The sequence below is a fragment of the Marinicellulosiphila megalodicopiae genome, assembly GCF_045862395.1.
Classification (GTDB): domain Bacteria; phylum Pseudomonadota; class Gammaproteobacteria; order Pseudomonadales; family Natronospirillaceae; genus Marinicellulosiphila; species Marinicellulosiphila megalodicopiae.
Window position 1 is genome coordinate 2,191,517 of sequence record NZ_AP023087.1, and the last position, 57,671, is coordinate 2,249,187.

The window sequence follows — 57,671 nt, forward strand, 5'->3', positions numbered from 1 at the left end:
CGGTGACCTTCAGAGGAAACTATTTCAAAAAGCCAAACAACAATCCACATTTTGCTTTTATTCAATCTATGACAAGGTTTATCGTTTGGATGTCCTGCAATATGCTTACGAACTTGTTAAGAAAAACAATGGCAAACCTGGTTTAGATCGGGTGACATTTGAAACAATAGAGCGAGAAATATCAAAGTGGCGTTACTTAAATATTTTACAATCTAAGCTTAAATTTAATTCCTATCAATCCAGTCCAATTAAACGTGTCGACATACCGAAAGGTAATGGCGAAACTCGTCCGTTGGGTATCCCGAATATTGAAGATCGAATCATCCAAATGGCTGTTAAAATTGTCATTGAACCAATTTTTGAATCGGGCTTCAGTAATAACAGTTACGGATTTCGTCCTAATCGATCGGCTCATCAAGCCATGAACAGTATTACTCAATCGTTAAGATCGGGACATACACAAGTGATTGATGCTGACCTGTCGAAATACTTTGATACCATCGCGCACGTTAAGCTCATGAAGTTAGTATCGCTGAGAGTTTCTGATAAGAAAGTATTAGCGTTATTAAATCAATGGTTAAAGTCGGTGGTGATCAAAGTAGAAAAGAGCGGAAAACAAACGGTTATTGCAGGTGGTAAGAAAAGTAAATTAGGCACACCTCAAGGTGGTGTTATCTCGCCATTATTGGCCAATATCTATCTGGATGTATTGGATAGAATATGGGACAAACACAATTTAGCATTTAAATTAAAAGCGAAAATAGTCCGATACGCTGACGATTTAGTGATTCTTTGTAAAAATGAAACAGATGCATCATATAAAGTGTTAACACAAGTTTTGGGTAAATTAGATTTACAACTTAATGGAGACAAAACTGAAGTGGTAGATTCGCTAAAAGAGAAGTTTAATTTTCTAGGTTTTGAAATTTCAATGGCAAAAAGCAAACAATCAGGAAAAGTATTCCCGATGGTTGAGCCGTCACAGAAATCGATGAAAAAAGTAAGTGAGAAGATTAAATTTTACACTCGAAGAGCGATGAATCCAGTACCGATAAATGAAGTGGTTAGACAATTAAATGCAACAGTCAGAGGCTGGTGCAATTATTTTTATTATGGTTACGGTCATCGAAAAATAAAGAAGATCCGATACTATATGGAAGAAAGTCTGCGACACCAACTAAGGTACAGACACAAGGTGAGAAATAGAGGGGCGAGTTATCATAAATTTCCAAGGCAGTATTTGTACGGTTATTTAGGGTTGTATCAGCCACCAGTAAAACCGCGTTGGAAAGTTGTGCATGCTTGAGAAGAAGGATATCGGAAAGCCGTATGCGGGAGAACCGCACGTACGGTTTGATGAGGGGAGGCTGTCATGTTTTTTTAGATGTGGCTGTCTTCTACTCTATCGTTTTTAAAATTGAATGTAATTGATTGAATTGTCAAAAGTGACAGTCTCAATCTAAAATATGGATCCGACCCCCGGCTAACAATTAATTAACCGGGGGTCGGATCCTTTTTTAAAGACAAAGCTAAAGCTTTAATTTAATATTCATTCATATTTTTAAAAACATACATTTTATTAGAATATTTAGGAATGACTTATGAGTATTAAAAAACGATACATTCAACTTGCAGCTGTTGCTTTAAGCTCAGTTACTTTTACTGCCTTTGGTGGTACTAATTCAGAGTTGCTAGTGGGTAATTGGCAATGCGGATATTCAATGGATATGGAAGGCATAACAATGGATTTGGATATGAGTGTGAGTTACGAAAAAAATAGTACTTCAAGCGCAAGTGCTCGTATCGATTTGGTTAACCCAATGATGGCAATGGATTTAGCGTATCAAGTTGAGGCTTCTGGAACTTGGTATATTGAAGGTAATACTATTTATGAAACGCTAACAAAAGGGCATTTTGAAAGTTTAAAACCTTCACCGTATGATGCACTAATGTCCGAGGATGATTTAATGCCTTTCGGAGTTGAACAATCCTCTACTATTGTAGAGTTAACTTCTGAAAAATTAATCATGACAACCGGTGATATAGCGATTAATTGTACGAGAAATTGATTTTTTCCTTTTTAATTAGAAAATGACTAACAGATTGTTTATCGCTACAGCCTAATTTAGTTTTGACGAGCTAAAACCCGACCTTAAATCCACAAATTACAATCACAATTACAAATCAAACCTGTAGGGCTGGGATTCATTCCAGTAAAACTAACCTCAACGATTGGATGTAAGATGGTGGATGGCGTGACACTTATGACTGAATATCTAAATTATAGGTGTTAATTAAAGTTGTTAATTAAAGTTGTTAATTAAAGTTGTTAATAAAAGTTGTTAATAAAAGTTGTTAATAAAAGTTGTTAATAAAAGTTGTTAATAAAAGTTGTTAATTATAGGTGTCCAATTTTTCAGTTCTTATTTCCAATAATTAAGTGTGATAAGATCCCGTTTTTTTAAAATCTAACCCGTTCAACTAAGGATAAAAATATGAAAGCGTTCAATATTTCTAGTTTATTAATCTCGTCGATGCTCTGTTTAAGCGCTTGTGGTGGCGGTAATGGTAATACTTCTGGTAAGACTGATACTCAAACACAGACAAGCACCCAGTCAGAAACCAGCACTAATTCAGAAACAAGCACTCAATCAGAAACTGATACGCAGTCAGAAACTAGTACCCAGTCAGAAACAAGTACTAATTCAGAAACCGAAACTCAAGTTGAGACAGACACTCAAGCCCCGGTGATCACGTTAAATGGTTCGGCTGACATCCAAATTTCATTAGGCACTAGCTATTTTGAATTAGGCGCCAATGCTACGGATGATGAGGATGGCAGCATCACGCCCGTTATCACCAGTAATGTAGATGACACGCAAATAGGCAGTTATTCGGTGCTTTACACAGCAACCGATGCCGCAGGTAATCAGGCTTCTATCAGCCGTTCGGTCAATGTAATACTGGGGGCAGATACAACGGCGCCGGTTATTACCTTAAATGGGCAAGCAGAAATAACCATAAAATATTTAGAAACCTACGTTGATGCAGGTGCAGTTGCAGTGGATGTTCGTGAAGGCGAAGTGGCAACTTCAATTTCAGGACAGGTCAATAACGCCATTTTAGGCGATTACACCTTAACCTATCGTGCAAAAGATTCTGCCAACAATATTGCTACTGCCACACGAACCATTCATGTAGTCGACAAAATCGCCCCAGTTATTACATTAACAGGCGAGTCGGAATTAACCTTAGAAGTCAAAAACAGCTATACCGAACCAGGCGCAACAGTAACGGATAATTATGATTCAGACGTAGAGCTGTCCATTACTGGTGAAGTAAATACACAGGTGATTGGCAGTTACACCGTCACTTACCAAGCAACCGATAGTTCAGAAAATGCAGCCAAAACCATTACCCGAACAATTAATGTGGTGGATACGATCTCACCTGAAATTACATTAATCGGTGAGTCTGACATTACCTTAGAAGTGGAATCCGATTACACAGAACAAGGTGCAACCGTTAGCGATAACTACGACTCAAATCTAAGCGCGAACATTTCGACGGATTTAGACATGACGGTTATCGGTACTTATACCATCACTTACCAAGCAATCGACAGTTCAAATAATGCCGCTGAAGCAATCACTCGCACTATTAATGTAGTCGACACCACCGCGCCAGAGATGACATTAACAGGCGATTCTGTAGTGTCAGTTGAAGTCAATACGCAATACTCAGAACAAGGCGCAAGCGTGACTGATAACTATGATACAGATCCACAAGTAACAATAACAGGTGAAGTTGATGCCGATGTTGTTGGTAGTTATACGGTTACATACGAATCTGTTGATCAATCAATGAATTCTTCAAGCGTGACTCGTACAATTAATGTGGTAGATACCACCGCACCTGAAATTACATTAATCGGCGATTCTGTTATATCAATTGAAGTCAAAACGACTTATTCAGAACAAGGCGCTACTGTTGCCGATAATTACAATTCAAATTTAATAGCCAATATCTCAAGCGATTTAGATATGAACGTTGTTGGCAGTTACATCATCACCTATCAAGCAACCGATGTTTCATTAAATTCAGCCGAATCAATCACTCGCACAATCAATGTAGTGGATACCACAGCGCCAGAATTAACCTTAATTGGCGATTCAGAAATCACTATTTTTGAAGGCGATATTTATCAAGAATTAGGCGTAACCGCCACAGATAATTACGATGATGAATTAAACGTTTCCATCAGCGATAACATTATTTCCCAAACTTTGGGGACATACAATGTGACGTATTCAGTCAGCGATGCAGCAGGTAACCAAACTAGTCTCGCACGCACAGTAACAGTAATTGAAGATTTAGCCCCAGAAATCACGTTAAATGGTGAGGCCAATATAAGTATTTATTTAGGCGACAATTATGCTGATTTAGGCGCTACTTCCACGGACGATAAAGATGGCGAATTAACTATTGATATAGAAGGCTCTGTCGATAGCCAAACAGAAGGGGAATACGAACTAACCTATTACGCAACAGACAGTCATGGTCAACAAGTCATAGTTAAGCGTTGGGTCACCGTGATGTCTAGTTCATTCATCACCATCTGGAAAACTGATAACGAAGGTCAAAGTGAAGACAATCAAATTACGTTAGAGGTGAATTCAGAGTTTAGTTATGACTTTACTGTTGATTGGGGCGATGGACAAACTGACAGTAATGTCACTAGTGAAATTACCCATACCTATAATCAAGCTGGGGAGTATCAAGTGATCATCACTGGTACCTATCCGCAGATTTATTTTACGTATTCCTCAGATTCAAGAAAATTATTGTCTGTGGAACATTGGGGGAATAATGTTTGGTTATCTATGAATCGAGCATTTCATTATGCTGAAAATATGATAATGAATGCTGACGATGTGCCTGATTTGTCTTCGGTGACGGATATGTACCGTATGTTTGCTGGTGCCAGCAGGTTTAACCAAGATATAAGCAATTGGGACGTGTCCTCGGTGACGAATATGACGTGGATGTTTTATTATGCCATTAGTTTTAACCAAGACCTAAGTAGTTGGAATGTGTCTTCTGTGACGAATATGAAGGCGATGTTTTATGGTGCCCAAAGTTTTAACCAAGACCTAAACAGTTGGGATGTGTCTTCTGTGGCGGATATGGGATCTATGCTTCAATATGCCAGCAGTTTTAACCAAGACCTAAGCAGTTGGGATGTGTCGTCTGTGACGAATATGGGGTGGATGTTTTATTATGCCAACAGATTTAACCAAGACCTAAGCAGTTGGGATGTTTCCTTGGTGACGAATATGTATGGGATGTTTAGGAATACCAGCAGTTTTAACCAAGACTTAAGCAGTTGGGATGTGTCATCGGTTACGGACATGGGTGATATGTTTAATAGTGCCAGCAGTTTTAACCAAGACTTAAGTTTATGGGATGTTTCCTTAGTTACAAATATGGAAACTATGTTTTTTGAAGCCAGTAGATTTAACCAAGACCTAAGTAGTTGGGATGTGTCTTCGGTGACGGATATGAGTTATATGTTTGAAGGTGCTCGCCGTTTTAACCAAGACTTAAGTAGTTGGGATGTGTCCTCAGTGACGAATTTGGGTTATATGTTTTCTGGTGCCAGCAGTTTTAACCAAGACTTAAGTATGTGGGATATTACCAGTGTGCGTTATATGGCTCAGATGTTTAACGGCGTGACACTCTCAACCCCAAACTACGATGCATTATTAGCCAGCTGGAGTAACAAAATGCCTAAAGAAAACGTAACATTCGATGGCGGCAACAGTAAGTACACGCCAAGCTCATTAGCAGAAACTGGCCGAACTTATTTAACTCAAACCTTAGGTTGGACCATCACCGATGGTGGCCCAGCTGAGGCTGTGGTTGATTAATATGCAAGTTTATATTCTTTAAATTAAAAAAAATGAACTGAAAACACACTGGATCCCCGAGAAAGTGCCCTCGAGGATGACGGAAATGAAAAATAAAAAAGCCTCTAAATACTTTGTGTTTAGGGGCTTTTTTATTTGAATTCAGAAAATGACGATCAGATTGTTTATTGTTTAAAAGCAATGACAAATCAAACCTGTAGGGCTGGGATTCATTCCAGTAAAACTAACCTCAACGATTGGATGTAAGATGATGGATGGCGTGACACTTATGACTGAATATCTAAATTATAGGTGTTAATTAAAGTTGTTAATTATAGGTGTCCAATTTTTCAGTTCTTATTTCCAATAATTAAGTGTGATAAGATCCCGTTTTTTTTAACATCTAACTTGTTCAACTAAGGATAAAAATATGAAAGCGTTCAATATTTCTAGTTTATTAATCTCGTCCATGCTCTGTTTAAGCGCTTGTGGTGGCGGTAATGGTAATACTTCTGGTAAGACTGATACTCAAACACAGACAAGCACCCAGTCAGAAACCAGCACTAATTCAGAAACTGAAACGCAGTCAGAAACAAGTACTAATTCAGAAACTGAAACTCAATCAGAAACAAGCACGCAGTCAGAAACCGACACTCAAGTTGAGACAGACACTCAAGCCCCGGTGATCACGTTAAATGGTGCGGCTGACATTCAAATTTCATTAGGCACGAGCTATTTTGAATTAGGCGCCAATGCCACGGATGATGAGGATGGCAGCATCACTCCCGTTATCACCAGTAATGTAGATGACACGCAAATAGGTAGTTACTCTGTACTTTATACAGCAACCGACGAAGCTGGAAATCAAGCTTCAATTACTCGTACAGTTGAAGTGGTTTTGGGCGCAGATACTAAAGCGCCAACGATCACTTTAAATGGACAAGCTGAAGTAACTTTAGAATATTTAGATGAATATATTGAAACAGGTGCAGTGGCAGTAGATTTGCGCGAAGGTGAAGTACAAGTTGAAATATCAGGACAGGTAAATAACTCAATTTTAGGTGATTACACGTTAACTTATACCGCAAGTGATTCTGCAAATAATATTGCAACCATTACACGACTTATTCATGTAATGGATAGCACATCACCGGTTATTAATTTAGTTGGTGAAACTGATATTACTTTGGAAGCAGGCAATGAATATGTAGAGCTTGGTGCAACCGTCAGCGATAACTACGATTCAAATCTAACAGCGAATATTGCAAGTGATTTAGATATGTCCATTGCTGGTAGTTACACAATTACATATCAAGCAATGGATAGTTCATTAAATTCTGCTGACATTATTACACGAACTATCAATGTGGTTGATACCACTGCGCCAGAATTAACTTTAAATGGCGAATCAGACATAACCATTTTTGAAGGTGATATTTATCAAGAATTGGGTGCAATTGCTTCTGATAATTCAAGCTCAGAGTTAGTGATTGTAATCAGTAATAACATCAATAACGAAGTAGCTGGTGTTTACGAAGTGACATATCAAGTAAGTGACGCATCAAGTAATCAAAGCAGTCTTACTCGTACCGTAACTGTGGCCTTAGACCTAGCGCCAGAAATAACTTTAAACGGTGAAGTTTATACAAGTATCTTTGCTGGTAATAGTTATACAGAGCTAGGTGCTAGTGCAATTGATGATAAAGACGGCGAGTTAGAAATTGAAATAGTTGGCACAGTTGACACCCAAACAGAAGGTGAATATGAGTTGACTTACTATGCAACTGATAGTGCTAATCATAAAGTAGCAGTAAGGCGTTGGGTAACTGTATTGCCCGATGCATTTGTGACTATTTGGAAAACAGATAATTACGGGCAAAGCGAAGACAGTCAAATAACGTTAGAAGTAAATTCAGAATTTAGTTATGACTTCACGGTGGATTGGGGTGATGGGCAAACAGATAGTAATGTGACTAGTGAAATCACCCACACATACAGTCAAGTAGGTGAATATCAAGTGATCATCAGTGGGACCTATCCGCAGATTTATTTTGCTAGTTCCCGATCTACTGAATCAGATTCAAGAAAATTATTATCGGTGGAACATTGGGGTAATAATGTTTGGTTGTCTATGAATCAAGCGTTTTATTATGCGCAAAACATGGTAATGAATGCTGATGATGCTCCTGACTTGTCCTCAGTGACGGATGTGAGTTTAATGTTTTTTGGTGCCAGCAGTTTTAACCAAGACTTAAGCAGTTGGGATGTGTCCTCAGTGACGATTATGGAAAGGATGTTTTATGATGCCAGCAGTTTTAACCAAGACCTAAGCAGTTGGGATGTGTCCTCAGTGACAGAAATGAAGAATATGTTTCGAAGTGCCAGCAGTTTTAACCAAGACCTAAGTCGTTGGGATGTGTCCTCAGTGACGGATATGAGTTCTATGTTTTCTGGTGCCAGTAGTTTTAACCAAGACCTAAGCAGTTGGGATGTGTCCTCAGTGACGGAAATGAGTAATATGTTTGATGGTGCCAGCAGTTTTAACCAAGACCTAAGCAGTTGGAATGTGTCCTCAGTGACGGAAATGAGGTATATGTTTTCTGGTGCCAGCAGTTTTAACCAAGACCTAAGCAGTTGGGATGTGTCCTCAGTGACGAATATGTACGACATGTTTAGTGGTGCCAACAGTTTTAACCAAGACCTAAGTAGTTGGGATGTGTCCTCTGTGACGTATATGAGTTATATGTTTTATGCTGCCAGCAGTTTTAACCAAGTCCTAAGCAGTTGGGATGTGTCCTCAGTGACTGATATGAGGAATATGTTTACTGATGCCAGCAGTTTTAACCAAGACCTAAGCAGTTGGGATGTATCCTCGGTGACGAATATGAATCGTATGTTTAGAGGTGCCAGCAATTTTAATAAAGACCTAAGCAGTTGGGATGTGTCCTCGGTGACGGATATGAATTGGATGTTTTTTGACGCCAGCGGTTTTAACCAAGACCTAAGCAGTTGGGATGTGTCCTCGGTGACGGATATGAGTGCGATGTTTAGAGATGCCAGCAGTTTTAACCAAGACCTAAGCAGTTGGGATGTGTCCTCGGTGACGAATATGAATCGTATGTTTAGAGGTGCCAGCAGTTTTAACCAAGACCTAAGCAGTTGGGATGTGTCCTCAGTGAGGTATATGCGGTATATGTTTTATGGTGCCAGCAGTTTTAACCAAGACCTAAGCAGTTGGGATGTCTCCTCGGTGACGGATATGGACTGGATGTTTTATGGTGCCAGTAGTTTTAACCAAGACCTAAGCAGTTGGGATGTGTCCTCAGTGACGAATTTGGGTTATATGTTTTCTGGTGCCAGCAGTTTTAACCAAGACTTAAGTATGTGGGATATTACCAGTGTGACGGATATGAGAGAGATGTTCAAAGACGTGACACTCTCAACCACAAACTACGACGCATTATTAGCAAGCTGGAGCGCACAATTAACACCCAAACAAAACGTAACATTTGATGGCGGCAACAGTAAGTACACACCGGGCTCATTAGCAGAAACAGGCCGTAATTATTTAACTCAAACCTTAGGTTGGACCATCACCGACGGTGGCGCGGCTGAGGCTGTGGTTGATTAATATGCAAGTTTATATTCTTTAAATTAAAAAAAATGAACTGAAAACACACTGGATCCCCGAGAAAGTGCCCTCGAGGATGACGGAAATGAAAAATAAAAAAGCCTCTAAATACTTTGTGTTTAGAGGCTTTTTTATTTGAGTTAGAAAATGACGATCAGATTGTTTATCGCTACAGTCTAATTTAGTTTTGACGAGCTAAAACCCGAGCTTGTATCTGCAAGTCACAATTACAAATCAAACCTGTAGGGCTGGGATTCATTCCAGTAAAACTAACCTCAACGATTGGATGTAAGATGGTGGATGGCGTGACACTTATGACTGAATATCTATAGGTGTTAATTAAAGTTGTTAACTATATGTGTCCAATTTTTCAGTTCTTATTTTCAATAATTAAGTGTGATAAGATCCCGTTTTTTTAAAATCTAACCCGTTCAACTAAGGATAAAAATATGAAAGCGTTCAATATTTCTAGTTTATTAATCTCGTCCATGCTCTGTTTAAGCGCTTGTGGTGGCGGTAATGGTAATACTTCTGGCAAGACTGATACTCAAACACAGACAAGCACCCAGTCAGAAACCAGCACTAATTCAGAAACAAGCACTCAATCAGAAACTGATACTCAGTCAGAAACAAGCACCCAGTCAGAAACAAGCACTAATTCAGAAACCGAAACTCAAGTTGAGACAGACACTCAAGCCCCGGTGATCACGTTAAATGGTGCGGCTGACATTCAAATTTCATTAGGCACTAGCTATTTTGAATTAGGCGCCAATGCTACGGATGATGAGGATGGCAGCATTACCCCCGTTATCACCAGTAATGTGAATGACACGCAAATAGGCAGTTATTCAGTTTTATATACAGCAACCGATGAAGCGGGCAATCAAGCAACGGCAATTCGAACGGTTAATATCGTTGATGGGCAAGCACCGGTGATTAGTTTAAACGGAAAAAAAGACATCACCTTAGAGTATTTAGATGACTATATAGAAGCCGGTGCCGTTGCGGTTGATGTAAAAGATGGCGAAGTAGATGTCGTTGTTTCAGGACAGGTAAATAGCGCTATATTGGGCGACTATACCTTAACTTACAGCGCAAGTGATTCTGCGGGTAACAGTGCAACTATTACACGTACGGTTCATGTTGTAGACACCACCGCACCTGAAATTACATTAATCGGCGATTCTGTTGTATCAATTGAAGTGAATACAGATTACACAGAACAAAGTGCAATCGTAAGTGATAATTACGATTCAAATTTAACAGCCGATATCTCAAGCAATTTAGATATAAGCGTTGTTGGTAGTTATTCCATCACATACCAAGCAATAGATAGTTCAGGAAATCTCGCTGAAGCAATCACACGTACGATAAATATTGTCGACACCACAGCGCCAGTGATTACTCTAATTGGTGATTTAGAAATAACTATATTTGAAAGTGACTTTTATCAAGAGTTAGGAGTGAATGCTACAGACAATTACGATGATGAATTAAACGTTTCCATCAGCGATAACATTATTTCCCAAACTTTGGGGACATACAATGTGACGTATTCAGTCAGCGATGCAGCAGGCAACCAAACCAGTCTCGCACGCACAGTAACAGTAATTGAAGATTTAGCCCCAGAAATCTCCTTAAATGGTGAGGCTAATATAAGTATTTATTTAGGCGACAATTATGCTGATTTAGGCGCTACTTCCACGGACGATAAAGATGGCGAATTAACTATTGAAATAGAAGGCTCTGTCGATAGCCAAACAGAAGGGGAGTACGAACTGACCTATTACGCAACAGACAGTCATGGTCAACAAGTCATGGTTAAACGCTGGGTCACCGTAATGTCTAGTTCATTCATCACCATCTGGAAAACAGACAATCAAGGACAAAGTGACGACAACCAAATCACATTAGAAGTGAACTCAGAGTTTAGTTATGACTTTACTGTGGATTGGGGCGACGGCAATACCGACAGCAATATCACCAGTGAAATTACCCATACCTACAGTCAAGTAGGCGAATATCAAGTGATCATCAGTGGAACCTATCCGCAAATCTATTTTGATGGCTCTAATTCTTCGAGCTCATCAGATTCAAGAAAATTATTGTCAGTGGAACATTGGGGGAATAATAATTGGTTGTCTATGAATCAAGCGTTTTATTATGCGCAAAACATGGTAATGAATGCTGATGATGATCCTGATTTATCTTTAGTGACGAATATGAATTATATGTTTTATAGTGCCAGCAGTTTTAACCAAGACCTTAATAGCTGGGATGTATCCTCGGTGACGAATATGTACGCCATGTTTGCTTATGCCCGCAGTTTTAACCAAGACCTAAGCAGTTGGAATGTGTCCTCGGTGACGAATATGGCTTATATGTTTTGGAGTGTAAGCAACTTTAACCAAGACCTAAGCAGTTGGGATGTGTCATCAGTTACAACTTTGAGAGCCATGTTTGCTTCTGCCAGCAGTTTTAACCAAGACTTAAGCAATTGGGATGTGTCTTCGGTGACGGATATGGAAGGTATGTTTCAAGGGAGCTATTTTAACCAAGACCTAAGCAGTTGGGATGTGTCCTCGGTGAAGAGTATGTACCGTATGTTTGATGGTGCCAGCAGTTTTAACCAAGACCTAAGCAGTTGGGATGTATCCTCGGTGACGTATATGAACGGTATGTTTAATTATGCAAGCAGTTTTAATCAAGACCTAAGCAGTTGGGATGTGTCCTCGGTGACGAATATGAACGGTATGTTTACAGGTGCCAGCAGTTTTAACCAAGACCTAAGCAGTTGGGATGTGTCCTCGGTGACGAATATGTACGGTATGTTTTATGGTGCCGGCAGTTTTAACCAAGACCTAAGCAGTTGGGATGTTTCTTCGGTTACGGACATGGGTTACATGTTTAATGGTGCCAGCAGTTTTAACCAAGACCTAAGCAGTTGGGATGTGTCTTCGGTGACGGATATGCGTAATATGTATAGAAATGCCTCCAGTTTTAACCAAGACCTAAGCAGTTGGGATGTGTCCTCGGTGACGGATATGAGATATATGTTTTATAGTGCCAGCAGTTTTAACCAAGACTTAAGCAGTTGGGATGTGTCTTCTGTTACGAGTATGCAGTCGATGTTTGGTGATGCCAGCAGTTTTAACCAAGACCTAAGCAGTTGGGATGTGTCCTCTGTGACGAGTATGAACCGTATGTTTTATGGTGCCAGCAGTTTTAATCAAGACCTAAGCAGTTGGGATGTGTCCTCGGTGACGAATTTGGGTTATATGTTTTCTGGTGCCAGCAGTTTTAACCAAGACCTAAGCAGTTGGGATGTATCTTCGGTGACGGATATGCGCGGCATGTTCCAAGGCGCTATCAGTTTTGATCAAGACTTAAGTATGTGGGATATTACCAGTGTGCGTTATATGGCTCAGATGTTTAACGGCGTGACACTCTCAACCACAAACTACGATGCGTTATTAGCCAGCTGGAGCGCACAATTAACACCAAAGCAAAACGTAACATTTGATGGTGGCAACAGTAAGTACACGCCAGGCTCATTAGCAGAAACAGGCCGTACTTATTTAATTGAAACGTTAGGTTGGACCATTACCGACGGTGGCCCAGCTGAGGCTGTGGTTGATTAATATGCAAGTTTATATTCTTTAAATTAAACTGAGATAGTACTTAAAAAAGCCCTGTTTGGATGATTCCTAATGGGACTTTTTTTATTTTGAGAGGATAATATAGGTGATATGGTACTGTCTAAAAATATAACAGGTCTATGGAAATAATAATATGAAGGTTCAATTTAGTCTGATAACCCTAAACTTAATGCTTTTAATTTCAACATCTTGTGATGTCTTGAATACTGAAGCTGGTCGCTCTGGCTATCTCAGTGGTTACGAAGTGGAAGATATTTATCCAGATAAATTAACCGCTAAATTAGCAACCGCTGCTGGTGAGGGTGATACTCAGAAGATGGATGAACTTATAAGCCAGGGTGCAGATGTAAATGCTTTAGGTTTAGATAATTACTCTTTATTGGTTTGGGCGTTTAAAATGGATAACCTAAAGGGTTTTAAACATTTATTAGCAAAGGGCACTAACCCCGATTTATTGTATGGTTTGGGAGGTGATAGTGCGATTATAGATAGTATTATTATATTTGATGAAATCGATTATTTAGAGGCGATTTTGGAGGTAGGGGCAAATCCAGATTTACTATTTGGTCAGAATACCCCATTAATAGCGATTGCATTTGGCAGTGAGAATTTGAAAATGGTGAAATTGCTAGTGAATTCGGGTGCGAAAATTAATTATCAAACAAAAGAATATAGTTTTTCAGCAACCACAATTTCACTATCATCTGGACATTTTGGTACAACTCTTTATTTGTTAGAACAAGGAGCAAATTACCAATTAAAAGATTTTAAAGAACGTACAGTTGTTACTGAAATGTATGACAAACGTGATTTTTTAGATCCTGATCGCTATAAATACGATCAATTTTATTCAGGTTACGCAACATTGATTGAATGGTTTTTGACAGAAGAGGTTGATCTAGGATTTTGTGTACAAAAAACTAATGATATTTATGAATTGTGTCCTTAATATAATTATAAAATGCGAAACCTAATCTAGATGTAAAAAAAGCTGTTTTGAATCCATTTCAAACAGTTTTTTTTATGGATGGTTGATATTGATAATATGATACTATCCATGATTACTCTAAATGGAAATATGGAATAATAAAATGAGACCTAAGATTAGATTGCTAGCATTTAGCTTAATTCTTTTAATTTCAACATCTTGTGATGTCTTGAATACTGAATCTGGTCGATCAGGTTATTTTAATGGTTATGAAGTCGAAGATATTTATCCAGATAAATTAACCGCCAAATTAGCAACCGCTGCTGGTGAAGGTGATACTCAGAAGATGGATGAACTTATCAACCAAGGTGCAAATGTAAATGCCACTGGTAATAATGGTTATTCATTATTAGTTTGGGCATTTAAAATGGAGAGTTTAATCGGTTTTAAATATCTGTTAGCAAAGGGAGCAAATCCTGATCTATATTTTGGTTTAGGTGGTGATGAGGCTATGATTTCTCATATTATTTCACGTTCAGAATATGACTATTTAGAAGCACTTTTAGAAGTTGGTGCGAACCCCGACCTGTTAACGGGTTCAGGTCCTTCAACGCCGTTGATGGATGCTGTTTATTGGGATGATGAACAATTAAAACTAGTGAAACTATTATTGCAGGTAGGAGCTCAAATAGATTTTCAAACACCAGAATATGGCTATTATGCAACAAAATCTGCTATCACTTACAATAATTTCGACATTACACTTTACTTATTACAACAAGGTGCAAATTACCAACTAGAAGATTTTAAAAATCGATCTGTTATCACTGAAATGTATGACAGCCGAGATTTCTTAGATCCTGAACGATATAAATACGATCAATTTTATTCAGGTTATGCAACATTGATTGAATGGTTTGAAACAGAAGGTGTAGATCTAGGATTTTGTTTTAATAAAAATAATCAAGATATTTATGAGCTTTGCCAGTAAAGAGCGGTAAGTTAATAAAGTCTACTTCTTTCCAGTAATGCCAAAATAAGTACATAAATGCACATGAATTACTTCAAGTGCATTTATTACACGCCAAACTCTTAAGAAACAACCTCTTTAACTCGACCCACTTGCCCATCTTCTAACATGACTTTTATGCCATGTGGATGAAAGGCCGATTTTGTTAAAAACTTTGAAACCACACCTTCTGTCAATTTGTTGCTGCGCTGGTCTTGTTTCAAAACCACTTTTACGCAATCGCCAATCTCAATATGAGCTCGCTCTCTACCATCTGACATATTCATTCTCGTTATTATTTGATTTAAACAGTTATGTTACTGGCCTATTTTTCAAAATATAACCCAGGTGTTTCCTTCGTATTTTATTTCTTAGGATCTTTTAACACTTCAAGTTGAATATTCAATGCAATGCCCGATATGTACACTTCGTACAAACAAAGCAGCAAAGATACAATCAAACTGACCAAACTTGCCGTTAATATTGTAACGCCAGCGGTTTGCCATTGCTCTAACAAACACATCATTGAAATGGTGCATAGGATGAATGACACAATGCCTGTCATCTGTGTATAGCGAATAATTAAAATTCTCAATTTTAAATGTTTGATCTGACGAGTAATTTGTAAATGGTTCGTTTCATCGCGTTGTTCAATTAGCGATCTTATTAGCTGGCCAATGACGATAAATCGGTTGGTGTAAGCCAGCATCAATAATGAAATCGCTGGAAACAATAGTGCAGGGGTGGTGATCGTCATCATATAAAATTACTCCAAAACCATACTTGTTATTTGGCTTGTTAAAATACTCATCTATAGTTTGGGATGCAAGCAAGTTTGGTAGTTCTAAAAAACTGAATGACTTATTCGGTTTAATAAATTTTAAAGAATTAAAAAATGAGCGCATACTGTTTTTCGTCATTCACCCACAAGAGATAAAAAATAATGATTACTCAAGTTCCTCAAGTTGTATTTAAAACACGCGTACGTAACGAAGCATTACAAACACAAAACCCTTTCGAATGGAAAGATGTAAGTACTGATGATGTATTCAAAGGTAAAAAAGTAGTTGTATTTTCATTGCCAGGCGCTTTTACGCCAACCTGTTCGACCAGTCACTTACCGCGTTATGAAGCGCTACATGACGAATTTAAAGCACAGGGTGTGGATCAAGTTGTCTGTGTTTCGGTTAATGATGCGTTTGTGATGTATCAATGGGGCAAAGGCCAAAATGCTAACCATGTATTTTTATTACCAGACGGCAACGGTGAGTTCACTCGTAAAATGGGTATGTTAGTGGACAAATCTAATCTTGGATTTGGTATGCGCAGCTGGCGTTATGCCATGGTTGTCAACGATGGCAAGATTGAAAAAATGTTCATCGAAGACGGTTATTCAGATAACTGCCCAACAGATCCATTTGAAGTGTCCGATGCCGATACGGTTTTAGATTATTTAAAAAAGTAAAATAGGCAAACAACCAGGCTAAATGTGCATTGGATTCAAATGAATACACTTGAATCTACTGATCAAACACTTTAGCCTGTCTTAAAATTTTATACATACAAAATAAGGGTAAACATGAGCGAGTTTGATTTTGATTTATTTGTCATTGGTGCAGGTTCTGGTGGCGTTAGAGCAGCAAGAAAAGCAGCAACAGAAGGCATTAAGGTCGGCATCGCGGAAGAAAAAGCCCTTGGTGGCACCTGTGTTAACGTAGGTTGCGTGCCTAAAAAATTAATGGTGTATGCATCAAGCTATCCGCAACAAGTTAAAAACGCACAGGGGTATGGTTGGGATGCAAGTATTGGCGAATTTGATTGGCCTGCATTTATTGAAAAGAAAAACGCTGAAATTCTAAGACTCAATGGCATTTATGGGAATTTATTAGACAATTCTGGTGTGACATTATTTAAACAACGCGCTCATTTAATTGAGCCTAATGTCGTCAAAGTAGGCGATAAACGGATTCGAGCAAAACGTATTTTGATCGCAGTTGGTGGTCAGCCATTTGTGCCTGAATTTACAGGCAACGATTTATGTATTACCTCTGACGATGTGTTTTATTTACCGACACAACCAAAAGATTTACTGATTGTAGGTGCAGGTTACATAGCCGTCGAGTTTGCTGGTGTGTTTAATGGTATGGGCACAAATGTTGATATATTAAGCCGTAAAAATACTATTTTAAATGAGTTTGATCGCTCAACGGTTGATTTTTTAACGCAGCAAATGCAAGAGCAAGGCATCAATATTTTATTTGAAAACGGCATTGAACGTGTTATTGAAAAAGACGGTAAAAAACAAGTCACATTCAAAGACGGTCAAATCAAATCTTACGATGAAATATTATTAGCCACCGGTCGCACCACAGCCGTTGATAATTTAGGTCTAAAAGATTTGGGCATTGAGTTAACCAAAACCCGAGCCATTCAAGTCGATGAAAACTACCAAACCAATATTAAAGATATTTACGCCATTGGTGATGTTATCGGTAAAGTACAATTAACTCCTGTTGCCATTAAAGAAGCAATGGGCCTTATTGGTTATTGGTATCAAGGAGCAACAAGCGCCAAAATTGATTACAACAATATTCCAACTGCTGTTTTCTGTCAGCCAAATATTGGAACGGTCGGCATGACTCAAGAACAAGCTGAAAAAGAAAACGACATTCAAGTTTATGAAAGTAATTTCAGACCGATGTCCAATACCATTTCAGGTGATACCAGCAGAATGTACATGAAGCTAATCGTAGAAAAACAAAGTCAAAAAGTGTTGGGCTGGCACATGTGCGGTCAAGATGCAGGTGAAATGCTTCAAGGGTTTGCGGTTGCCATTAAAATGGGCGCAACTAAGCATGACTTTGATTCAGTTATAGGGATTCACCCAACGGCGGCAGAAGAGTGGGTTACCTTAAACTGAAAACAGTTCGAATGGCTCTGAATAAATACAAATGAAATCAAAAAACCAAATCTAAGTATTTGGTTTTTTTTTTGTAAAATATTTTTCAAGCATTAAAAATATAAAAAGAAAGGTAAAAAATGAATATACCCATGTTTGAATTGTACGCAAATTACAATCTAAGAATGAATAAACAAATTTATACTGCTGCTCGAAAATTAAAAAATGAAGAATACAACAAAAACATGGGGGCATTTTTTGGATCCATCAATCACACTTTAAATCATATTGCAGTTGGCGATATATTTTGGCTAAAACGATTTGGTGAACATGAGGAATTATTTCAAAGTTTGGAGCCGATTCGACAATTGTCACTACCTCAAAGTTTAGAAACTATTCTTTTTTATGATTTAAAAGGGTTGTTTCATTTAAGAAAATTAATTGATCGATGTATTGTGTCTTTTGTACAAGAATTAACGGAATTAGATATTAATTCGAATTTAACGTATACAAATTCAAAAGGTGTTGAATCTAATAAACATTTTTGTTTAGTGTTAATGCATATGTTCAATCATCAGACTCATCATCGAGGGCAGGTGAGTACGTTGTTTAGCCAACTAGGAGTGGATGTAGGGGTTACGGATATGATTGTGGATGTCCCAGAAATAGATGTAATTTGATTATGAAAACTCATAACCCAACACTCTGCCCAAAATGCCAAAAAGAAAATCAATGTTCTCTAGCAATATCAAAAGACAAAACAAAAAAAGATTGTTGGTGCATGAATCCAGATTTAAAATTCCCAAAAGCATTGATTGATGAATTACCTAAATCTGCAAAAAATAAGTCCTGCATCTGTTTGTCTTGTGCTCAATCCTTTGAGCGAAAACCGTCTAATTAATCGCGCGCCATGGCGTGTTTTAATATCCAATCTTTTGGAAATAAAGGGTGGTTTGTGAGTGCCATCGCTTCATTTCGAATCAAAACTTGCATCGGATTCTGTCCTTTAAACCCTCGTTTAAATCCTTCCATTGCCCCTTGCATGATTTGGTTGGGTAATTTTCTATTACGCTCAAAGCGTTTTAATAATGTTGGGTGTCCCAAATTTAATTCATTTTCTTTTGCTGAAACAATGGTTTCAAATAATGCTTTCGCATCGGCAAAACCTAAGTTAGCACCTTGACCTGCAAGTGGGTGAATACTGTGTGCCGCATCGCCAATAATGGCTATGCCTGCTTGGATGTAACTTTGGCAAGCAAGGGCGTTTAATGGAAATTGCGCTTGATCGCAAACCTCTAAAATTTCACCTAATTGTTTGGGTGCGTGCAGTCGAAGTTGGTCGATTAATGATTTTTGGCCAAACGATTCTAACTGTTCGTCATCTACCGACCACACAATGCTATAAAATGATTCTTCGTTTGAATGCTCGGTTTGATCATGCAACGGCAAAAAGGCCAATGGCCCGCAGTATGTAAAATTTTGCCAGCAGGTTTTATTGGGTTGATCTGAAAATTGTTCAGGCGTTTTTACTTTTACTGTCGAAACAATCGCCGTTTGATTATACGACCAAGTTTTAGTCGGTAATTTTGCAAGATTACGAATCGTGGAATGTTTTGAATCCGCACCAATAATTAATTCAGTGGTTAAAAACTGTCCGTTATCTAATTCGATGGTTCTTAAATTGTCCGTTGAAAGATCGCTAATACTCAACACTTTTGTATGTTCGAATCGTTCTAAATTGCCCATATTTTGAATCAACGCATCAATCATTCGATCGTTTTCGACAATATGACCTAAGTGCTCACAGGGTAAGTCAGACGCACTGAACTCAACGTGTTGTGTGCCTTCGCCGTCATACACGTACATGGATTGGTATGCACATGCGTAAGGTTGAATCGATTCCCAGGCTTTTGTGTGTTCAAGCCACTTTTGACTTAACTCAGTTAACGCACTGACACGATTGCTGTATGTGTCTGGTAAGTTAGATTCAATGATGCGCTGCTCAACAATCGCGCACTTTAACCCTGCTTGATCTAATGCGTTGGCCATTGATAATCCGATTAAACCGGCACCACAAATAATGACATCAAAATGCATACTCAACCCTTTTTATAAACCCATGGCAAAACGGCTAAATACGCCTTTTGCAATGGTGTGAGATTCTAAAATACTTAATAAAACAGAACGAGTCGTACGAACTAGAGGATTGCTCGATTCAAAACTTTGCACCATTTGGTGGCTAAATTGACTCATCATTTGTTGGCGTGGCCATACAGATTGTTGGTAATCCATTAGCATTGGTAAATGATTGATCTGTTCAATAGATTGTTTATTAAGTCGTTGTGTTAATGCTTTAACCGCAAATAACGCCAAATTAAACCCTTGGCCAGCAACAGGGTGCAACGCACAAGCGCTGTTGCCTAATAATATAAGGCCGGGTCTAACTTGTTCTTTGCACATGCTCAGTTTAAGGGGGTAGTGTGCAATGTTGCCTATTTGATTGATTTGGCCTAAGCGTCTGCCAAAGCGTTGATTTAAAAGCGCCAGTTTGTCTGTGTCACTGGTTTGTAAAAAATCGTCTAATTTATCTGCACCCATTGTCCACACCAAAGCGCTTAAATTGTCTTGATGAAACGGCAATAACGCAATAGGCCCCGATTGATCAAAACGCTCAAATGCTTTGCCGTTATGTGGGTTTTGGGTTTGTACATTGCTCACAACCGCGACTTTTTGATAATCAAACGTTTCGTCTTTAAATTTTAGTTTTTCTTTTAGCTCTGATCGACCACCATCGGTTAATAGTGTTAATCTGGCTTGTATGCTTTGGCCATTTGTTATCAAGCATTCATAAGGATAGTCACTAGCGTGCGTCTTGGTGATGTCTTGAACCTGTTGCTCATAAAGGTAATCAACTTGTGTGATGTTTGAGCAAACTTGCAACAACGCTTGGCCGATGTGTTTGTTTGAAACGATATATCCAAACGCATCGGTATTGGCTTGTTTGTGATTTAATTGCGTTAGACCAACTTGACCAAAACTCGACACTTCAATATCTAAAATCGGTTGAGCAAAGGGTTTGATAAATGACCAAATTCCAATTTGCTCAAGATACAACGTACTTGCTAGTGATAATGCAGTGGCTCGATCATCAAAGCTCGGTGAGCTTAAACCATCTTTACTTAATGTAGGTGGGCTTGCAGGATCAATAATAATGATTCTCGCACCCTTTTTGATTAATTCAGAAAGAGCGATTAAAGTGCATAGCCCAACCATGCCCGCGCCAATAATTGCGATATCATATTTAGTATTTATGTTTGTCATGATTTTGTAATTTAAAAATATCCACCAATGATACCTGTTTTTAAGTGTGGTTTGTAAGATGTTTAAGTAAGCAGTGATATGGCATTTATATTTTATTATTTTAAAGTTGATCGATTATTGGTTGGAATATAGTAATGGGTAGCATTTGTTTAAAATTTTATTAGGACTACGCATTAAATCGAGTTAAAATGTCATGTTATTTAAGTGATTTATAGTTTATTTGTAAAGAAACTATATATATTTTATTAATTAATTGTATTAAGAATGTATTTATGAGCAAGCAAATCAAAAAAGTGACCATCGAAGATATCGCAATGTATGCTGGTGTTTCAACTGCTACAGTTTCAAGGGCATTAAGTGATAGTACTTCAATTAAGGAATCCACGAAACTAAGGATCATTGAAATTGCTAACGAGCATAAATATGCAGTCAACCACAGCGCTAAACTATTAAGTCGCCAAAAAAGCAACACAATTGCTTTATTTTTACCAATATTTACCTATAACCTCCCTAATTCGGCTCCGATTGCAAGCGATCCTTTCTTCTTGAAAGTATTTTCAGGTATTTTGAGTCAAGTTGGAAAATTAGACAAAGAGCTTTTAGTTAGCAATTTTGAAAATAAAAAAAATGCGAAATTAGTACAAGCTGTTCGCTCTAAAAAAGCCGATGGCATTATCATTTATGGTGGTGATGCTAATGATTGGGCAAATGATCCTATTGTTGATGATGAGTTCCCGGTTGTATTTTGGGGGGGCAGTCGATCCAACCCTTTCCATTGGTTAGCTAGTGATGAAATATTAGGTGGGGAAATTGCTGCTGAAGCCTTGATTGATGCAGGTTGCAAAAATTTAGCTTATATAGGCGGTAATGATACTGCCTTTGAAGCTCAAGGGCGATTAACAGGTTTTAAGCAGTATATTGAAAAACAAGGAATGACTCTTAAAGAATCCAATATCAGTTTTGAGCATTATTTTCCGCATAGTGGTTTTAATCAGATGAATCGCTTATTAGAGAGTGACCCTACAATTGATGGTGTATTTGCAAGTGCCGATGTATTAGCTTTATCAGCAATGAACGCAATTCAAAACAAAGGGCTTAGAATTCCTGAAGATATTAAAATTGTTGGGTTTGATGATATTGATGGTGCAGCTGTAAACAACCCGTCATTAACTACTATTTCACAAGATGGGTTCGAGGCGGGTAAAGCGCTTGTTAACCGCATTATCGATATAGTTGAAGACAGGCCAATTACTGCAAAGCATGAATGCTTAGGTTTAAAGTTAATCAAACGTAATAGTTGTTAAAACTTCTGACGGTTTAATGCTAAATATTCTTGAAATGAATGTTCGCATTTAAATTTAGAAAACTGATCAATTTGCAAATTGCTTCTCACTAATTTATTAATTTTTACACTATGATTCATTTTTAACTCTTAGTTACCTTTTTTGTAACAATTGTGTAAGCGATTACAATGTATTTACCGGCGATCAATGTCGGTTATTTTTGTATCTTATATGTAAGCGCTTACATCAAAAAAGAGTTCCACTTTCGGAGAATAACAATGAATAAAAATACATTTGTAACCATGCTTAAAATAGTGCTATTAAGTCTATTTTTAGCAAGTTGTGGGGTGGATCCAGCATTAGAAACCTCCAATACAGACTCCAATACAGACACTCAAACTAGTACCCAACTAGGCTCATTTGTAGATTTAGATAAAGACCTAATAGCAGATGATATTGATCAATGTCTTAACACTCCATTAAATACTGCTGTAGATGCAACAGGCTGCCCATTGATAGTATCTAATGAAGATAAGGATATGGATGGTGTTCTGGACAATGCTGATCAGTGCCCTCAAACACCTCTAAACTCTCCTGTAGATGCACGAGGCTGCATAGTTAATGCAGCGATGGATGCGGATTTAGATGGGGTGTTCGATGAACAAGACCTGTGCCCAAATACCCCTTTAAATACAATTGTCGGTGTAAATGGCTGTAAAGTCGATGTGGCTATGGATTCGGATTTAGATGGTATCCAAAACTCATTAGATGATTGCGCTAACACCTCTTTAGATGAAGTAGCCGACAATAAAGGCTGCTCAGATATTCAAATAGGTGAGCGTTTCTTTAAGGATTCTACTCAAAACTGTCAGTTATGCCATGGCACAGAAGGCAAAGGGTTTGCAGATACACCTAAATCTCTTTATGACACACCTTTGGATATTTGTGTGCTTGTAGATTGTACAGATTTAGAAAAATTAACTGCATATATGGTGACGGACATGCCAAAAACCAAACCAGAAATTTGTACTATTGAAAATAATTGTGCGGACACTATTTCAAAATACATGATTAAACATATTGTTCAGCCACCAAAAGATGCTGACGAAGATGGTATATCTGATAATGTGGATCAATGTCTAAATACGCCACAGGGTTTATCTGTTGATGCTGACGGATGTGCTGATGTACAAAAAGATTCAGACAACGATGGTGTAAACGACAATTTAGATACCTGCCCAAATACAGCATTAGGCAGCACGGTTAACGCTCAAGGTTGTGCTGATACAACAGGTGGCGACGATGCGGATAATGACGGTGTGCTAATACCCAATGATGCTTGTCCAAATACACCAGCAAGTTTTAAAGATGTGGTCGGCTCTGATGGTTGTTCTTCTTATGACCGTGGTTTTGAAAATTACTTCTCTAAATTAGGTGGCGATAAAAGCTGTGCCGATTGTCATGGTAATGAAGGCCAAGGTGGTAACGGTGGCGGAACCATTAACGGTATTTGTATTACGGTTAATTGCCAAGACTTAGGTGCTTTAACGACGTATATCAGCCAACAAATGCCTTATGGTAATTCAAATCTATGTGGTGAATCTGCCTCAACAAGCTGCTCTAGTGATATTGCCAGTTTCATGAACGAAGCGTTTTATTCAAAAGTCGATGATGGTGATTTTGATGGTATTTCAGATGATGAAGATATGTGTTTAAAAACCAATTCTGAAGATTTAAAAAGCATCGATCACACAGGTTGTGTGGTGAAAAACGGCACAACAGGCAGCGTTTACGCAATAAACGTAGGTGGTGATGCATTTACTACTCAAGCTGGCGTGAAATATAAAGCCGACCAAGAAACTTACTATGAAGGCTCATTAGGTTCAACAATGGGTGAACTGACCTTTGATGTGTTAAATACTGATGATGACCAGCTATATCGTAAAGAACGTTGGGGTAAAAACTTAACCTACACCATACCTGTACCAAACGGTGTGTATTCTGTTGAGTTACACTTTTCAGAAGTGTTTTTTACTGAAGCAGGCAAACGTGAAATTGATGCATCTATCGAAGGCGTTAAAGTATTAACCGGTTACGATCCGTTTGTAAAAACAGGTGGTAAAAACTACGCAGGGTTTGAGACGTTCGAAAACATTACAATTGCTGATCAAAACGTCACTATCTTCTTAGAAGGTATTGTTAACAACGCAAGTATTGTGGGCATTAACATTCTAGGTGAGTTGACCAACGATGGTGACTCTGACGGGGTCGATGACAAATTAGACAGCTGTCCAGGTACAACCCCAAATGTTTCAGTTAACGAGCAGGGTTGTTCTAATGCGCAATTAGATAAAGATGGCGATGGTATATTATTACCTTTAGATCAATGTGAAAATACCCGTGAAGATGAAGTTGCCACGGTTGCCACGTCTGGTTATTTAATTGGCTGTTCTGAGCGTGTGCGTAATATTGATACTGATAATGACGGCATTGCGGATGTTGCGGACAATTGTCCTGCCACACCTGAAGGTTCAAAAGTCGGTGTAACAGGTTGTACTGGTTTAAAAACATTATCTGCAGGTAAAATTGTCAGCCCACAATTTCGTTTAACCAAACGTGAGTACATCAATACCGTAATGCGTGCGTTTGCCGTTGATAATTTACCGGTTGCAACATTCTTAGAAGATACCTCAGGTCCATTTAGCGCTTATTCAAATAATGCGGCAGATAAGTCAGCGGACTTCAGCTCATTACTGGGTAGTTCACAAACCCTTGCTGATGAATTAGCAAACCAGCTGGTTGATCTATGTGATTGGGATGTGAGCCCGCGTAACTGTGTAACGGCCCATATTCAAGGTGCACTCAAAATATTGTATCGTGAAAATACATACCTAGATTCAGATAAAGAATCCGTTGGCCTTACCATTGCAGCGGCACGAAATGCAGGTGCGGATGAGCAAGCAGCGTTAGCCACGGCATTAACGTTTGCATTAGTGGATGACCGTATGGTTTACCAAATGGAATTTGGATCTGACAGAAGTGCTTTTGGTAAAGCTAAATTAACGGATCGTGAGTTTATTAACCGTTTGTCCTTTATGTTGGTTGATAATTCCCCAGATGCGCCATTGATTTCTAATCAAGTTGGCATAGTGGATGACGTCAATATCATCAATGACCAAACAAACCGTTTAATGAACGAAGACGCATATAAAGAAATGGTTTGGCAGTTTGTAGCTCAGTGGTTACGTATTGCAGTGGATGTGCCTGAAATCACACCTTCAGCACCTTCAACGCCCATTGCTGGCGATCAATGTAACGCAACCAGTCAATGCCAAGCTTCTTTCCCTGGTGTAGCGCAAAGTTATGATTGTCAAAACTCAGGATCAAACGCAAGTATTTGTATGTGTGACGGCGGACGTTGTGATGCGATTGCTGTGCCATCGGGTATGGCATTAAAAGATGCCATGCAAATTGAAACGCGTTTGTTTGTTGAATATATCCTTGATAACAACTTACCGTTTACTGAGTTATTTACGGCTAAATACAGCTTCATTGATGCAACCTTAGCCGAGCATTATGGTGTGGTTCCACCCATGACCGATTGGGCTAAATATGAGTTTCCAGATGGTGTGGGTCGTCAAGGTATTTTAACCCACGCCAGTTTCTTATATCACAATGGTGCACATGGCCGTGATGTGAATACGATCTTTCGAGGCAAAATTGTTTATGAACGTTTGTTCTGTGAGCAAATGCCACCACCGCCACCACCTGAGCAATCAGTCGCATTAGCTAGTGAAGTCAGTGATCGTGGTGTGCATCCGTCATGTAAAGGTTGTCACTCAGTGGTTGACCCAATTGGTCGTATGTTTGATTTATACGATGATTTTGGTAAGCGTTTTGAAAGCGCTGAATTACACGGTGGTTTGTATATGGATGTGGATGCAGCCGCTACTTTTGAAGGGGTTGTAGATTTCTCATCAGCACTTGAAGATTCTGTAGCCTTTAAACAATGTGTCAGCAAACAATTATTCCGCTTTGCTTTAGGTCGCGATGTAAAAGCCTCTGAACAAGACAGCTTTGCTCAAGTTCAAGATGCCCTTGTAAATGAAGGCACACTAAATGCGACTATTGGTGCATTAGTAAGCAGTGATGTTTATAAATACGTTTACTCAGATCAATCCACAGCATTAGCGTGTACAGCAGGGGAATTATAATGAAAAACTTTAACCTAAATCGAAGAAGTTTATTAAAGTCTACTGCTGCATTTGCAGGAGCCAGCTCTTTATCAATGGCCATGGTTGAGCGCGCTTTAGCGGCAACCAGCCACAAGCGAGTGATCTTCTGGTATGTACCAGAAGGCTGTGCCCAACAAGGGTTTTGGCCTGCAAACACTGGCGCACTTGATATTAATATGAATGCGTCTATTAATGGGAAGAATGTACAGTCAAAAGGTAATTCAATTCGCAGTTACGTAGACAGCAGTCAAGCGGGCTATGTGATACAACCTTTAAAAGAGTTTGAATCTGAAATTTCGATGTACAGTGGTTTTAAAAATAACGGATCAGATGCGGATGACCCACATAAACAAGTGGTTGAAAACGCCCTAACAGGCGGTAAAAAAGTAGAAGGCAGTATTGATCAAATATTGGGTGATAAATTCAAAGCATCCACACCGATTTCTTCTATTTATACAGGTATGTGGGGACACCACGTTCACACTAAAGGCACCAATGAAGATTATTTAAATCCATTACGTACCATAGGTGGTAACACAAAAGGTAACGCTAACTGGAACCCGATGGAAACTTACAAAACGGTGTTTGGTAATGATGGTATTCCTGCACCCACAGGCGGTGGCGGTGGTGACATAGGCTTTACTAGTCGTCACTCCCAGTTAGAAGTCTTAAAACAAATGGAGTCTCGCTTAGCGGCAGTAAAATGCGTGGGCGGTGAACAGGCTCGATTAAAATACGAAGCGTTGTTAAATTCATTCACTAATTTAGAACAACAAACGCAAGCGCTGATTAAAGCAGACGAAGAAATGGCCATGGAAAATGGTCCTGATATGCGTTTTGATATTCCAAACGGCTGGCTAAATACCAATGGTAATGTCACCGATCGCAAATACTATTGGAATGACTCAGTTAATTACGAAAAATTAATGGATATTTCCATTGATACCACTGTGGCTGCATTAGCATTGAATCGTACACGCGTTTCGTTATTACAATTTAGTGGCTCTGGTACAGACAAAGGCGCCATTGATAAAAACCACTATCGTAACTTTGCAAGAGTAGACGGCACAGGTAATGGTGTACCAGGTCTTGAAGGCAATGGGGATGTAAATGATCATAACTTAGGACATGATCCTGCCCAAGATCGTCGTCGCAACCAGGCACGTATACATCGCTGGTATTACAGCAAACTGGCGCAATTAATTACAAAATTAAAAGCGATTCCAGATGGTGATGGCAACATGTTTGACAGTACATTAATTGTGACCTGTTCAGAGTTCAGTATGTATAACCATCGCTCAAACGACATGCCTTATATGGTGTGTGGTAATGGTGGTGGCGCATTCAAAACCGGTCAATATTTAGATGCACGCCAAGGCAATAATTTCAGGTCTCATGCTGATTTCTTCCTGTCTGTGGCGCAGGGTTTGGATTCTGGATTGACTCGATTTGGAACATCCACTAATCCATATACCGATATGTTAACTTAAAGGTTAATTGTTTGTTTAGAGGTGGTCGCTTTTTTAGGTGACCGCCTTTTTTTTGCCTATTACATTTAAACATTGGGGTTGTTTATTTCTGTTAAATTCAAGTAAATTTTAAGATTCACACTACACTTACAAAAACACACAATCTAGGAAGAGCAGGTGTTTACCCTTTTGCTCACGTTGACAAGTTTAATTGGCAGCGTATTTATTTTTTATTACAGCTCAATTACTTTTACTTTAGGGTTAATCCTATGGATGAGTGTGTGCGCCTGTTTGGTTGTGTTGCATAAGATTTTAAACATAAAATGGCAAGCAATCATCGTCATGAGTTTGATCGTTGTGTTTAATTGGAGTCACTTATTTTTAAATGCAGCGAAACAATTTAAACAAACTGAACCCATCAAAGTGACTGCGCAAATAGTCGTCAAAAACCACTGGGTAACCTATGACTATTCAAAGGTAAGTGAAGCGATTATTCAATACGAGCATGAAGGCAAAACAATCAAAACAAAGGTAAAACTCAATACCGATTTAAATTATTTGATTCCTGATTTTTGTCAATTTGATGCAACAGTGATGGTTTCAAGATTACGCCAACAAAATAATCGCTACATTTTTGATTCAGCAAAATGGAATTTTATAAAAGGCATTCAAGCAAAAGCAAGCGTGGTCGAACAATTAACCGATTGCAAAAATAACACAACCTCCATTCGTGAAAAAATACGCCAGCGCATCTTAACGATGCAAAAGTTAGATACAAACAGCAAAGCCATGGTATTGGCAATATTGTTTGGCGACCAAACCCAATTAAGCGACGAAACCAAAGCCGTATTTGTCGATACACAAACCGTACACTTAATCGTTGTCAGCGGATTACACATTGGCGTGAGCGCATGGCTTGCCTGGTTAATGGGGCAATTAATATTTCAACTCATACCCGTGAGATTTTTGCACTATCATGGCCAAACTATCAACATCGTGATAATGCGAAAACACATACAAATAGTGTGTGTCATCGGTTTGGTTTTATTTTACGGCTACTTAGCGCAATTTAACCCGCCGGCACTACGCGCCATATTAATGTTGTTTATTCCCCTGTTATTGTGGTTATTCAACCAAAAATTACGCCTGTTATTAATATGGAGCTACAGCTTAATTGGTTTGATACTGATCATGCCTGCACAGGTTTTATCAATGGGATTTTGGATGTCAGTGATTTGTGTCACGGGATTGATGATGTACTTTTCCATTCGAGTTTCTGTTAAAACACAAGCGCCCAATCTTTTACAAAAAACGTTAAATTTCATCAAACAATTAATCAAAACTCAGTGGGTTATATTTTTAGTCATGACCCCCATTGTGATGTTTATGGGCACATCTGTACATTTTTTATCGTCACTGATTAATTTAATTTTGGTGCCCATCATTACATTATTATTACTGCCTCTAGGTTTAGTGTTAATGATATTGGATTTTGAAATATTACAAACCATGGTTAACTATTTATGCCAATTTGTGTTGTGGTTATTAACCCGCTTTAATGTGGTGACAAAAGTAGAAGTCAACATCGATCTTTTACAATTAATCATACTTGAGTTAGCCGCCTTTAGTTTTATATGCCACATCAGTCATCGATATTTAATGATGAGTGTCTTTGGTTTAATGTTATTTGTAGTTGCACCAAAACAACAAAAACAAGGCGAATTTATAGTGAAAGCCATGGATGTCGGGCAAGGACAATCCATCATCATCGAAACCAAAACAACACAATGGATTGTCGATGTAGGACCAGGCTTGAATGATAAAATCAATTCCGTAAACCGAGTATTAATTCCCTATTTGAAACAACACAACAAACCAACCAGAATATTAGCGCTCAGTCACGACGACAGCGATCATGCATTTGCGTCTCACCAATTAGTTCAAACCATTAAGTTTGACAAAAAATATTCAGGACAACCACAGAGATTTGAATTTGAATCACAAAACTGCAGAGCACAACAAAGTTTAAAATTTGATGAAGTCAGTTTTACATGGTTAAATTTAATGGACTTTCAATCCGATAATGACAACGATTATTCATGTGTATTAAAAGTGAAATCAAAATTCGGATCAATCATAATCAGTGGTGATTTAAGTAAATACGGTGAATATTATTTAATGCAAAATCAATTAATTGAACCCGTCGATTTGGTTGTGTTGGGGCATCATGGATCAAAAAGTTCAACCAGTGATAAATGGCTGTTGGCGAATGATTCTGAACTTGGATTAGTGTCACGAGCCCTCGATAATCATTTTGGGCATCCCCATGTTAGTGTGATTGATAAAGTTAATAATCAAAAAATGGAATTATTAGATACCGCCATTCAAGGGCAGGTGAGAATTGAATTTGGTGGACAGGGGATAAAGGTAAATGATGATCGGCATCGGATGAGTTATTGAAATTTATTAATCAAATCATTCAAAAAATAGTACTAGCCCTGTATGTAACAGGGCTTTTATTGTGTATTTTCAATTGAATAATAACTTATGTTATTAACTAAAATTTAAATATTATTCTATCTCCAAACTCAAAGAGTTTGAACTTCAATTTCAATCATTCTATTAATTGAGTTTGAATAGCCATCATTTGCGCTAATAGTAATTGAATAGATATTATCACTGTTAAAGTCTTGTGGATCATCATAACTAGGCGCGATTTTGAACGTTATTTCACCACTTTGCGAGTCTATATTAAATAACGGAGCGTCTGGTCCACCTGTAATTAGATAAGTGATAATATTCCCATCTGTATCCGTTGCCAGCTCAGTAGCTACCGATCGCTCACCTTCAATTATTTGATAACGTTTGTCGGTGAGTTTATGCCAGCTAATAGACTCATCGTTTTGTGAAACTGACAAAATATCAATATCTCCATCTGAGTTGATATCCGATGCAATAATTAAGTCTGCACCCGTCGAGCTTTGGTTAACTGTGTGGGTATGAAAAGTTTTATTAGCTAAATTTTCAAGCCATATAAATGTGATTGTGTTTGAGTCTAAATTTACCAAAACATCGTCATCACCATCATGGTCTATATCAACAGCATCAATAAAATAAACTCCGTTCAGCGCGTCGGAAATAACATGTTTGCTAAAAATAAGATTTCCACTATTTTCATACCACGCTACTGTATTATCCTTTGAAGAGGCGGAGAAAAAATCTAAATCCCCATCTTTATCTATATCAGATATTTCAATTGAATTAACGCCTTGTACGGTTGTAGTAATTAATACTTGCCTGAAAATTTGATCTCCCATATTTTCTAATAAATATATTGTATTGCGAAGCTCGGATGTAAATAAAATATCTATATCACCGTCTGCATCTAAATCTCCAGATTTAATTGATTTCACATTATTTATTTTAGAAAAACTATTGAACGTTGAAGAAATTTGATGTTCTATAAAACTGAATGAACCAATGTTTTCATACCAAACCACATTATCGTTTTCTGTGGATGAAATAATATCTATATCTCCATCATTATCCAAATCAACTAATTCAATATCAAATGCATCTTCATCAAATAAAGAGATCGTATAAGGGTAAAATAAACTAGACGTTATCTTTGAGAAAACCGTGATTCTGCTATTATCTGCGGATAGTGTAATGACGTCTAATTGCTCATCATTATTTATATCTTGAACAATTATCTCAGTAGCCTCAAGGCTACCAGCATTATCTTTGTTAATATAACTTTCATTAAAAAACTCATTGCCATTGTTTTCAAATAATACAAGTTGTCTTAATTCGGTTGAGTTGGTTAATAAATCCATATCGCCATCACCGTCAATGTCACTTGAGGCTAATGATAAATACCCATCTGTGGTAGATGTAATATGCACTATGGTGTTTTCTTGCTCTTGAGTATTCCAAAAAGGCGCTTGAGAACTATTTGAATTTATGGGTGCATTATCATTAATATCTAATATTGAATCGTTATCGTCATCGGTATCTATGTTATTACCAATACCATCGCCATCTGAATCTAACCACTGTTTCGAATCTAATGGAAAATCATCTAATGTATCCAGTATTCCGTCATTATCATCATCTTGATCATTTGGTAATATAATGACTTTGACAGTTTTATATATGGTTGTATCTTCATCGCTTGCAGACACGTTTAAGGTATATGTATTTTGTGATGCAACAAGGGAGTCGTTTAATGTGGAAGCAAATTTAAACTTAAGCTCACCAGTTGCTGGATGGATCTCGAATAATTGTGAATCTAATTCGTCTTTGATTTGATACGTTAAATGATTGGAGTCAATATCCGTCGCTTTAATTGTTGTGACATATAAATCTCCTTCAATTACTTTGTAATCATAACCAATAAAATCATACCAAATTATATGATTGTCACTATTTGAAATTAAAATGTCATGATCGCCATCGTTATCAATATCAGTGGCTAATAAGAAGTCTAAATAACTAAGGTCTTTAATAATTTCATGATTAATGAATGCTTGGTTTTTGTTTTCAAACCATGAAATTTTATTATCTAGTTTAGAAGCCGTTAATAAATCTAAATCGCCATCACTATCAAAATCAAATACCTGTAAATCCACTACACCGTCTTCATTTGTTGAAATGGTATGTTGAGTGAAATTTTGTGCACCGTCATTTTCATGCCAGGCAACTCTGTCATCTGAATACGAAATTGAAACAAGATCAATATCATCATCCTTGTCTAAATCAATTCCAATTACTGTATCACTTGCAAGTTGATTTGCTATGTTTCGAGTAGTGAAAGTTTGATCACCATTATTTTCCATCCACCTGCTACTGCTAATTAAAAAATCTAAATCATCGTCTTTATCAATATCTATAACCGAAATTAATTTAAGGTTAGCAAATCCACTAAAAATATTTTGACTGGAAAATTGTTGAGCCCCATCATTTTTATACCATTTTGCCGATGTTCCACTTCGTGATGTTTCCCAAGTCACAAAATCCATATGTTTGTCATTATCTAAATCAACTGCAATTATATAATTTGATTCTGTGTTATCAATAATATGCTGAGTAAATATTTGTTCAGAGTTGTTTTCAAATAATATGATTTCTCCCTGCACCCTTGAAATACCAATGATATCTTGATCATTATCACCGTCAATGTCCGTTATTGTTACAGAATTAATGAGTAAATCTTGATTGTAAATTCTATGGGTATCAAAAGTATTCGTACCATTATTTTCGTGCCATTCAAGAGAATTATCTAAATATGAAACGGTTACTAAGTCAATATCGCCATCATTATCCATATCTACTTGTTGTATTATGTCTTTTACTCGTACATTAATTGAATTCAAATCTGTATAAATGACGGGTTCTTCCCAAGTTGGAGGGGACGATATTTCTTCTGAATCTAGTATTCCGTTTCCATCAGCATCCAAATCTGAATTATCACCATACCCATCACCATCTGTGTCGATCCATTCAGTTGGATCGTTTGGGAATGCATCTAGATCATCTGGAATGCCATCATTATCTAAGTCGGATTCAATAGGTATAGAATCCTGCTTTGTAGTTATTAAATAGGTTGCGGACTTATCACCTATTACTACTTCAATTGTTGATGTTACTGAATAGAATTGAGAGCTAATTCCCCGTAATGTGATTGATTGACCGTTTTCTATAAAACTTTGTTCCGATAAAAAATTCCCGTTATTAACTTTATATTCGCCACCAGATATATTTATTGAAACACTGCCCGTGATTTCTGAAACAACAATGGTATTTGATTCATAAATAGTTTCGGTATTTGCATCATTTACAGGTGTAAATTGAAAGTCTTGTGGTGAGATATCTTGTAAATGGGTTAGAACTATAAAATCGAATGATTTCGATCCAATAATAACTGTCGAAATATGTTCTTTTCCCCAAACATTATGCGTTAACAGTCTAAATTGGATTATGTCACCGTTTTGAACGGTTGAATTTGAGGAAGAATAAGCATTTGCGTTGATTTTATATTCCCCTCCAGTAATGCTGATATTTGTTGGCTCGTTAATTCCAGATATTGTTAGTATATTTGATTCAATTAAGGTATTTAAAGGAGCGTCAGTAATAGAGCTGAATTTCAAATCGTCAATTTGTGTATCAATAATTATATCTGTACTTGATTGGGTGTACGTGTTGACTATTTCAGTATCGTTTTCAGCGCTTTTGGTTGATATATCGCAGGCTGGTAATAGCAAAAGAGGGAAGAGTAAAGATAGAAGATAAAAAGTCTTGTCAATATTTTTCATTGTATTCCTTGGGTGGATTTTTAGAGAAAGTAGTTGAGTGTAATGTCGTTGGGTATAAAATTGTTCGCTAATATAATGCCTAGTATTATAAGGCAATATAATAATTGTTAATACATTTGAAATAGAACTAAACCCATCACTTGCTGCAATGGTGAGTACATAAATATTATCTAAATTTGAATCTTGTGGACTATTAAATATCGGTGCGTCATTGAACATAAGTTGAGCTGAAGTTACATCAATATTAAAATAGCTTATTCAGACACACAAGATAAGCCTGAAACCCTTGTGATAGCTAGGCTAATAAAAACTAACTAAGGCACTAGTGGGCAGGCTTTACATTTGACATGTAAGACCGACCAACTAAGGATACCCACTCGTAACGACCAACTAAGGACACCCGCTCGTAATATTTTCTACGCTCGTTTAGAACTTTCAAATATTTTGTCCATAAATGCGTTGAGTTTATAGATGATTTTTGATTAACTTTGAGAATATTATTTATTAATATCGAGTAGTCTTTAATCAGTCTGTCTTTGTAGGTTTGGGTTTGTAAAAAACATCAACGAACCCCTTGCTAGAATGGCGAATGCAGAAGATAAATGCACGGGCAAGTTCTGGGAAGGTCGTTTTAAATCACAAGCATTATTAGACGAAAAGGCGTTATTGGCTTGTATGGCCTATGTGGATTTAAATCCGATTCGTGCACAAATGGCCGATACACCTGAAAAATCAAATCACACAAGTATTAAAAAACGAGCAGAAAAAGCAAAACAATCAAAAGTCCCCAATAGATTGGATCAACAAGAAAATTCACTTTTAAATTTTGCAGGAAAACCAAGAGAGAATATGCCAAAAGGCATTCCATTTACGTTAACCAATTATTTGGAATTAGTCGATTGGACAGGTAGACAAGTTAGAAAAAACAAACGCGGAAACATTGATCAATCATTGCCAAATATATTGCAGAGACTGAATATTGAACAGGATCAATGGTTGCACATTGCTCAAAATTTCGAATCCAGTTTTAAAGGAATAGTAGGGACGACAATGAGTCTTGTATCAAAAATGAAAGACTTTAACCGAACACGGGCATTGGGTTATTCGAATAGCTTGTTTTATTTTGGAAAATAAATACATTTAATAAACTAAACCCATCAATTAAAATTCCATATCATTCATGATAGGTATTCACACGATTTGAAAAGAGCCAAGTATGGGCTTTTAGATAGAAATCATAGAGCTATTTCAGAAAAATTCATTATTTCAAAAAAGTTTTCATCAATTGGAATTAATGTATTTTTAAATGTCTAGGTTTTGATTAATATGTATGTCAAAGTTGGGTTATTGAAGCAAGTAATAACCACTTTACATCTTTTTATCCAGATATGACGGAATTAAATGTATTCTCAAATAACCCTAATGGCAAAGTGCATAGCTCAGATCATGAGAATTTAGGCGTATTTGAACAAAGGTGGGAGTATATTCAAGGGGCTATTGATACATCAATGGATGTGTATACCTCAGAAAATGGAATTCGAGATATTAGAACACACCATTATGGTTTAACTTTATCCTACAATAGGGCTAATTTATTTAGTACAGATACCAAAAACATAACGAATTTTGATTTTTCAATCCCCAATAATAACAATATATTAAATAATCTTAAAATAAATGAGTAATATTATGAATATAACCACTTTTTTAACTTTTTGGATATTAATATCCTTCAGTAGTTGCTCGAATGAGCAAAAACATGAAAAAGTGGTTATTCCCTTTTCTTTAAAAATTGGAGCAGATGCAAATTTAGTGAGCAAAAGCCTAGCAGACAGGGCACATATTAATCCTTGGAGTGAATCGGATTATGGTGTGTCAGGTATTGGTAAAGTACATTTTAAGGATTTAAATAGTGATTTTGAAATAACAACAAAATATACAAGGCGTCTAGAGGTATATGAACAAGATGGAATTGTGTATATTTATAGATTTACTGATCGTCCATTATTCCCTAATTATGATAATGCATATAATAATGCATTGCTAATAGTTGAACAATTAGAGATAAATGGTTATATAATTAATGAGGGAATGGGTTTAGTTAATAAAAATAAAGCTAAAATTATTCTGGATAATGCATTTCCAAGACCTATGCAAGGTGGAGCTATTGTAGAGCTAAAAAAAGATAATATGGAAATTACCTTAGGAATAAGGAAGGTAGAACTTGTCTATGATACCCCCAAAAATTACTCAGATATGCATTATTATGAAGTGAAATTAACAGTAGTTAATTTAGATTATGTATATCAAAAAAGAGGAGGAAATAAATTAAATCCGATTCCAACTAAATCAGATTATCAATTAATATCCAATTCATATTGTCGCAGTTTAGATTATCACCAATTTTTAATAAATACTTCATTATCAAAAAATGAAAAATTTTCAGTTTTGGAAAAGCACTATGAAAAGACCAGTTATATGGCCAGAATTGATGGTGGCGATTTAGAATACCCCATTGACGAAGCAATACAAGAATTTGAAAAAAGAATTCAAGAAAATAAAATGCTAAAAAATCAAAATCTGTTTGTATTATTAAAAGAAGACATTGAAGAACTGTTAGGTAAAAAATGGGACTGTGAATTTATAGATTATTACATTGATAAAATATACGAAGGTAATGAGATTGTTATTGAATTAAAAAAGGATGAAAAGTTATCGTTAGAAGAGTTTGATGACTATGTTCAAGAATGGATGATTGAAACTACTAATGCGTTAAATAAATTACCAAAAGACTCGGTGATTTATTATTTGGTTGATGATTCAATTGATGCATTTGGTAATTTTGATCAAGAGAAACCTTTAAGTGATTATTTTAAAGAAAAATCGAAATTGGGTTATTTTGATATAGATAATGTTTTACAAGAAAATTTTCCAAATATGCAGTTTAAAATAATTCAATTTGTAAAATACTTTTATAGCAATAACAACTAAATCTATCAAGACACGCAGGGTTGATATTTAAATAAAATGGAAAGCTGGGCAGGCAAGTTGAAAATTGATTTGATTTGGGGTTTAAAAACTGCATAAAAACGGGGGTGTTTGTGGCTTATTAATCAAAGGAACACTTCAATCGTTAAGCCATAGCGTCAAGGGACTTTTAGTTATAATGTTAATTTTTGTAATTAACAGGGCAGTGTGTTTAATCACGATATTCGTCATAAATTTCTAAAAAGACGTGTTTGATCTGGCAATACGCTTCGACAATATCGGGGTCAAAATGCGTGCCTTTACCATCTAAAATCAGCTGGTCAGTGGTTTCAAAATCAAAAGCAGGTTTGTAAACGCGCTCACTGATCAGTGCATCAAACACATCCGCTAGTGCCATCAAACGTGCGGGGATGGGAATGTCATCGCCAACAAGTGCTTGAGGGTAACCAGAACCATCCCATTTTTCATGATGTCCATAGGCAATATCACAGGCCACTTCTAAAAATAGTTCTTTATGGCTTGATTGATCCATGGCTCTTTGTAAAGCTTGGTAACCAAAGGAGGGGTGTTGCTTCATTACTTCAAATTCAGCTTCGGTTAATCTTCCCGGTTTTAATAAAATGTCATCGGGAATGCCAACTTTTCCTATGTCATGTAATGGTGCGGTTTTGAATAACAAACCGATCATTTCTTCAGTTAAAAAGTTTCTGAATTTTGGGTGGTCTTTCAATTGTATCGCTAAAGCTTTCACATAATACTGGGTTCTAAAAATATGATTGCCTGTTTCGGGGTCTCGTGATTCTGCTAATGCGCCCATGGCAATCATTGCCACATCTTCTAATGTTTCTTTATGTAACTTTTGTTCTTGCAATGATCCATGTAAAGAGTAATTTTCACTTTTTAATAATGCTTTTGTCTGCTGCAAATTCATATGAGTTTTAACCCTTGCAAGCAATATTGGTGGGCTTACTGGTTTGAATATATAATCAACCGCACCGCATTCAAAGCCTTTTTCTTCATCGGAAATAGACGTTTTTGCTGTTATGAAAATAATTGGGATGTCTGCAGTTTGAGGGTTGGATTTTAATTTGGAGCAAACTTCATAGCCGTCCATATGAGGCATCATAATATCCAATAATATTAAATCGGGCAAAGGATAGATTTTGGCAATATTTAAAGCATCAACGCCGTTTGTTGCAATTTTGGTTTTGTAATCGTTTTTTAATAATGCCGTTAAAATTTTGATGTTTTCTGGGGTGTCATCAACAATCAATACCGTGGCTTGTTTTTTTATTGGCATAGTTATTCTGCTTCTTTGTTTAATATGGTCGCAGCTCTGGCGAAGTTAAAATGGTTGATCGCATCGTCAAGCTGATCAAAATCATGTTTTTCTAACATTTGTTTAAATGTATTTTTGTATTCATTAAAATAATCAATAATTTCCCCATCAGCATTGTCAATATAACGATGTAGGCCGTTAAATATTTCATCTTGGCTGGCAAACACATTAGATGAATAAGATTCATGCTTTTTGGGTAATGTTTGCATAAATAAATTGATTTCACTAATGGATTCGGTGAAGCATTGCTCAAAGCCACTCAAACTTTCTGGTTTAGGGGAATGCTTTCTTAACTCTTCTTCCAGTTTATTTAATGCTTCTTGAAGTTTTGAGTTGCCTAAATTGCCAGCAACTCCTTTGAGGCGATGACAGTATTTACAGGCAGGCTCGTAATCTTTTGCTTGGATAAGCATATCAAGCACTAATTTAGCATCGCTGTAGTGACTATGGAATTCTTTTATTAAGTCAATATAAAGTTGCTTTTCACCTGCAACGCGTTTTAACCCAGATGTATAATCAAACGTTGTAAGTAAAGCTAAGTCGTCCATTTTACTGAGTTTAACTAATTTTTGCTCATTTAATTGTTGCATTAAATACGATTGAAGTAATCTGTGAAGGGCAGTTGGATCCAGGGGTTTAACGAGTGTGTCAGTAAACTTAACCTGCTGGTATTTGGCTGTATTGCGAATATCTAGCCCAGTCAGTGCAATAATAGGTGTGTTTGTGAATTGAGTGTCTTGGCGTAATTCATGGCAGGTTTGATAGCCATCCATACCCTGCATTTCGATATCCATTAATATAACGTCTGGGTAAATATTGTTTGCCATTGTAATGGCTTCACGACCATTGTCAGCTACAAATACATCTAATCCGAATGATTTTAATAATTCAGTGACAACTTGTTGGTTAATTAAATCATCTTCAACGACCAATACCTTGCCTTTGATATAAAGCGATTGATTGTAAAATTCATCAGATTGAATAGTTTGATCGGACCATGTTGGATCCGTAAGATTAAATCGCAAAAATGGTTTGTTGTTGATGATTAAGCGGTTAGGGTATTTTTCAAATAACGGATGTGTGAAGTTTTTTAAACTTGTAAATTGCTTTATATAGGAAAGCCCCATGATCGTAGCAGATGTTTTTTGTAAGGCGTCAACTATCAATTTCCTATCTTCTAAGCTCTCACTAAAGCATTGCCAATCAAAAATGATGTAATCGAAATGCGTATCACTTAAGTATTCTCGAGCTTGATTGATGTTATTGGAATGAATTAATAAATCTTGTTTACAAAGATTGGTTTCAATGTTTTTAAATAATATCGAATCATTGGTCAGTAAAAAATAAGTGCCTGATTGAGTGCTGGGGATATTATCAATTGCAGGTAGCGCGACATCAAAGAAAAATTCACTGCCTTTACCTTCCAAGCTGTCAATTTGAATTTTTGAATCCATTAAATGAATGATTTCTTGGGAAATACTTAAGCCTAATCCGGTACCGCCAAATCGACGAGTTATTGAATTGTCAGCTTGTTTGAATGGTGTGAAAATTGAATCGATTTGTTTTTTTGTCAATCCAGGTCCGGTGTCGATCACACTGAATCGTAAATTAACCTTGTGTTTGTCTTTTTTAGACTTTTTAAGCTCGGTAATTCGAATGACCACTTGGCCAGATTGAGTGAATTTAATGGAATTATTACTTAAATTAATCAATACCTGTTGTAAGCGTTGGCTGTCCATTATTAATGTACGAGGTACATTTTCGCCAATTTCAAATAAAAACGGTAATTTTTTCTCTTCAGCGTACAAGCCAACTGTTGAGCCTACATTGTCAAGAAGTTGGCCTAGGTCGCTTTTGATTGGAGAGATATCAAATTTACTGGATTCAATTTTTGAAAAATCCATTAAATCATTGATGATGCCCAATAATGAATTGGATGATCTGAAAATACTATCTAGGTAACTTTGTACTTTAAGATCGGTATTACTTTGTTGTGCAAGATAACTCATTCCAATGATGCCATTTAATGGAGTTCGTATTTCATGGCTGATCATTGCAACAAAATTTCGTTTGTTGTCATCTTGAATGGTGATGGATTCAAGTGAGTCCACTAATTTGGAGTTTTTGTTATTTAATTGGAACATCATAGCAGTGAACGTTTGAGCCAATTGACCAAGTTCATCTTTTGAGCGAATGCTTACTGTTATGTCTTGTTTCCCCTCTCCATATTCTTTAGCGGCACGTTGTAATTGTTTTAATGGAATAAGCATTCGATTATTAATGGCCATCCAAAAAACAACAAAAATACATAATGCTATTAAAAGATAAATACATGCGATCATGATTGATTCACGCTCAATGCTTTTTGTGATGGCGGTATTTTGCAATGTAAAAACGTCGGGCAGTAGTTGGAATACTTTGGTATTTGTATCATATAAAATCCGATGTAATTGAGTTAACTCGGTTTTTTTTGCTTCTGCTTTTGCTGCAAATTCGGTGATTTGATCAAGGGTACTAATGTATTTATTTAGAGTATTAACAAGTAGCTCTTTATTTGAATCGTTTAATTTTGATTGTTCAATGTGTAGAAATATCTCATTATAATTCTTTGTAAATTGTGTTACTTGAGATTCTTCGAAGTACAGAAGGTGGTGTTCATTTAGTAGCTCATTTTCATAAACTCTTAATAAATAAATATCTTCAACAAGGGATTGTACATGGTGGCTTTCCAAAAAAGTGTGGAAAGCTTGTACGTTTTCGATGAGTCCTTTTAAGCCATTTTTCGTTTTTAAATATTGATCTATGTTCTTATTTAAATCGGTATTCAGTTTTTTGACCTTAATATCTAAGTCTTTGGAATAATGGGTGTTTGAGTTGATTAAAGAAGTCAGTCTTTCGGTCATTTCAGGTAAGGATTGATGATCTGGCATAAAGCGTCCAGAGCGCTGAGTGTTGATTAATTCATCATTAATGCAAGTTAAAATATACATTAATTCAAGGGACTGAAAATCGTGTGCTAAATAACCTAAATCGAAACCTTGTTTTTTAATTTGGATAAACAGGCTGTCTTTGTTGTTAGTATTTAACGTTGCAACTTCATCAAGGTAAGGTTTGTATGCATTACTAAATGCAATGCTTTGATCATAAAAAGTATCTATAACATGGGCGTGGACACTGTGTTCAAAGTAGACTTTTAAATCTAAAACCTTTTGTTGAAGCTTGCTTATGGATTGAGGTAACAACGAAAGATCAACTAATATGGGTTGTTTAAAAGAAGATAAAATTTGAAGTTCATTTTGAATTTCATGGGCGACGGCATAAGCGTCAAGTTGATGTTGTTTATTTGCTTCAAGACGGGTCTGTGAATGACTCACACTTGATAAATGTATGTACGCATTAACGATGCTGATTAATGCAAAAAAGGAAATGATGATAAAGATACGGGCTTTAATTGAGGTCATTGAAAACATGGAAAGTGTTAAACCAAATAGATTGGCCAAAAACCTTACCTTAAGCTTTACTTTGTGTAAAGCATGCGTATCAAATCGAGGTTATTCGTGGATCAATATAAGCAAAAGTACTTAGATCAATTGGAACAAACTGATCATTTAGATGCTCAATTTGAAGTATTAAGAAAGGCATTGGTTCATGTTAGTTTGATAGCAGATGGCCAAGATGCAAAGCTGGATGATTATCTTGGACAATTACGAAAACATCTAAGATCCAATCAGCATGAAGTTGAGCTTGTTGAGCAACAGGTGATAATGGCTGAAAAACGCATGTCTGAGCTGGATCATGATAAAGACAGTTTGTCTGAGCATATTGGGAAGTTATTACACGAAGACTTGGATGCATTGTTAAATGTTGCTTTGAATGAAGCCCATGTCACTAGCTTAAAAGAGTTAAAAGTACAAATGCCAGATAAATTTCATTATTTAATTGAAATGGCGCCTTGGTTAGATCGGTTTTTACAAATTAAACAGCAAATTGATATTGGAAGTACGTTTGAGTCTACGGCTGATCAATCGTCTGAATCATTTGCATGGGATGAATTATTTGAACATTTATTTCATGTGTTGGATGTCATGGAGGTGGATGAAAAAAATCAAAAAGTAACCGCAGATATAAGAGAAGAGCTCATCAGCGGATGTGATCGTCCGGTAGTTATGCGTCATGTGGCTAATATTTGTGACGTAATATTAACTTCGCACCATGCCTTAGAAGAAGACTTTGAATTATATTTGCAATCTTTGGATGCTCAGTTATCAAAATTGCATTCGCAAATTCAAAGTAGTCAAAATATGCACGAAGATTCCTTTGAAGCTCATGATGTGTTTTATAATAATTTGCATAAAAAAATGAAAGAAATAAACCATGATGTTCAAGGTAGTGAAGATCCTAAACAATTAAAGGCGATCATTCAGCAAAAAATGCAAAACCTGCAAACTCAAATTATGCAATTTTCAGACTCATATAAAGTTGATCAAAATAATCAAGGTGAACATTATCAATTACTTGTGAGTCAAATGACGAAATTGGAAGGGGATAATCAAAAAATGCGGGAACAGTTGCAGATTCATATTCAAAAATCTCAAAGTGACCCATTAACCAAACTACCCAATCGAGGGAAATTTGACGAAGTGTATCTGCAAGAATTTAAACGTTATGAGCGTTATCAAACGGACTGTTGCATAGCGGTATTGGATATCGATTTATTTAAAAAGATAAATGATTCTTATGGGCATTTAGTTGGAGATAAAGTGTTAGTCTTAATCGCAAATCAGATTAAACAAAATATTAGAGAAAGTGATTTTGTTGCTCGATATGGCGGAGAAGAATTTGTGATTATTTTGCCGCATACTGAACTGGAGCCAGCAATCAAAGCCATGAAAGCACTTTGTAATAAAATAGCAAACACTCCTTTTAATTTTAAGTCCAAGCCTGTAAATATCACTGTTAGTATTGGGGTGTGTGCCTTCAGTCAATCAATCGATCAAACCCAAGCGTTTAATCAAGCGGATCAAGCTATGTATCAAGCTAAAGCATCAGGACGTAATCAGGTTTGTAAATGGTCCAGTTAATATCGGGTTTGGCTTAGGGATTCTTTGATTTTAGCCAATTGCTGTTGAAGCTTTTTACCTTTTTTTCTGATAACCCCAGTTGCTAACACGTCTAATATTGTTAAATGTACAAGCCTAGACGTCATTGGGGTAAAAATATCTGTATTTTCAATGGCGTTAGTATGAATCACAATGTCTGTGAATTTCGCTAATGGAGAATCTTTTTGGGTGAGCGATATAATCGTCGCGCCAGCTTGTTTGGCAATTTCTGCGCATTCCACTACAGAAATTGTACGTCCAGTATTTGAAATAAACACAATCACATCGCCTTTTGATGAACTAGCCGCCGCCATGCGTTGCATTAGAATATCCGTTTGTTCTGATACTGGAGTACCTAATCTAAAAAATTTATGCACCGCATCTTTTGCAACTGGTCCTGATCCACCCAATCCATAAAAATCTATTCTATTGGCGCTGTGCATCGCTTCAATCGCTTTGTCCATTTGCGTGATATCAATTTCCAATGAAGCTTGGGCAATAGCTTGACTGCTTGCATTGAATATTTTTTGAGTGAAAGTTGTTAAGTCATCTTCCGGTTTTACAATGTCACTGATAAATGCACTTCCTGTTGCAATAGATTGGGCTAATTGTAATTTAAAATCTGGAAATCCAGAGCACCCTACAGAGCGGCAAAATCGGTTGACTGTAGGTTCGCTCACATTTGCATGTTTTGCTAATGAAGCAATGCTTAAGCGAATAGCTTCTTCAGGAGCGAACAATATAGCTTCACCTACTTTTTTCTCTGATTTACTTAATTCATTTAATTGTTTTTCTAATTTATTAATCAAATTATTGTGCATTTTATAATCAATTTTAATGTGTTGAACAAACAGAATACCTAATTTACCCATGTGTTTGTAATAAAACTACAGATTTTATTAACTTTCAGTACGAATAATGTGGTATTTTGTATTAAAATTACAGGCTGATTTTCTTGGGTTTTATTAAAAAAACAAGATTTTGCAGTTAAAATTCCCCTCTTTAGGAGTTTATATGTCAACCAAAGATGCACTTATTCCATGTAACTTTGTGATTTTTGGCGGTAATGGCGATCTAGCGATCCGTAAATTATTACCTGCTATTTATCGATTAATTGAAGATGGTCACATGGCCGATGACACGATTGTTATCGGTGCTTCACGCTCAGATCTTGGTCAAGAAAAATACCAAGCAAATGTATTAGCAGGCCTTAAAAAATTCATCCCAGATTTTAAAGAAGAAATTTGGCAGAATTTAAAACCACGCCTAAATTACACAGCAGTCGATGCTTCAAATCCAAAAAGTTTTGATAACCTAAAGAAAGCGTTGGGTAAAAACTTTGCTAAACAAACTACGACTTATTACCTATCTACTGCTCCTGATCTTTTTGGGACAACATCTGAAGGTCTAAAAGCTAAAGGTTTAATCAAAGATTGTACTCGTGTGGTACTTGAAAAACCTATTGGAAAATCATTAGAAACTTCTTACATCATAAACGACTCCGTAGCTGGTTTATTTCCTGAGAAAAATATTTACCGAATTGATCATTATTTGGGTAAAGAAACCGTTCAAAATTTAATGAGTTTACGATTTGCAAATAGTTTATTTGAACCGATGTGGACCAATGCTCATATTGATAACGTTCAAATTACTATTTCGGAAGCGGTAGGCGCTGAAGGGCGTTGGAGTTATTACGATGAATCCGGTGCGCTTCGAGATATGGTGCAAAATCATATGTTACAGCTCTTATGCTTAGTAGCAATGGAAGTGCCTATTTCGTTGGATGCGGATTCAATTCGAGCTGAAAAATTAAAGGTTTTAAAATCTTTAAAAATTATGACTCCTGATGAAGTTGAGAAAAATGCGATCCGTGCCCAATATACGAAAGGGTCGATCAATGGCGAAAAAGTAGTGGGTTATCGTGAAGAAGAAGGCGGAAACGCCGAGTCTGAAACGGAGACCTTTGTTGCAATTCGCGCTGATATTCATAACTGGCGTTGGAGAGGTGTGCCATTTTACATCAGAACCGGTAAGCGACTACCAGAGCGTTACAGTGAAATTGTCATCGAATTTAAAAAGATACCTCACTCAATTTTCCCTGGAAATAATTTGCACGGTAATAAATTAGTGATCCGTCTTCAACCTGAAGAGTCCATTCAATTGATGATGATGAATAAAGTACCTGGCTTAGATGCAGGGGCGCCAGTTCATCCTGTTACTTTAAATTTGTCACTTCCTGATAAATACGCAAATGTCCGGGTTCCTGAAGCCTATGAGCGTTTGATTTATGATGTGATTGCAGGTAATTCAACGTTATATGTTCATCGAGAAGAGGTTGAGGCTGCCTGGGTTTGGGCTGATGCGATTTTAGATGGGTGGAAAGCTTCCTCTCGTGTGCCGCATTCTTATGCAGCTGGTAGTTGGGGGCCTCAATCTGCATTTGAACTTGTGGCACGTTATGGTCGCAGCTGGCACGAAAGTGATTAAGAGGGTTATATGAGCTTACTAGAAAATAAATTCGCTTCAAAAGCAGAATTAGAAACGCAATTAGCAAAAAGTATCATTGCTCAATTATCTAAAGATATTGAGCAATCAGGTAAAGCCGTAATTGCAGTTTCAGGTGGTAGTACACCTAAAGCATTGTTTGAAGAATTATCAAACACTGACATCGATTGGTCAAAAGTAGTCGTGACATTGATTGATGAACGTTGGGTTGATAACCAACATGCTGACTCTAATGAAAAATTAGTTCGTGAAAATTTGCTAAAAAACAAAGCAGCTAACGCCACGTTTTTAGCACTAAAAACCGATGATGCAACGCCAGAACAAGGTATGGCGACATTAGAGCCCATCTTAAATGAAGTTATTTCGGCTAACATCAGTGTGTCTATTTTAGGTATGGGTGGTGATTCTCATACGGCATCGTTCTTCCCGGGTGCTACGACGTTATTTAAAGCAATAGATTTAGATAACAAAGCGGCATGTCAAAACGTGACTCCTTTAACCGCGCCACATGAACGTATGACATTAACCCGCACAAGAATATTGGCGAGTAATTTATTAGCGGTTCACATTACAGGTGACGATAAATTAGAAGTATTTGAAAGCGCGAAACAATCTGCAGATTTCAACGTAACTCCAATTTCTTCTATCCTTTCTCAAACTCAAAAAGATGTTCAGTTATTCTGGGCGCCTTAAATTAGGACACTTAAATGAAGCCAATTAATCCAGAATTACAGCGCATCACCGATCGAATCATTGAACGTAGTGCGCCTTCAAGAAAACTGTATTTAGATAATATGCAAAAAGCGATCGAGCGTACGCCAGATCGTAACTTTTTATCTTGTGGCAACTTGGCACATGGGTTTGCTGCGTGTAATGCCTCTGATAAAAACACAATCAAAATGATGAATTCAGCAAACGTAGCTATTGTGACGTCTTACAACGATATGTTGTCTGCTCACCATCCATATGCTGAATACCCACAACAAATTAAGCAAACGTTAAACTCAATTGGTTGTACAGGCCAAGTAGCTGGCGGCGTGCCTGCTATGTGTGATGGTGTAACTCAAGGTCAGCCGGGTATGGAATTGTCTTTGTTCTCACGCGATCAAATTGCAATGAGTACGGCGATTTCGTTATCTCACAATATGTTTGATGGCGTTATGTACTTAGGTATTTGTGACAAAATCGTACCGGGCTTAGTGATCGGCGCACTTCGTTTTGGTTATTTGCCGTCCATCTTTGTACCTGCTGGTCCAATGATGTCTGGTTTGCCAAACAAAGAAAAAGTACGTATCCGTCAAGAATACGCTCAAGGCTTAATTGGTCGTGAAGAGCTATTAAATTGCGAATCTGAATCTTATCATTCAGAAGGTACTTGTACGTTCTACGGCACAGCAAATACCAACCAAATGTTAATGGAGTTCATGGGACTTCAATTATCGGGTTCTTCGTTTGTGAATCCAGGTACGGATTTACGTCATGCTTTAACCGATGAAGCGGCCAAACAAGTGGTTCGTAATTCATCTCAAAACGGTAATTTCAAACCATTGTTTGAAATTCTAAATGAAAAAGCATTCGTAAATGGCATGGTCGGTTTGATGGTTTCAGGTGGTTCTACCAACCTAACGATCCATTTAATCGCTATGGCTCGTGCTGCAGGTATCATCATCGATTGGCATGATCTTGCTGAGATCTCTAAAGCCGTTCCATTATTGGCTAAAGTGTATCCAAACGGTCAAGCAGATGTGAACCAATTCCACGCTGCGGGCGGCTTAAGCTACCTAATGGGTGAATTATTAGAACACGGTTTATTGCATAACGATGTGAAGACCATTACAAGTGACACATTAAAAGAATACTTAAAAGAGCCGTTCTTAGAAGGTGATCAACTTGTATGGAAGGACGGCATCACTAAAGCATTAGACGATACCGTATTAAGTACGGTTGATGCACCGTTTAGCCCTGAAGGCGGCTTACAAGCCCTTAAAGGTAATTTAGGAACAGGTGTAATTAAGATTTCAGCTGTTGCTAAAGAGCACCAAATCATTGAAGCACCTGCCGTTATTTTTGAAACGCAACAATCGTTAGTTGATGCGTTCAAAGCGGGCGAGTTAAATAAAGATTTTATCGCGGTTATGCGTTTTCAAGGCCCTAAAGCCAACGGAATGCCTGAACTTCACCAAATGACACCACCTATGGGTGTGCTACAAGACAAAGGCTTCAAGGTTGCGTTAGTAACTGACGGTCGTATGTCTGGTGCGTCAGGTAAAGTGCCTGCTGGTATCCATATGTCTCCAGAAGCATCTGAGGGCGGACCATTAGGTAAAATTCAAGACGGCGATATGATTCGTTTTGATGCGACAACAGGCGACTTAAACGTATTAATGGACGAAGCTGAATTTGCTGCTCGTCCATGTAAAGCATACGTACCTGGTGATTATCATCAAGGTGTGGGTCGTGAAATGTTCTCCGGCATGCGCGATCAAGTTTCTGAAGCGCAACTAGGTGCATCGATTTTCAAATTTGAAATCGACGAATTAGAAGCTAAAAACAAATAAACCATCCCTAATTAATTCGACTTAAATGAAAGCATTTAAGTCGAAACAAAACATTGAGAAAAATTATGAGCTACATCCCAAATATCGAAGTAATGAAAGCGGCTTACCCAGTAATGCCTGTATTAGCAATTGAAAACGTTGAAGATGCGATTCCTTTGGCTAAAGCATTAGTTGCTGGTGGCATTAAAGTATTAGAAGTGACTTTACGTACTGAAGCGGCAATGGAAGTGATTAAAGCCATGAAAACCGTTGAAGGCGCAATTGTCGGTGCAGGTACTGTATCTACGACTCAACAGTTAGATGAGCTTCAAGCAATTGGTTGTGATTTTGCAATTAGCCCAGGCGCAACGGATGCTTTATTAAAGCACGGTAAAAAAATCGACATGCCTTATTTACCTGCTGTTTCAACGGTTTCTGAAGTAATGAAAGCAGCGGAATACGGTTACAACGAATTTAAACTTTTCCCAGCTTCAATTGTGGGTGGTGCAGGTTTATTAAAAGCGATTTCAGGTCCTTTTCCTGCTTTTCGTTTTTGCCCAACTGGCGGAATCTCATCTGCCGATTACACTGATTACTTGGCATTAAATAATGTTGAATGTGTAGGTGGTTCTTGGATCGTACCTGCAGATGCTTTAAAAGCAAAAGATTGGGCTAAAATTGAGCAATTAGCTCGCGAAGCTGTTGCAAAAGCAAAAGCTTAATATTTAGAAATTAAAGAAACTATAGCCCTTTAACAGTGAAGGGTTATTATCGATAGTTAATGTATTACTTTAAGTGTAAAGAGGTCTCATTGTGGAAGATATCGCGCGTTTAGATCAACTAGATCGTTATTATCGTCGTATTCAAAGAACGATATTAAATCGTCAAAATCCGCACTCTGGATTATTTCCTGCTTCAACTGATGTTAATGATCACGGTGATTATCGTGATGCATGGGTACGAGACAATTTGTACACCATTCAAGCCATTTGGGGGTTGTATTTAAGCTTCAAAAAAATCAATCCTGAAGATAGCAGAATGCATCAACTTGAGGATTCAACGGTTCGTTTAATGCGTGGTTTATTAAATGCCATGATGAAACAAACGGGCAAAGTTGAGCGTTTTAAATATACGCAAAATCCTATGGATGCTTTACACGCAAAATACGATACACAAACTGGCGATACGGTTGTAGATGATGACAAATGGGGGCACTTACAAATTGATGCCACCAGTTTGTATGTATTAATGTTGGCCAGAATGACTAAATCTGGCCTGCGTTTAATTTACGATCAATCCGAATTAACCTTTGTTCAAAACCTTGTTTGGTATATTGGGCGAGGCTACCGCACCCCAGATTTTGGTATTTGGGAGCGTGGCAACAAAAGTAATAATGGTCAACTTGAAGTTAACGCAAGTAGTGTGGGTATGGTTAAATCTGCACTTCAAGCGATCGATAAAGTCGATTTATTGCATGACGGTCAAAGCAAAATATTTGTTGTGCCTGATGAAATTGCACGCTGTCGCACCACATTAGAAAGTTTATTACCTCGTGAAAGTGGCTCAAAAGAAGTCGATGCGGCATGTTTGTCTGTGATCGGATATCCTGCGTTTGCCATTGAGAAAAAATCATTAGTTGTCAAAACCCGTGAACGTATCATCAATAAACTAGCTGGCCCTTGGGGTTGTAAGCGATTTTTATTAGATGGTCATCAAACCGTAACCGAGCAGCATGGGCGTTTGCATTACGAGCAAGATGAGCTTAAAAATTTCCAAGATATCGAATCAGAATGGCCTTTGTTTTATACGTATTTGTATTTAGAAGCGTTGTTTGATGAAGCCGATGATCGAATTAAATATTACCGTGATATTTTAGATAAATTACGCGTTGAAAAAGACGGCGATTATTTGTTGCCCGAGCTTTATATTGTTCCAAAAGAATTAGTCGAAGCTGAGCGTAAAAACCCAGGTTCACAAAATCGTCTTCCTAACGAAAATATTCCATTAGTTTGGGCGCAAAGCCTTTATTATTTGGGCCGTATGATTGAGGTCGGTTTACTTGAAAAATCCGATGTCGATCCTCTAAATGCTTATGGCCGAATCGACAAAAGACCTAATTCTCAAGTGCAAATAGCATTGTTAGCTGAAAATGATGACGTTAAAGCACAGCTTGCAGAGCAGGGTATTTTGTCTCAAACCAAAGAAGACATGGCACCTGTTCTTATTTACCCAACCGGTGAGTTAAACCGAATATTCTCAATGGTGGGTGTGGATCGTGAGCATGGTCTAACTGGTCGTCCAATGCGAAGAATGCGTTCTTTAGCGACCCATCAAAGTTATTTGTTGGAAGGGCGAACTTGTTTGTTTTTATCAAGTTTTCAAAACAGAACCAACTTTTATTTGGCATCTGATAACGAATTATTACGAGAGTCCATCAAAACGGATCTATCTTATGTTTCAAGGCATTGGACTCATGAAGGCTTGCCTACTTTGGTGCTTTATGTGCGTGAATCGATGCTTGATAGTCAGGATAAATCCGTATTAATTGCAACATTACAAGAATTTTCAAGCGGTCAATTTAATGATGTTCAAGTATTAACCGGTAAAATTCATGATTTAATGGATAAAGCTGTTCCTGAAGTTATGGCGTCATTACCGGATTATCATCTTCCTATTGCCTCATTAGGAGAGCGCCATCCTGGAAGCTGGCTAAAATTTAATCCTGAGAAAATAAATTCAAACCAAAAAGACGCATTTAACGATTTCTCACATCAATATAGTGATGAACAATTAAGTGATATGCTTTGTTCAAGTGATGATATTTTTGAGCAAGTTGAATTATTAACTACATTATTAAAAACCAAAGGTGCATTGTATCAGCCTGGCATCGCTCCTGGTGTGACCGTTCAGATATTGCTAGAAGAGATTTATACACGTGCCAGTGATATGCATTTATGGGGTTTGATTCGATATGCCTCTGCAACTATGGGGAAATATTGGAGTGCTCTTGAAGATGCGGTTGCAGAAATCATCACCCGACAAAAGCAGTTAGTATTTGGTCGTAGTCAATCTCATGATTTAGTGATTAATAAACCGGAAAATAATGCCTTTATTTTAGAAATGATCAAACAATCAACCGGTCGCGATCCCCGTGAACAAATGGTTGTGCAAGAAATTATTGTATATCTATATATGCTTATGAGGAATAATCCAGATAGTTTTAAAGGGTTGATTACATTACGTCCAGGGCATTTAGTGCAATTGATAACGGGCAATCTAGCAGATGAGAAATCTATGGCTCAAGATGAGGCGTTTGAATTTATTCTAAATCAATCCCCTTCGGAGTTGTTGGAAAGCATCACTCAGGTTATTGGAAGCTATCAAACTCAGCCTGCGACTGGATTTACTCATGAATTCATTCGATATGATGGTGTTGTAAATCCGGTTCAAGAGTTGGAGGATTTACAGGGTATGCTTAAAAAATTGCCAGAACATTTGGATACATGGCATCAATGGCGAAAACAAGTTGGTGTTATGCCCAAACTAAATGAATCTTTTTTTGAAGGTTTATGGTCGGTGCTTGAAAAGTCACAAGGACTGGTTATAGGTGATCGTTTAAATAAAAATAACCGATTAGAAAGTGAAACAATTTCAAGTAACATGACCCACGGCGAACAACAGTTTTCATTATTAGTTGAATATGTTTTAAACCAAATTCAATTTGATGATTACCGTCAACTTAATATTGAAGCAATTTGGGCATTAATTGCATTTACCAAGCAAAACCCAGAGCTTCAAATTAATGATTTCTTTGTAATCGAAGTGATCATTGCTCATGCAGTAAGATTGGCATGGTTGTCCTGTGACCATGACGAATCTAAATACGATGAAGAAGAATATAAGGCTTGGGATAATTTCTACAATCTATCTCAAAAAGCCGCATTGGAATGCATGAACAGAGCCATTGAATTCTTAATAGGCGGTTAAAACAATCCTGGGGTCAGATCCATTTCTTTCAATCTGACCCCAACGCTTAACCTGAGGTCGGATCCGTTTTAAACGGCTCCGACTTTTTTTGGCCTAAAACATTCTGGATCCCCCCTTTTGCCCTGGGAGCAGATCCAATACTTATTACCTGACGTCAATTTTTAGCCAAGGGTCGGATCCAAAAATCAACAGGTCCGGACTCTTAATCCCCAAAAAAAGGAAAAAATGGATCCGACCCCAGGATTTCATCTCAATTTTTTAACTAACCTTCAGTCATTTCAAAAAAAATGCCACTTAAGTAATTTTATGTAATAATGCGCGACCTTTATAAGTCATTCATTTAAGGCCGTTATTTTGAAAACTGCATTTGTATTTCCTGGTCAAGGCTCTCAAGCTATTGGCATGTTAGCGAACATATCCGCTGAATATCCTTTAATTGCTCAAACATTCAAAGAAGCATCTGATGTACTAGGTTACGACCTATGGGATCTTGTGCAAAATGGCGAAGCAGCACAGTTAAATCAAACTGAAATCACGCAACCCGCATTATTAACCACATCGGTTGCTTTATGGCGTGTACACCAGTCTTTAGGTGGCGATAAGCCTGAATTTATGGCCGGTCACAGCTTAGGTGAATATTCCGCATTAGTATGTGCAAATGTTTTATCGTTTGCTGATGCGGTTAATTTAGTGAAATTACGTGGTCAATTCATGCAAGATGCCGTACCTGCTGGTCTTGGTGGCATGGCAGCTATTATTGGTTTGTCTGATGAGTTAGTAATAGAAGCATGTGAAGAGGCTGCGCAAGATCAAGTAGCATCTGCTGTTAACTTTAACTCACCGGGTCAAGTTGTGATTGCGGGTAATAAAGAAGCGATTGATCGTGCATGTGTAATCGTTAAAGAAAAAGGCGCAAAGCGTGCGTTGCCTTTAAATGTTTCTGCGCCGTCTCATTGTTCATTAATGAAACCGGCCGCTGAAAAACTAGCAAAAGAGCTAGAATCAATCGAATTCAAAACACCAGAAATTGCGGTTGTACAAAATGTATGTGCAACGGTTGAATCGGATCCTGCAAAAATTAAGCAAAACTTAATTGAACAGCTGTATTTGCCCGTTTTATGGTCAAAAAGTGTGTCTTATATGGTTGATCAATCTGTTGAAACAACCGTTGAATGTGGTCCTGGTAAAGTGTTAAGCGGATTAAATCGTCGTATCCATAAAGGATTAAGTGTTGCAAACATCGAACTACCTGCGGATATGCAAGCACTTGTTGCAAAATAAGTCGAATATTCATAGGTTCAGTCATTAATTATTAAGAGGTTTTTATGAGTTTAGAAGGTAAAGTCGCACTGGTTACTGGTGCAAGTCGTGGCATTGGTAAAGCAATCGCAGAAGCATTTGTTGCTCAAGGCGCAAAAGTGATTGGTACGGCTACAAGTGAAAAAGGCGCAGAAGCCATTTCAGCTTATTTAGGCGATGCCGGTCGTGGCGCTAAATTAGATGTTAATAATTCTGAAGAAATCACTGAATTGTTCAAGACAATCAAAGCGGATTTTGGTGATGCGTTAATCGTTGTTAACAACGCAGGCATCACTCAAGATAACTTGTTCTTACGCATGAAAGACGAGCAGTGGGATGATGTCATCAGCACTAACTTATCTTCTGTTTTTCGTGTAAGTAAAGCGGCGATCAAATCTATGGCTAAAGCACGTTACGGTCGCATCATTAACATCAGTTCTGTAATTGGATCGATGGGTAATGCTGGACAGGTAAACTACGGCGCATCTAAAGCAGGCGTTGAAGGCTTTACCCGTTCATTAGCTAAAGAAATTGCGGCTCGCGGCGTAACGGTAAACTCGGTAGCACCTGGTTTTATTGGCACTGATATGACGGATGCTATTCCAGAAGCACAACGTGATGCAATTTTGGCAAACGTACCTGCAAATCGTTTAGGCAAACCTGAAGAAGTAGCGGCTACGGTATTATTTTTGGCAAGTGAAGGCGCTGCATACATTACTGGCGAGACCATTAATGTAAATGGCGGCCTGTATATGGGCTAATTTTTAACGAACAATTTTCGTTAAAAAGGATCAAATAGGGCTAGATGTACGACGTTCGATGCAAATAAGTGTAATTAGCGGAAAATGCAAAAATTTGCTTGCAGAAAATCGAGCATTAACTAAACTAGCCCACAGTTTTTACATACCAATCCATTTGATGTTATTTCACTTAAGGAGTGAATAAATTATGAGTACTATTGAAGAACGCGTTAAAAAAATTGTTGCTGAACAGTTGGGTGCTAAAGAAGAAGACGTAGTTGAATCAGCGTCATTCGTTGATGATTTAGGTGCAGACTCTCTTGACACTGTTGAGTTAGTTATGGCGTTAGAAGAAGAATTCGAAACTGAAATTCCTGATGAAGAAGCTGAAAAATTAACTACAGTTAAATCAGCAATCGACTACGTTAACTCTAACCTATAAATTAGAGTGCCAAAATTACAGATTCATTCTGTAATTCTTTTAAGCTGAATTGTCATAGACAGTTCGGCTTTTGTTTTTTTTGGGATTCGAAAAAGAATAATAAAGAATCCCAAAACAGTTAAAACCAAATTTTGAGGGGAAACAATGAGCTTTAGACGTGTGGTAGTAACCGGTATTGGTATGGTAACTCCCTTAGGTAATAGTGTTGCTAAAACTTGGGAAGGTATCTTAACTGGCCAAAGTGGCATGAATGACATTACCGAGTTTGACACTAAAGGATTAAGCACAACATTTTGTGCAAGTGTAAAAGACTTTGATGTCACACAATACGTAGATGCAAAAGCCGCAAAAAAAATGGATACATTCATTCATTACTGCGTGGCGGCTACCGAAGAAGCACTTAAAGACTCAGGCCTTGAAGTTAACGATGAGAATGCACCAAGAATAGGTGTGTCAATCGGATCAGGCATTGGTGGTTTACCCGAGATCGATAAAAACTCTCAAACATTACACACAAAAGGCGCGCGCCGAATTTCTCCTTTTTTCATTCCTTCAGCTATCATTAACATGGCTGCTGGAACGCTATCCATAAGATACGGCTTAAAAGGCCCTAACTTTGCTATCACTACTGCATGCACATCAGGCAGTCACAGTATTGGTTATGCCGCACGTAACATTGCCTTTGGTGATGCGGACGTAATGGTGGCAGGTGGTGCTGAAAAAGCATCATGTGAGTTAGGTATAGGCGGATTTGCAGCAGCGCGAGCATTATCAAAACGCAATGACTCTCCACAAACGGCTTCACGTCCTTGGGACAAAGACCGTGACGGATTTGTATTAGCAGATGGTGCGGGTACATTAATTCTTGAAGAGTACGAGCACGCAAAAGCCCGTGGCGCAAAAATATACGCCGAATTAACAGGCTTTGGTATGAGTGGTGATGCGTATCATATGACATCTCCTCCTGAGGATGGATCAGGTGCCGCATTAGCCATGCAAAATGCATTACGTGATGCTAAATTGAACCCTGAAGACATTAATTACATTAATGCTCATGGTACATCAACCCAAGCTGGGGATGTTGCTGAAACAAACGCCGCTAAGACTGTTTTTGGTGATCATGCTTATCACTTAGTCATGAGCTCTACTAAGTCAATGACCGGACATTTATTGGGGGCAGCAGGTGCCATTGAAGCGATCTTTGCATTATTAGCAATTCGAGATCAAATCGCTCCGCCAACTATGAATTTAGATAATCCAAGCGAAGGGTGTGATTTAAACTACGCTGCAGGAAAACCGATAAATATGAAAATTGATCACGCTCTTTCCAATTCATTTGGGTTCGGTGGAACAAACGCGTCGTTATTATTCTCAAAGCTGGAAGACTGAATTTATGATATTAACCACGGTAAACGGACAGTTGAATCAACACATTGATGTCACGAATCGTGGTTTTTTGTATGGTGATGGTTTGTTTGAAACGTGTAAGGTAAAGCACCAAACCATTGAGTACTGGCGTGAACATCAAGCAAGATTAATTGATGGTTTGATTCGTTTACAATTTTCTAAAATTACGGACATTTGTATTCGATTAGATCAATATTTAAAAGATGCGTTTCGCAACCAAGATAAAAATGCCCAGTATGGTTTAAAAATTATCATTACCAGAAACAGTACACTTCGAGGATACGGTGTTGATGAATCATCTGTGGATATTGTGATTCAATTATTTCATTTACCCAAGCCAATTTGGAAAAAAGGGGTAGATATTGAATTGAGTCATGTACCAATATCAGTTAATGCAGCATTAGCTGGTATCAAACATCTAAACCGACTTGATAATGTTTTGGCTAAATCAGATTTGAGTGTTCGAAATGTGGATGAAGCTTGGATGAAATGTAATAACGGTATTATTCATGATGGGATTCAATCGAATTTATTTTATAAATTAGAAAATAATTGGTTTACACCGCCTATTGATATTGCTGGAGTACAAGGCATTGAACGACATGTGATTCTAAAATGTCGTTCTGATATTAATCTTCGCATTTTACATGAATCGGAAATTTCCCAAATAA

Annotated in this window: 37 protein-coding genes (2 of these 37 running past the window's edge); 29 read left to right on the forward strand and 8 right to left on the reverse strand. The window is 37.5% G+C overall.

Annotation, left to right across the window (positions count from 1 at the left end):
• From ltrA to TYM08_RS09275, 7 genes are all read left to right on the forward strand, one after another.
• A protein-coding gene (gene ltrA, locus TYM08_RS09245) for a group II intron reverse transcriptase/maturase (RefSeq protein ID WP_422379593.1) crosses the window boundary here: on the forward strand, positions 1-1,306 show its 3' portion. It extends 35 nt beyond the left edge of the window; 1,306 of the gene's 1,341 nt are visible here — the last part of the coding sequence; the start codon falls outside the window, past its left edge; the stop codon is at positions 1,304-1,306.
• Positions 1,307-1,601: 295 nt separating this feature from the next.
• Positions 1,602-2,069 (forward strand): hypothetical protein, encoded by a 468-nt coding sequence (locus TYM08_RS09250; RefSeq protein WP_422382687.1) that lies wholly within the window; start codon positions 1,602-1,604, stop codon positions 2,067-2,069.
• Between the two features lie 426 nt (positions 2,070-2,495).
• Positions 2,496-5,930: an immunoglobulin-like domain-containing protein gene (locus TYM08_RS09255; protein WP_422382688.1), complete on the forward strand. Its 3,435-nt coding sequence runs from the start codon at positions 2,496-2,498 to the stop codon at positions 5,928-5,930.
• A 409-nt stretch (positions 5,931-6,339) separates the two neighbouring features.
• Positions 6,340-9,540, forward strand: coding sequence for a BspA family leucine-rich repeat surface protein (locus TYM08_RS09260; RefSeq protein WP_422382689.1), 3,201 nt, complete (start codon positions 6,340-6,342; stop codon positions 9,538-9,540).
• A gap of 449 nt (positions 9,541-9,989) precedes the next feature.
• A complete protein-coding gene (locus tag TYM08_RS09265) occupies positions 9,990-13,181 on the forward strand; it encodes a BspA family leucine-rich repeat surface protein (RefSeq protein ID WP_422382690.1) in 3,192 nt (1,063 codons plus the stop codon).
• Between the two features lie 151 nt (positions 13,182-13,332).
• On the forward strand, positions 13,333-14,148 hold the full coding sequence (locus TYM08_RS09270; protein ID WP_422382691.1) for an ankyrin repeat domain-containing protein: 816 nt from the start codon (positions 13,333-13,335) through the stop codon (positions 14,146-14,148).
• A gap of 142 nt (positions 14,149-14,290) precedes the next feature.
• Positions 14,291-15,118 (forward strand): ankyrin repeat domain-containing protein, encoded by an 828-nt coding sequence (locus TYM08_RS09275; RefSeq protein WP_422382692.1) that lies wholly within the window; start codon positions 14,291-14,293, stop codon positions 15,116-15,118.
• A gap of 101 nt (positions 15,119-15,219) precedes the next feature.
• Here the strand turns inward: TYM08_RS09275 and TYM08_RS09280 are convergent, their stop codons facing one another.
• On the reverse strand, positions 15,220-15,417 hold the full coding sequence (locus TYM08_RS09280) for a YwbE family protein (protein WP_422382693.1): 198 nt from the start codon (positions 15,415-15,417) through the stop codon (positions 15,220-15,222).
• An 83-nt stretch (positions 15,418-15,500) separates the two neighbouring features.
• Complete coding sequence (locus TYM08_RS09285; protein WP_422382694.1) at positions 15,501-15,896, reverse strand: DUF2721 domain-containing protein; 396 nt, start codon at positions 15,894-15,896, stop codon at positions 15,501-15,503.
• 183 nt (positions 15,897-16,079) lie between these two features.
• On the opposite strand from TYM08_RS09285, the gene TYM08_RS09290 reads away from it, so the two are divergent.
• The 4 genes from TYM08_RS09290 to TYM08_RS09305 all read left to right on the forward strand — a co-directional run bounded on the left by TYM08_RS09290 (position 16,080) and on the right by TYM08_RS09305 (position 18,936).
• Positions 16,080-16,601 (forward strand): peroxiredoxin, encoded by a 522-nt coding sequence (locus tag TYM08_RS09290; RefSeq protein WP_422382695.1) that lies wholly within the window; start codon positions 16,080-16,082, stop codon positions 16,599-16,601.
• 114 nt (positions 16,602-16,715) lie between these two features.
• Positions 16,716-18,056, forward strand: coding sequence for a glutathione-disulfide reductase (gorA, locus tag TYM08_RS09295; protein WP_422382696.1), 1,341 nt, complete (start codon positions 16,716-16,718; stop codon positions 18,054-18,056).
• 119 nt (positions 18,057-18,175) lie between these two features.
• A complete protein-coding gene (locus tag TYM08_RS09300; protein ID WP_422382697.1) occupies positions 18,176-18,715 on the forward strand; it encodes a DinB family protein in 540 nt (179 codons plus the stop codon).
• A 2-nt stretch (positions 18,716-18,717) separates the two neighbouring features.
• The gene (locus tag TYM08_RS09305) at positions 18,718-18,936 is read left to right on the forward strand and encodes a cysteine-rich CWC family protein (protein WP_422382698.1); all 219 of its coding nucleotides are present in this window, start codon (positions 18,718-18,720) and stop codon (positions 18,934-18,936) included.
• Here TYM08_RS09305 and TYM08_RS09310 read toward each other — a convergent pair.
• Positions 18,933-20,132, reverse strand: a complete 1,200-nt coding sequence (locus TYM08_RS09310) for an FAD-dependent monooxygenase (RefSeq protein ID WP_422382699.1) — start codon at positions 20,130-20,132, stop codon at positions 18,933-18,935. The genes TYM08_RS09305 and TYM08_RS09310 overlap by 4 nt on opposite strands.
• 12 nt (positions 20,133-20,144) lie before the next feature.
• The gene (locus TYM08_RS09315; protein ID WP_422382700.1) at positions 20,145-21,356 is read right to left on the reverse strand and encodes an FAD-dependent monooxygenase; all 1,212 of its coding nucleotides are present in this window, start codon (positions 21,354-21,356) and stop codon (positions 20,145-20,147) included.
• Between the two features lie 272 nt (positions 21,357-21,628).
• On the opposite strand from TYM08_RS09315, the gene TYM08_RS09320 reads away from it, so the two are divergent.
• The 4 genes from TYM08_RS09320 to TYM08_RS09335 all read left to right on the forward strand — a co-directional run bounded on the left by TYM08_RS09320 (position 21,629) and on the right by TYM08_RS09335 (position 30,803).
• Positions 21,629-22,660, forward strand: coding sequence for a LacI family DNA-binding transcriptional regulator (locus TYM08_RS09320; protein WP_422382701.1), 1,032 nt, complete (start codon positions 21,629-21,631; stop codon positions 22,658-22,660).
• A 257-nt stretch (positions 22,661-22,917) separates the two neighbouring features.
• A complete protein-coding gene (locus tag TYM08_RS09325) occupies positions 22,918-26,853 on the forward strand; it encodes a malectin domain-containing carbohydrate-binding protein (RefSeq protein ID WP_422382702.1) in 3,936 nt (1,311 codons plus the stop codon).
• The gene (locus tag TYM08_RS09330) at positions 26,853-28,364 is read left to right on the forward strand and encodes a DUF1552 domain-containing protein (protein WP_422382703.1); all 1,512 of its coding nucleotides are present in this window, start codon (positions 26,853-26,855) and stop codon (positions 28,362-28,364) included. Before TYM08_RS09325 ends, TYM08_RS09330 begins: the two co-directional genes overlap by 1 nt.
• A 168-nt stretch (positions 28,365-28,532) precedes the next feature.
• Positions 28,533-30,803, forward strand: coding sequence for a DNA internalization-related competence protein ComEC/Rec2 (locus TYM08_RS09335; protein WP_422382704.1), 2,271 nt, complete (start codon positions 28,533-28,535; stop codon positions 30,801-30,803).
• 128 nt (positions 30,804-30,931) lie between these two features.
• On the opposite strand, the gene TYM08_RS09340 is transcribed toward TYM08_RS09335, so the two are convergent.
• A complete protein-coding gene (locus tag TYM08_RS09340; protein WP_422382705.1) occupies positions 30,932-34,876 on the reverse strand; it encodes an FG-GAP-like repeat-containing protein in 3,945 nt (1,314 codons plus the stop codon).
• Between the two features lie 363 nt (positions 34,877-35,239).
• Here TYM08_RS09340 and TYM08_RS09345 point away from each other — a divergent pair, with 363 nt between their 5' ends.
• From TYM08_RS09345 to TYM08_RS09355, 3 genes are all read left to right on the forward strand, one after another.
• Entirely contained in the window at positions 35,240-35,791 is a 552-nt protein-coding gene (locus tag TYM08_RS09345) for a hypothetical protein (RefSeq protein ID WP_422382706.1), read from the forward strand.
• A gap of 254 nt (positions 35,792-36,045) precedes the next feature.
• On the forward strand, positions 36,046-36,342 hold the full coding sequence (locus TYM08_RS09350; RefSeq protein WP_422382707.1) for a hypothetical protein: 297 nt from the start codon (positions 36,046-36,048) through the stop codon (positions 36,340-36,342).
• Between the two features lie 4 nt (positions 36,343-36,346).
• Positions 36,347-37,648, forward strand: coding sequence for a hypothetical protein (locus tag TYM08_RS09355; RefSeq protein WP_422382708.1), 1,302 nt, complete (start codon positions 36,347-36,349; stop codon positions 37,646-37,648).
• A 208-nt stretch (positions 37,649-37,856) separates the two neighbouring features.
• Here TYM08_RS09355 and TYM08_RS09360 read toward each other — a convergent pair whose 3' ends face one another.
• Positions 37,857-38,945 (reverse strand): response regulator, encoded by a 1,089-nt coding sequence (locus TYM08_RS09360; protein WP_422382709.1) that lies wholly within the window; start codon positions 38,943-38,945, stop codon positions 37,857-37,859.
• 2 nt (positions 38,946-38,947) lie between these two features.
• Positions 38,948-42,484, reverse strand: a complete 3,537-nt coding sequence (locus tag TYM08_RS09365) for an ATP-binding protein (RefSeq protein WP_422382710.1) — start codon at positions 42,482-42,484, stop codon at positions 38,948-38,950.
• A 33-nt stretch (positions 42,485-42,517) separates the two neighbouring features.
• On the opposite strand from TYM08_RS09365, the gene TYM08_RS09370 reads away from it, so the two are divergent.
• Positions 42,518-44,065: a GGDEF domain-containing protein gene (locus tag TYM08_RS09370; RefSeq protein ID WP_422382711.1), complete on the forward strand. Its 1,548-nt coding sequence runs from the start codon at positions 42,518-42,520 to the stop codon at positions 44,063-44,065.
• Here TYM08_RS09370 and hexR read toward each other — a convergent pair.
• Positions 44,062-44,904 (reverse strand): transcriptional regulator HexR, encoded by an 843-nt coding sequence (hexR, locus tag TYM08_RS09375; RefSeq protein WP_422382712.1) that lies wholly within the window; start codon positions 44,902-44,904, stop codon positions 44,062-44,064. The two genes, TYM08_RS09370 and hexR, sit on opposite strands and share 4 nt — an antisense overlap.
• Before the next feature lie 193 nt (positions 44,905-45,097).
• On the opposite strand from hexR, the gene zwf reads away from it, so the two are divergent.
• The 10 genes from zwf to pabC form a co-directional block, all read left to right on the forward strand.
• Positions 45,098-46,570 (forward strand): glucose-6-phosphate dehydrogenase, encoded by a 1,473-nt coding sequence (gene zwf, locus TYM08_RS09380; RefSeq protein WP_422382713.1) that lies wholly within the window; start codon positions 45,098-45,100, stop codon positions 46,568-46,570.
• Between the two features lie 9 nt (positions 46,571-46,579).
• Complete coding sequence (gene pgl, locus TYM08_RS09385) at positions 46,580-47,281, forward strand: 6-phosphogluconolactonase (protein WP_422382714.1); 702 nt, start codon at positions 46,580-46,582, stop codon at positions 47,279-47,281.
• Between the two features lie 14 nt (positions 47,282-47,295).
• Complete coding sequence (gene edd / locus TYM08_RS09390; protein WP_422382715.1) at positions 47,296-49,146, forward strand: phosphogluconate dehydratase; 1,851 nt, start codon at positions 47,296-47,298, stop codon at positions 49,144-49,146.
• A gap of 65 nt (positions 49,147-49,211) precedes the next feature.
• The gene (locus TYM08_RS09395; protein ID WP_422382716.1) at positions 49,212-49,847 is read left to right on the forward strand and encodes a bifunctional 4-hydroxy-2-oxoglutarate aldolase/2-dehydro-3-deoxy-phosphogluconate aldolase; all 636 of its coding nucleotides are present in this window, start codon (positions 49,212-49,214) and stop codon (positions 49,845-49,847) included.
• A gap of 91 nt (positions 49,848-49,938) precedes the next feature.
• On the forward strand, positions 49,939-53,112 hold the full coding sequence (locus TYM08_RS09400) for a glycoside hydrolase family 15 protein (RefSeq protein ID WP_422382717.1): 3,174 nt from the start codon (positions 49,939-49,941) through the stop codon (positions 53,110-53,112).
• A 354-nt stretch (positions 53,113-53,466) separates the two neighbouring features.
• Complete coding sequence (gene fabD / locus TYM08_RS09405; RefSeq protein ID WP_422382718.1) at positions 53,467-54,393, forward strand: ACP S-malonyltransferase; 927 nt, start codon at positions 53,467-53,469, stop codon at positions 54,391-54,393.
• A gap of 44 nt (positions 54,394-54,437) precedes the next feature.
• The gene (gene fabG / locus TYM08_RS09410; RefSeq protein WP_422382719.1) at positions 54,438-55,172 is read left to right on the forward strand and encodes a 3-oxoacyl-ACP reductase FabG; all 735 of its coding nucleotides are present in this window, start codon (positions 54,438-54,440) and stop codon (positions 55,170-55,172) included.
• A 187-nt stretch (positions 55,173-55,359) separates the two neighbouring features.
• Positions 55,360-55,593 (forward strand): acyl carrier protein, encoded by a 234-nt coding sequence (gene acpP / locus TYM08_RS09415; protein WP_422382720.1) that lies wholly within the window; start codon positions 55,360-55,362, stop codon positions 55,591-55,593.
• A 144-nt stretch (positions 55,594-55,737) separates the two neighbouring features.
• Positions 55,738-56,982, forward strand: a complete 1,245-nt coding sequence (gene fabF / locus TYM08_RS09420) for a beta-ketoacyl-ACP synthase II (RefSeq protein WP_422382721.1) — start codon at positions 55,738-55,740, stop codon at positions 56,980-56,982.
• Positions 56,983-56,986: 4 nt separating this feature from the next.
• Positions 56,987-57,671: the 5' portion of an aminodeoxychorismate lyase gene (gene pabC, locus TYM08_RS09425; protein ID WP_422382722.1), read on the forward strand. It continues 107 nt past the right edge of the window; the window shows 685 of its 792 coding nt (coding positions 1-685); the start codon lies at positions 56,987-56,989; its stop codon lies beyond the right edge, outside the window.

Coding starts and splice junctions, on each gene's coding strand:
- TYM08_RS09250 (WP_422382687.1), top strand. CDS start 1,602: ATGAGTATTAAAAAACGATACATTCAACTTGCAGCTGTTGCTTTAAGC.
- TYM08_RS09255 (WP_422382688.1), top strand. CDS start 2,496: ATGAAAGCGTTCAATATTTCTAGTTTATTAATCTCGTCGATGCTCTGT.
- TYM08_RS09260 (WP_422382689.1), top strand. CDS start 6,340: ATGAAAGCGTTCAATATTTCTAGTTTATTAATCTCGTCCATGCTCTGT.
- TYM08_RS09265 (WP_422382690.1), top strand. CDS start 9,990: ATGAAAGCGTTCAATATTTCTAGTTTATTAATCTCGTCCATGCTCTGT.
- TYM08_RS09270 (WP_422382691.1), top strand. CDS start 13,333: ATGAAGGTTCAATTTAGTCTGATAACCCTAAACTTAATGCTTTTAATT.
- TYM08_RS09275 (WP_422382692.1), top strand. CDS start 14,291: ATGAGACCTAAGATTAGATTGCTAGCATTTAGCTTAATTCTTTTAATT.
- TYM08_RS09280 (WP_422382693.1), bottom strand. CDS start 15,417: ATGTCAGATGGTAGAGAGCGAGCTCATATTGAGATTGGCGATTGCGTA.
- TYM08_RS09285 (WP_422382694.1), bottom strand. CDS start 15,896: ATGATGACGATCACCACCCCTGCACTATTGTTTCCAGCGATTTCATTA.
- TYM08_RS09290 (WP_422382695.1), top strand. CDS start 16,080: ATGATTACTCAAGTTCCTCAAGTTGTATTTAAAACACGCGTACGTAAC.
- gorA (WP_422382696.1), top strand. CDS start 16,716: ATGAGCGAGTTTGATTTTGATTTATTTGTCATTGGTGCAGGTTCTGGT.
- TYM08_RS09300 (WP_422382697.1), top strand. CDS start 18,176: ATGAATATACCCATGTTTGAATTGTACGCAAATTACAATCTAAGAATG.
- TYM08_RS09305 (WP_422382698.1), top strand. CDS start 18,718: ATGAAAACTCATAACCCAACACTCTGCCCAAAATGCCAAAAAGAAAAT.
- TYM08_RS09310 (WP_422382699.1), bottom strand. CDS start 20,132: ATGCATTTTGATGTCATTATTTGTGGTGCCGGTTTAATCGGATTATCA.
- TYM08_RS09315 (WP_422382700.1), bottom strand. CDS start 21,356: ATGACAAACATAAATACTAAATATGATATCGCAATTATTGGCGCGGGC.
- TYM08_RS09320 (WP_422382701.1), top strand. CDS start 21,629: ATGAGCAAGCAAATCAAAAAAGTGACCATCGAAGATATCGCAATGTAT.
- TYM08_RS09325 (WP_422382702.1), top strand. CDS start 22,918: ATGAATAAAAATACATTTGTAACCATGCTTAAAATAGTGCTATTAAGT.
- TYM08_RS09330 (WP_422382703.1), top strand. CDS start 26,853: ATGAAAAACTTTAACCTAAATCGAAGAAGTTTATTAAAGTCTACTGCT.
- TYM08_RS09340 (WP_422382705.1), bottom strand. CDS start 34,876: ATGTTCAATGACGCACCGATATTTAATAGTCCACAAGATTCAAATTTA.
- TYM08_RS09345 (WP_422382706.1), top strand. CDS start 35,240: ATGGCGAATGCAGAAGATAAATGCACGGGCAAGTTCTGGGAAGGTCGT.
- TYM08_RS09350 (WP_422382707.1), top strand. CDS start 36,046: ATGACGGAATTAAATGTATTCTCAAATAACCCTAATGGCAAAGTGCAT.
- TYM08_RS09355 (WP_422382708.1), top strand. CDS start 36,347: ATGAATATAACCACTTTTTTAACTTTTTGGATATTAATATCCTTCAGT.
- TYM08_RS09360 (WP_422382709.1), bottom strand. CDS start 38,945: ATGCCAATAAAAAAACAAGCCACGGTATTGATTGTTGATGACACCCCA.
- TYM08_RS09370 (WP_422382711.1), top strand. CDS start 42,518: ATGCGTATCAAATCGAGGTTATTCGTGGATCAATATAAGCAAAAGTAC.
- hexR (WP_422382712.1), bottom strand. CDS start 44,904: ATGCACAATAATTTGATTAATAAATTAGAAAAACAATTAAATGAATTA.
- zwf (WP_422382713.1), top strand. CDS start 45,098: ATGTCAACCAAAGATGCACTTATTCCATGTAACTTTGTGATTTTTGGC.
- pgl (WP_422382714.1), top strand. CDS start 46,580: ATGAGCTTACTAGAAAATAAATTCGCTTCAAAAGCAGAATTAGAAACG.
- edd (WP_422382715.1), top strand. CDS start 47,296: ATGAAGCCAATTAATCCAGAATTACAGCGCATCACCGATCGAATCATT.
- TYM08_RS09395 (WP_422382716.1), top strand. CDS start 49,212: ATGAGCTACATCCCAAATATCGAAGTAATGAAAGCGGCTTACCCAGTA.
- fabG (WP_422382719.1), top strand. CDS start 54,438: ATGAGTTTAGAAGGTAAAGTCGCACTGGTTACTGGTGCAAGTCGTGGC.
- acpP (WP_422382720.1), top strand. CDS start 55,360: ATGAGTACTATTGAAGAACGCGTTAAAAAAATTGTTGCTGAACAGTTG.
- fabF (WP_422382721.1), top strand. CDS start 55,738: ATGAGCTTTAGACGTGTGGTAGTAACCGGTATTGGTATGGTAACTCCC.